Below are 57,671 nucleotides of genomic sequence, written 5' to 3' on the forward strand. Positions count from 1 at the left end.
GCCAGTGGTGGATTTCGGTGATTATTCTTGGTGCGGTCATCGGTGCAATCTTCGGTATCCGGTATGCCTTGAAACGCAAAAAGCAGAAAGCGAAAGAACATGAGAACGTCTGATTTATTCAAATTGTCCCTGCTTAATTTAAGCAGACGTAAATCGCGAACATTCCTTACTGTGCTCGGCGTGATCGTGGGGACGGCGTGCATTGTTTTGATGCTGTCTATCGGATATTCCAACTATAAGCAGTTTTCAGATATGCTGACAGACAATGCAAGCCTGACGCAGATACAAATTAACGATTATTCATCGTCTACTTCCGGGCGAGGGGGGATTACGGACAGCACGGTACAGTCTATCGCGGCAATGGAACATGTGCGGGCGGCGTCACCCGTGATCCAAATCCCTGTCACGATTTACAGCGGAATTTACGAGGCAAACGCGCAGGTTACAGGGATTGACCGCACGGTTCTCGACCTGGATTTTGCGAAAGGAGAAATGTTCGCGGAAGGCGGCGCCATGCCCGTTCTTGTGGTGGGTGGAGATGCGGTACAGCAATTTGTCGATCCCAAAAACCCACCCAATTATGCGGATTATGAGGAATACAGCAAATATGAGCCGGAGATCGATTGGCTTGGAACAGAACTGGAAATGCAATTCGGCTACAATATGGAGGATACTGGCAATGCAGAGATACCGACGGGCAGCATTTACCGTGCGTCAGCATCCGGGGTGACAAAAAAGAAACAAAACCAGGAAAGCAACAGTATTTATATGGATTTATCGATTGCCAAACGTATGCTGATGGATAACAGGGAGCTTGCTGATTATATGGGAATTCCGGTCAATACTTATCAGCAGGTTATCGTCCGGGTGGACGATATGGACAACGTACAAAGTGTTATGGATGAGATCAAAAAGCTTGGTTACGAGACATACAGTGAGACGGAATACATTTCGCAAATGCAGGAGGAACAAAGCAGACAGCAAGGACAGTTGTTTGCCATCGGTCTGATATCCTTGTTTGTTTCTGCAATCGGAATTGCAAACACGATGTACGCCTCCATTCTCGAGCGGAGGCGGGATATCGGGATCATGAAGGTCGTGGGGATGAAAATCAAAAAAATACGGCAGCTATTTTTGACTGAATCGGCTGTCATCGGACTTTTGGGTGGGCTGATTGGTTTGGCTGTAAGCTATATCGTTGTGCTTGCCATCAATACAGGAACGGAGCAAACAAGTTTCCTTGGGATGTATTTTTCTGAAGGGATGAAAATAGAGATACCCGCGTGGGTTGCACTCGGCGCGATTGGTATAGCGGTGTTGGTTGGGATCATATCGGGCGTCTACCCCGCGCGAAAGGCAACGAAGATGAGTCCCCTCGAGGCGATGAGAAGCGGGAACTAGGTGAGAAATATGGAACGGGAGCAAAAGATAAAAAGCGATAAACGGTTTTGGATTGTTTTGTTGGTTGTGATTGCTGCACTCATTTGCCTGCGGGTTTTCGTACTGGATTGGATATGGATCAGCGGTGAATCCATGCTGCCGACATTGCAGGACGGCGAGCTTGTACTGACCGAAAAGATATCCAAAAATACCGGAGGACTTTCCCGGGGCGATCTTGTGATCGTTATTTATCCGGATGGAATGCAATGTGTGAAGCGTATGATCGGTATGGAAGGCGATACGATTTCTATACAGGATAATATGGTTATTGTGAATGGTGATGTAATAGATGAACCCTATTTAAATGAAAACAGTTTTCCAGATATGCAAACGGTGATTGTACCTGAAAATAGTATATTCGTGATGGGAGATAACCGAAATCATTCATCTGACAGCAGGGAGCCGATGATTGGGCCGATACCTGATGACAACATTGTGGGACAAGCGATATCCGTAATATATCCGTTCGATAGAATAAGAGGTGTAAAATAGATACGATACTACATTGTTGTATCTTAAATGAAAGCCTTGGTTTCTTAAAAAAACACATCCAATAACTCGCACCTTTGCGGTCTTAAACTGCAAAGGTGTTTTTTGTATACCCTTTTTGAGGGTGCGAGCGCCTCCATTCCTCCATTTTGACTGGAAGTCTTGAACGAAGAGCGATAAGCGACAAAATGGAGGTTGCTATGAAAAAAGTGAATTTAAGGAAGTTTTATCCATCTCTCTATACGAAAGATGCCTATATTTTTCTGCCGGACAATGTAGCAGCTGCTTTATGGGAAGAAACAAAAAGAGAAAGGGCAGGATATGCAAAAATACGGTATCACCGCGCATACTATTCCCTTGACCGGGAGGATGGGATAGAACGATTTGCTCTGCACTCCCCTATGCTGCCGGAAGATATCCTACAGCAAAAGGAACTGCGCGAATTTCTTTATTCTGTCATTAGGGAATTGCCGGAAAAGCAGTTAAAAAGATTCTACGCCTACTATGTACTGGGAATGAAGCTGAAAGATATTGCACGGATTGAAGGAACCGATGCCGCTGCTGTATTACGGTCTGTTCAAAAGGCAGAAAAAACGATCCGCAAAAAAATAAAAAATTTTTTAGAAGATTGAGACAAAAAACGGTGTGTTTTTCTGCTGAATAATAAGGGAGTATTTTTCTTCCGATAAAAACGAAATATCCAATCGTCTGAATACGTTAGCTGTATAGCGAGCAAAAGGACGCACACGCGAGGACTGCCTGCGGGAAGATTCCCGTCAATAAGATAACATCAAAGGCACGAGCGGGAATGTCAACGTCCGAAAACTTCCGTGGCTGGGAGTGTGCCATGACCTATGTAGCCTATCATGATACTTGTGCGCAGTCGAGATTAGGTTCCAGAGCGTACCCCTGCCGCGTGGGCAGGGTGGTGAGATCCCAATGTGGCGCTTGCCCGCGCCAGTTCAGACGATTGCCTGTCCGTTATGGGAAGTAGTGTCGAATAATAACGGAATAGAATATGGAAAGCGGGGGCAGATTTTCTGATCTGAATATCAGCACGAATAGTCTGCCTCCGATTTCTGAATTTGTCAAACCTCTTTGTTGTAATTTGGAAATATGAGTTTTTTTGCATGGAGCTTATTTCGGAATATAATAAGAGCATCTGCCAAATCTTTGAAATGAGGTGCCTATTTGTACGAAACAAAGTTGCCATGTGAGAGAAAGGAGAGTGCATTTATGGAAAATCTTTCCTCTCGCGTCTATACGGTCGAGGAAGTAGCAAAAATGTTAAATATGAAGCCGAGGACCGCTTATGCCTTTTGTGAATCCACAGATAAATTTCAAGTAGAACGTGTAGGGCAAAGAGGGCTTCGTATCAACAAAGCATCATTTGACGCATGGATGCCCAGCGGAACCCAATCGGCTAATACGAAAGAGGTATAGAAAATGGCAATTTCAATAAAACAAAGAGGTAAAAAATATACGTTCACATTCTATTATAAAGACGAAAATGGAATAAACAGGCAACAATATGAAGCATATAGCAACCTGGATAAAGCCGATGAACGAGCAAAGATGATTGAATTTCTGAAATGGAAGAATGATGATAAAACGCTGCTACAGTTAGTAAATGAGTATAATGCGAATAAAGCAGGAACAAAAACAAAGCATTATTCTAAAAATGATAATATGTGCAAAACATTCTCAGAGTTTATTTGGGCATGGGCACAGCGGCATGCGCATAAAGTACGAATGAAGCCAAGTTCGTACGCAGGTTTGAAGCGGAATATTAGGAATCACATCGAGCCATATTTCGGAAAAATGATTGTGAGCAAGATTACACCGGAAACAATAGAAGATTTTTTCTTTCAATTAAGCCAAAAGAAATGCAGGGGAGCAAAAAGTTATAAAAAGAGTGAAGATCAAATACCTACTCTTAAAGGAAGTTCGCTAATGAAAGTATTTAATATTATCCGGCCTGCTTTTCGAGATGCGGAAACATGGGGATATACGAAGCGAAATCCAATAAGCAGTGATCAAGCCCCGGCATATAAGTATGCAAAACGAAAATTCTGGAAAAAAGAACAGGTGCAGCATGCTTTGAAAAAAATTAATGATCCCGTTTTGCATTTAGCTGTACATCTTGCATTTATGTGCAATATGCGACCGGGCGAAGTTGTGGGAACGGATACTGAAGGTATTGATTTGGCAAATAAATACTTCCAAATCAGTCAAACGCTTCAGCGTGTTGAAACAGAAGCCCTTGAAGAGCTTGCTCAAGATGATATTATCCGTATTTTCCCGAAAAAGAAACCGGACGCAAAGACTGTGATGATCCTAAAAAAGCCAAAGACAGAAAAAAGTGAGCGCAAAGGATTCCTAAACATGAAACTGTGTGAGGAAATCGAGAAACGTTTGCAACAGATCGAGCAAGATAAGCGATATTACGGCAAGGATTATCATGACTATGGCTTGCTCCTTTGTTTCCCAAACGGTGATCCGATTGAACCCCGGACAATGGATAAGCGATTTAAGAAGTGGCAAAAAAGTGATGGGGTGAGTGCGGAAGATATAATTGATATGCAAGGATTACGAAAATCTGCAACAATGTATAAATTGAGGTTAACAAACTATGATGTGCAGGTTGTCGGAGGCGAAGGCGGACAGACATCGGCTACAACGATTCTTGACCACTATGACGAAGTTCTCGAAGAAGATAGAAGAAAGTTATCTATACAAGTGGAAAATGATTTTTATGGGCGGCTGGAACAAAAACGGGTAACAGAGGACTTTGACTTGCGAAGGTTATTTAAGGAGTTAGTCGAACAGCCGGATTTAGCAAAAAAACTTTACGCTTGTTTACCCGTGTTGCAGAAAGCGACCTGAATTGCACTCAAAATTTATGAGCAAAATTTATGAGCAAATAATTTTTGTTCATAAATAATAGATATTGGCAGAACAAAAATAGTAGAAAAACTGAAGACCTCGATAAAGATGGTAATGGAAAAGCGGTTTCCTACAAACCCGTAAAAAACCGCTCTACCAAAGGATTTCTTTGGAGCTGATGGCGGGACTCGAACCCGCGACCTATACCTTACCAAGGTATTGCGCTACCGCCTGTGCCACATCAGCATTATGAAATTTTTAGGTGAAACGCAAATCCTTACCAAGGACGTGCTCTACCCCTGAGCCACATCAGCAAAATTATTGTCAGCCCTAGTATTATATGATACTATTCACAAATTTTCAATAGGTTTTCCGGTGATTATTGATAGAATGATTCGATTCAATGAACCAAACGCAGGTGATTTAACATTAAAAATGAAAATTTCTGATTTTTTTCAAATTTTTTGCAGGAAATAAAAAATAGATGGAGAATATATATAATAAGATCACAGGAAAATGTTTGAAATCGTCAAAACCGTTTATATTACTAATAAGACGGAAGATACTTCGGCGGATAGTTGATCCGGAAGATATCCTCAATAAAGTGAAAGGGCGTGATACCAATGTACGATCTAGATAGTTCTATATGGGGCACGCACACACAAGCCCAAAAATAGAGCTTTGAGGAGCACGAAGGGAATCGCGGAACATATTTTTTAAATTGACAGTTTGCAGTTTGGAAATATCCGCGGCGGCGATAGAATAATAAGATTCATCGCAGCAGGACCGCAAAGAAGGTCCGGTGAGGGCGCCAACAAAAGCAAGCGCATAGCGGACGCTGTAGCCGCATGGGGTTTGGAAACAAATAAATGTGTGTGGTGCCGAATCGCAGACCTGCGAGTAACTACTTGCACTACCGGAAAAGCCGGTTTTCGTGTAAATATATGGTAATAAAGCCTTGCGCGTAAATGTGGTGGTCGGCAGAAACCGATGGGGGATGCATGATCCGAAGGTATGGCAAAACGAGCAGAGATGCAAAATAAAAACTGAATGTAACGATGCAAAGAGGGATTCCTGATGGAAGCCCTCTTTTTTTCTTTATTTCAGGCACCTCAAAGAAGGATTTTGCGGCTTGTATTGATCCACAACTGTTTGCGCGCACTGGATAAACGTTCTCATTGCATCGCTCATAAATTTATTTTTGTGATACACAAGGCAGAAGGTCCTGTCCCACTTTCCCATATCATTTTTAACGGCAAACAGTACGCCGTCCTCTATTTGCTCCTTCACAAGGCGTACGGAAGCAATCCCCACGCAGTTTTCCTGCAAAACCATACGCAGCGTTGCGTCAAAGCAGGATACTTCCCATTTGATATATATTTTCGCATGGTTTTCCCTGATAAAATCTTCAAAAAGCTCCCGCGTACCGCTTCCCTGCTCACGCATCACAAATTCCGCTTCCTGCAAATCCTCAAGCCGGATTTCTTTTTTTTGCGCAAACCTGTGGTCGTTTCTGCAAAACAATACCAAATAGTCAGTTTCCAGTGGGATCGCTATAAGCTCCGGGCTTTTAATCGTTCCTTCCACAATCGCAATATCAAGCTCGGAGCGCAGCAACCGCTCCTCCACGGTTTGCGTATTCCCAACGTAAGTATAGGTTTCCACAGTGGGTAATTTACAGCTGAATTCCCTGACAATATCCGGCATACGGCAGGTTCCTACCGTAACCGACGCGCCGATCCGAAGGCGGGCCCTGTTTCGCCCGGGTGACATATTGTATTCCAGATTGTCAAACGCTTCCACTGTCTTGCGCGCGTATTCCAGAAGCTTTTGCCCTCCCTCTGTAATATACAGCCTTTTTCCAAGGCGTTCGAAGAGCAATATTCCATAATGCTCCTCCAGTTCGCGAATGGTTTGGCTCACCGTAGGCTGCGAAATAAAAAATTTTTTTGCAGCTGCATTCATTTTGCCAGTTTCCGCAACCCCGATAAATATTTTTAAATGCCGGATGGTCATATCCATTTCCCTTCCTATATAGGTTTTACCTATTATATAGTTTACATATTATCATTTTTAGCAAACCACAACAAGTGTTACAATAATAGTATTAAAATAAATAAAAGGATGTGTTATTGTGAAAGTAGTGATTATCGGTGGCGTTGCCGCAGGAACAAAGGTTGCGGCCAAGCTGAAACGGGAAGACCGTTCGATTGAAGTTCTTTTGATTACCAAAAGCAAGGATATTTCTTATGCGGGCTGCGGACTGCCCTACTATGTAGGCAACGTAATCGAAGACCGCGGGCAGCTTATTGTAAATACGCCCAAAAGTTTTGCCGCACTCACCGGTGCGGACATTATTACGGAGACAGAAGCCATTGCCGTTGACCGTGAAAACAAGCGGATAACGGCGCGGAACCTGAACACCGGAGAAGAAAAAGCTTACGGCTACGATAAGCTTGTGATCGCTACGGGCGCTTCGCCCTTCGTCCCGCCGGTTTCCGGCGTCGACCTTGCCAACGTTTTTTATATGCGTACGCCGGAAGACGCGATTACGCTCCGTGAACAAATCGATACGCAGGAAATCAGCCGGGCCGTTGTTTGCGGTGCGGGCTTCATCGGCCTTGAGGTAGCGGAAAACCTTCTTGCAAAAGGTATTCGCGTTTCCGTCATCGATATGGCAGATCAAATCCTTCCGGGCTTTGATCCTGAATTCGCGGGCTATGTGGAAAATAAGCTCGCCGATAGTGGGATTATGTGTTTTACAGGCACTTCACTTGAAGAGATTATGGGCGACGGCAAAGTGGAAAAAATCAAAACCAGCAAACGCGCCATGAAGGCCGATGCTGTTATCCTCGCAATGGGTATCCGTGCCAATACTGCTTTTCTGGACGGAACGGGCATTGAGCTCATGCCAAATAAAACCATTGCCGTAAATGAATTTTTGCAGACAAACGATCCTGATATCTATGCGGTTGGCGATTGTATCAGCGTCAAAAACCTGATTACAGGAAAACCCGCATGGTCGCCCATGGGTTCCTCAGCCAATATCGAAGGGCGTATTGCTGCGCAAAACATAACAGGGAAAAAGCAAACTTACCGTGGCGTTCTTGGCACAGGCATCTGCAAGCTTCCCGGTATCAATGTCGGCAAGACGGGCCTTTCCGGGGCCAGCGCAAAGGAAGCCGGTTTTGATGCTGAAACAGTGATTGTTGTTGTGGACGATAAGGCTCACTACTATCCCGGCGCGTCTAACTTTATCATCAAATTGATTGCAGACCGCCCGTCCCACAAGCTTTTGGGATTACAGGCTGCCGGGCCCGGCAGCGTCGATAAAATTGTGGATATTGCCGCAACGGCACTCACGCTTGGCGCGCGGCTTGAGGATGTGGAGGGGATGGACCTTGCTTACGCTCCCCCGTTCTCCACGGCGATTCATCCATTCGTGCATGCGGTCAACGTAATGCTCAACAAATTGTGCGGTTGTTTTGAAACCTGCACCCCTGCGGATTACCAAAAGGGTGCCATGGAGGGCTATCAGTTGATTGACGCGTCGCCTGCGCCGTCCATAGAAGGCGCTCCCTATGTAAACCTTACTGATGTCTGCGGGCCTGTGGAGGGAATTGATCCCGATCAAAAGCTGTTGCTTGTATGTGCAAAGGGAAAACGCGCCTATATGCTGCAAAACAGGCTGAAGCATTATGGATACAAAAACACAAAGGTTTTAGAGGGCGGATTGTCTTTTAACGATATTGAGGAATAATCAGGAGGATTTTTTAATGGCACTTAAGGTTACACCAGAGGAAGAGAAAAAAGTAAAGGCGCTCGGTTTTTTGCGCAATAAAGGAACCGATAATTTTTCAGGCCGTATTATCACAGTCAACGGGAAGATTACATCAGAGCAGAACGCCTGCATTTCAGAGGCGGCAAAACTTTATGGGAACGGAATCGTGACACTCACCACACGCCTCACCATTGAGTGCCAGGGTATCCCCTACGATAAAATAGAGGATTTCCGTGCCTGCATTGCAAAGGAAGGGCTTGTAACCGGTGGAACAGGCTCCAAAGTACGTCCTGTCGTGAGCTGCAAAGGCACCACATGCCAGTACGGGCTGATCGATACCTTTGCCCTCTCTGAAGAAATCCATCATCGTTTTTTTGAGGGATATGCTACTGTAAAGCTTCCCCACAAATTTAAGATCGCCGTGGGCGGATGTCCGAACAACTGCGTCAAGCCGGACCTGAACGACATCGGTGTGATCGGTCAGCGCATACCGGATTATGACGAGGAACTCTGCAACGGCTGCAAAAAATGTGTAATTGAAAATAACTGTCCTGTAAATGCGGCAAAGGTAATTGACGGCGTGCTCGAGATCGACGAAACCCTATGCAATAACTGCGGTCGTTGTATTGATAAATGCCCCTTTGACGCAATCGAGGATGGAAAAACAGCTTATAAAATTTATATCGGCGGACGCTGGGGTAAAACAACCGCCTGCGGGCAGCCGCTGTCCAAAATTTTCACTTCGGAAGAGGAAGCGCTGAAGGTCGTAGAAAAGGCAATCCTCCTGTATCGTGAAAAAGGAAAAACCGGCGAACGGTTTGCCACCACAATCGACCGGCTTGGCTTTGACGCGGTAAATGAAGAGTTGTTATCAGACGATATCCTGGCTCGAAAGCAGGAAATACTGGATGCGCAGCTTCATCTGGCTGGCGGAGCCACCTGCTAAGCAATCACATAAAAATTTTACACATCCGTATAAAAAAGAAGGCAACGGTTTTGCCGTGTGCCTTCTTTTTGTTTTATACTTTTCAGACCACCTTTGGCTCAGCTCCCTGCGGCCCGTTTTCCCGAGCGATCCTGATGTGCAGCTTGCGCTCAAGGTCTTTTATTTTTCCACGCTCGCGGGGGGAAATCAGCGTGCACGCCTTTCCGTCTTTTCCCGCGCGCCCCGTTCTGCCAATGCGGTGGACATAATAGTCGCTCTTGTCCGGCACGTCATAATTGATCACCATATCGATCTTTTCAATATCGATTCCACGCGCCGCGACGTCCGTCGCCACAAGCACCTTTGTCTTTCCCTTGCGGAATGTATTCATGATGGTGTCGCGTTCCCGCTGCCCCATATCCCCATGCAGGCAGGCTGTCGCGTATCCCTTATGAAATAACTCGCGCTGAACCTCCTTCACCTTTCGTTTGGTGTTGCAGAATACAAGCGTAAGACGCGGCTGCGAATGGTTGATCAGGTCGCAGACGGTATTGGACTTCCTGTTTGTTTGCATATAAGACTGTGCAACCGTTTTTACAGGCTGGTTTTTCTCACCCACCTCCACCTGCTCTGGCTCCACCTGGAACTGCCTTGCAATCTGCCGCACTTCCCTGTTCATCGTTGCTGAAAAGAGCATCGTCTGGCGGCTTTCAGGCACGCAGGATAAAATTTCCTTCATATCGTCCCTGAATCCAAAATCCAGCATTTCATCCGCCTCGTCAAGCACCACCGTACGCACGTTCTTCAGCTTTAAAACGTTCCGCTTGATCAGGTCCTTCAGCCTGCCCGGTGTTCCCACAACGATCTGTGCACCTGCGCGCAGCGCACGGATTTGGATGCTTGCCGGCTGCCCGCCATATACGCTCACTGTCCGCAGGCCTTTGATATGACCTGAAAGCTCCTTTGCAACCTTTGCGGTCTGCATCGCCAGCTCGCGCGTCGGACACATAATCAGCGCCTGCACCTTCTTATTCGGCGGAAAAATATTCTCCAGAATAGGAATCATAAAAGCCGCCGTTTTTCCTGTTCCCGTCTGGGCAAGCCCAATCATATCCCTTTTTTCCAAAAGGGCGGGCAATGTCTGCTCCTGAATGGGCGTAGGTTTTGAATACCCCACCTGCCGGAGCGTGTCGTTCATTTCTTTTGTCAATAATTCTGAAAAGCTCAAATAGTTACCTCTTTCTTTCATTTGCAATCAAAAAGACTTCGCCATCAAAAGCAAAGTCCTTCGTTCTTACTTTGTTATGACGCTGTGGCCTGCATAAGCTCAATCTTATGCGGTTGTATCATAAATACCCTGCCACCAGCCTTTTCACTGTCCGCGTCCGGCATAACCGGATCATACTTATTAATACTTTGCAAGTATACCACACTTTCCCCTGCTTGTAAAACAATTCATTTCCAAACAAAACAATCCCCGCAATAAATGCGGGGATCGTTTGATTACTTCTGTCAGGAAAGCTTATTTTTCTTCTGCAAGTCCCTTGTAGTATTCGTAGCGTTCCTTTGCTTCTTCTTCGGATTTCTTGAACAGTTCGTCCGCCGTCTCCGGGAAGAGCTTCTTCAAGGATTTGTACCGCGTCTCGCTCATGATGAAATCCTGGAAGCTTGCCGTAGGCGCTTTGGAATCCAGAGTGAACGGATTCTTTCCTTCTGCCTTAAGCGCAGGATTGTATCTGTACAGCTGCCAGTAACCGGCTTCTACCGCACGTTTTTCCTCATGCTGTGATTTGCCCATATTGATGCCGTGGTTGATGCACGGTGCATAAGCAATAATGAGGGACGGGCCCGGATAAGCTTCCGCTTCCTGCATTGCTTTTAAGAGCTGCGACTGGTTTGCACCCATCGCAACGCTGGCAACGTAAACATAACCGTATGTCATGGCAATCGCGCCAAGGTCTTTTTTCTTCACCTTTTTACCGGATGCCGCAAATTTCGCGATCGAGCCGGTAGGCGTCGCCTTGGAGGACTGTCCGCCTGTATTGGAGTAAACTTCAGTATCCATAACGAGGATGTTCACGTCCTCGCCCGAAGCGATTACGTGGTCAAGTCCGCCGTAGCCGATATCATATGCCCAGCCGTCTCCGCCGAATACCCATACGGATTTCTTGATAAACAGATCCTTCTGGTCGAGAATTGCCTTGCAGGTATCGCATTTGTCTGCAACCTTTTCGAGGGCAGCTACGAGGTTTGCCGATGCAATCTTGGATTCTTCTCCCTTGTCGGCAACCTCCAGCCATGCTTTCATGGCTTCAACAACCGCCGGATCTTTCTGTCCGTCAGCGTCGATCGCAGAGCGTACCTGATTCTTGAGCGCGCTCCTGCGAGCCGTGAACGCCAGGTTCATGCCATAGCCAAACTCAGCGTTATCTTCAAACAGCGAGTTTGCCCAGGCCGGGCCTTTGCCTTCATCGTTTACCGTGTACGGGCATGTCGGCGCGCTGCCGCCATAAATGGAGGAACAGCCTGTCGCGTTACCGATCACCATTCTATCGCCAAACAGCTGTGTTACGAGCTTCACGTAAGGCGTCTCTCCGCAGCCTGCGCAAGCGCCTGAGAACTCAAACAGCGGCTTTAAATACTGGCTTTCCGGAACGAGGTTCTTTTTGATCTCGATCTTCGGTTCAGGAAGACTTGCCGCGAATTCCCAGTTTGCAGCCTGCGATTTTTCCATTTCGGCAAACGGCTTCATGATAAGAGCCTTTTCCTTCGCCGGGCAAATGTCTGCGCAGTTTCCGCAGCCCGTGCAATCGAGCGGGGAAACCTGAATACGGTAGCTGTAGCCTTCTTTGCCGCGTGCAGGTTTTGTTTCATATCCAGCCGGAGCGTTTTTCATCGCTTCTTCGTCTGCGAGGAACGGACGAATTGCCGCGTGCGGGCAAACATAAGAGCACTGGTTACACATGATACAGTTGTTAATCTGCCATTCAGGCACGTTAACCGCAATACCGCGTTTTTCGAATTTCGTGGTTCCAACCGGAACAAACCCGCGCGGATCAAACGCCGAAACCGGAAGCTCGTCGCCCTTCTGGACAAGGATCGGATGAATCACATCGCGGAAGTATGCGTCGTCCGGAACTGCAACGCAGTCTGCGCCCTGCGTCGTGGTCGCCCAGCTTTCCGGATATTTCACTTCCTCAACGGCCATACCGGCGTCAACTGCCTTGTAGTTCATGTTTACAATGTCGTCGCCCTTTTTGCCGTATGTCTTTTTGATCGCCTTTTTCATGTAATCGATCGCATCCGCTTCCGGAATAATATTCGCAATCTTGAAGAACGCGGACTGCATTACCATATTCGTCCTGCCGCCAAGGCCGATCTCGCCGGCAATTTTGATCGCGTCGATGTTGTAGAATTTCAGCTTCTTTTTCGCGATAATGTTTTTCATAACCGCCGGAAGCTCTTTCTCCATTTCTTCCTCAGACCAAGGCGAATTAAGCAGGAATGTGCCGCCTTCCTTGATGCCTTCCAGCACGTCGTAACGGGTAACATAAGACGGATTGTGGCAGGCAACCATATCCGGCTGCGTAATGAGGTATGCCGACTGGATCGGGGACTTACCAAAACGCAGGTGCGAAACCGTGATACCACCGGATTTTTTGGAGTCGTAGGAGAAGTATCCCTGCGCGTACATATCCGTGTGGTCACCGATAATTTTGATGGAGTTTTTATTTGCGCCAACCGTACCGTCGCTGCCAAGGCCGTAGAATTTCGCGCTGAAAAGTCCGTGCGGCGAAGAATCGATCTCTTCCTTCACTTCAAGGGACGTATTCGTCACATCGTCGTTAATACCAACCGTAAAGTGGTTTTTCGGAGTCGCTTCCTTCATGTTGTCAAAAATTGCTTTGACCATGGAAGGCGTATATTCTTTGGAACCAAGGCCATAACGCCCTGCGAGAACTTTTACGAACCTGCCTGCTTCAAAGAGCGCCGTCACAACGTCTTCATACAGCGGCTCGCCCAGGCTGCCGGGTTCCTTTGTCCTGTCAAGGACCGTAACCGTCTTAGCGGAAGCCGGAATCGCGTCAACGAACGCGCTTGCGTCAAACGGACGGTAAAGGCGAACCTTTATGAGACCGTATTTTTCACCTTTTGCGTTCAGGTAGTTAATTGCCTCTTCCGTTACGTCGCAGCCGCTGCCCATTGCAACGACAACATGCTCTGCATCCGGAGCGCCGACATAGTCAAACAGGTGATACTGCCTGCCGAACATTTTTGCGAATGCGTTCATTGTTTCCTGAACAACTGCAGGAGTCGCGTTGTAATATTTGTTTGCCGCTTCCCTGTTCTGGAAATAAATATCAGGGTTCTGTGCCGTACCCTGCTGGTGCGGATGGTCAGGATTCATTCCCCTTGCGCGGAATTCGTCGATCGCTTTCCAGTCTACCATTTCAGCCAGCTTATCATAATCGAGCAGCTCAATCTTGGAAACCTCGTGTGACGTCCTGAACCCGTCAAAGAAGTGTACAAACGGAACCTTTGCTTTGAGTGTGGAAAGGTGCGCAATCGCGGCCATATCCATCGTTTCCTGTACGGAAGCCGCAGCCAGCATGGCAAAACCAGTTTGTCTTGCAGCCATCACATCGGCATGGTCGCCGAAAATAGAAAGTGCGTGAGCCGCAAGCGCACGTGCGGATACATGGAACACGCATGGCAGCAGCTCGCCGGAGATTTTATACATATTCGGGATCATCAGCAGAAGGCCCTGAGAAGCCGTGAACGTTGAAGTAAGCGCACCCGCTGCGAGCGAACCGTGAACAGCACCTGCTGCGCCACCCTCAGACTGCAGCTCGGAAATCTTCATCGTCTGCCCAAAGATATTTTTTCTTCCCACAGCAGCCCATTCATCACAGGATTCTGCCATCGGCGAAGAAGGAGTGATCGGGTAAATCGCGCCAACGTCGGAAAAAGCATATGCGACGTGTGCGGCGGCGGTATTACCGTCAATTGTTTGTTTTGCCATTATTAGTGACCTCCTAATATTTTTAATTCTAGCCTAAATAATCGTAACATTATAATTATAGTATTTCCCCACCTCAAAAGTCAAGGAATAGCAGGCGGGGAAAGACTTATTTTGCAATTTTAACGGCCTGTCTTTCAAAACAGGCGGCGACACCCCTTTTTCCTGTTGGTTTATGCAGGAAAAGCCTATCTTTTTTTGACAGAAAAAACGGACTCGTTTCACGAATCCGTCTCCTGCCCTTTAAAAGTATGTCCGCTGTATTTTTCCTGCTGCTTTCGCACCCTTTTCAGCGGCGCTTTCTTATACAGGCGCTTGAACGGCTTGCGTTCCTCCTGCGGCAAAATAGACTTTCCATGGAAGGATACGTTATAAAATTCGCTTTGCAGCTGCGAAATATCTATCCTGTCTTCAAAAAATGCCTGCACAAGATTGATCCGGCGAACGCTCCACGCCACCGCCTTGTCCAGCAGGCTGAAATAAAAATCGTAATCGTAAAGCCCTTCATATGTCTCGATCGGCTGGTACAGCATGGTTTTCAGCTTCAGCTGCGAGATCACATTCATCAGCCTGAGCGTACGCAGGTCTTTTTTGTCCGGCTGGGATACGAGACCGTTATAATATACATAATAACGGCTTGCACGCTGGTAGGGCTGCTCCTCCACCCTGAGCCCGGGGAACAGGTAAGACATGTGCTTGTAAAACCGGTCGATTTCCCCGGATTTGTCCCAGATATCCCGCGCGAATTGCTGTTTGTCAAACGTATAAGCGTCCACGCCGTTCTTTTTTGCATAAAGGATATCAAGCGCGCACTCCAGCGTGTTGTGCGTTGACATCGGTTTTGTTTCCTTATTAATGTGGGGATGCAAAAGCATATCAAGGCAGTAGTGCGTGATGTATCCGTAAAAATAGCTTTTGAGCGTATCGCTCCCCTGCTCCTTCACATACTGCGCCCCCTCGCAGAAAAAACGTTGCGGGCGCGTATAGTGCAGGGCCCATCCAAGCATTTTGGATTTTGCGCCAAGCAAAAAGAAATAAAATTTATACAACAAAAAAATATCCCCGCCCTGCGATCCGGAATAGTATGCGTTTTTATTCTCCTCAATGATACGTTTCGCCTGAGTATCGGTAAGATCCCGCAGGATATTATCCGCGGCGATCTTGTGCGTCAGGGTTGTGGGCATCTTTTTGCCTCCGTTCGTTTTGTATTGATTCCATAAACCATATCTTAACACATTTTACGCCACATGGCCCAAATTTATGGTAAAATTATATTGAATTTAATACAGTTTCTTAAATGGATGCGTATGAAGCATTTACAGGAAACCGCTGTGCAGCAAACTTTTCATGCGTATAACGCGCTGCAGTTTGCTAGTATACAATAAGAAAAGGGAGTCGGCATGAAGGAATTCTGGAGTGAAAAGGCAAAGCGCCTTACGCCTTATACCGCGGGCGAGCAGCCCACGCAAACGATGATCAAGCTCAATACAAATGAAAACGCATATCCTCCCAGCCCCAAGGTTAAAGAGGCCATTATGGAGGCCGCCGGGGATTTGAGGCTGTACCCCAACGCGGATGCGGATCACCTTCGCAAGGTGATTGCAGCGCATCACGGCGTTGCCCCCGGCGAGGTTTTTTGCTCCAACGGTTCAGACGAAGCGCTGGCATTCTGTTTTGCTGCTTTTTTCTCAGATTCACAGAAAACGGAGGCAGAAGGCGGCTCCACAGCGTGGTTCCCCCGCAGCTATCCTGACAGCCATGTCAGGACGCTGGATGTAACCTACAGCTTTTATCCCGTGTGGGCAGAGCTATTTGACGCTCCACTCCAGACAGTACCTTTAAAGGAGGATTATTCTGTTGATGTGGCAAAGCTTTACGGCGCACGCGGCGTCGTGCTTGCCAATCCCAATGCGCCAACAGGTATTGCGTTGCCGCTCTGCGCGATTGAAAAAATCCTGCACAAAACGAACGGCGTAGTGATTGTAGACGAGGCTTATGCTGCCTTTGGCGCGGAAAGCGCAATCCCGCTTGTCAAAAAGCACAAAAACCTCGTTGTGGTCCGTACCCTCAGCAAATCGCACAGCCTTGCAGGGCTGCGCGTGGGTTACGCGATTGCGGATGAAAACCTGGTCTCAGCTCTCAGGACCGTTAAAGACAGCTTCAACTCCTATCCGCTCGACAGGCTTGCACAGGCGGGCGCCTGCGCGGCGATCGAGGATACGGAATACAACGAACAGACCACGCAGGACATCATCGCCACACGCGCCTATACCATCGGCGAGCTATGGAAAATCGGCATATCCTGCCTGCCTTCCCACGCAAACTTTATTTTTGTGGAATTTTCAAACCCCAGTGCAAAGCAGGTATTTGCAGCGCTACGCGACAGGGGCATCCTCGTACGTTACTTTCCCCAAAACCGCATGGAAAACTTTTTGCGCGTAACGATTGGCACGCGTACGGAAATGGACGCGTTCCTTGCAGCGGTAAAGGAGATCATATGAAAATAGGCGTAGTGGGCCTTGGGCTTATCGGCGGCTCGATTGCCCGTGCAATCAAGCAACATACAAACCATGTGGTGTGCGGCGTGGATACGAATCCCGCTGTAATTTCCGCCGCATACGCCGCGGGGGCGATCGATACCGATACGGACGTTTCGCAGTGCGATGTTGTTTTCGTATGCCTTTACCCGCGCGACTGCGTTTCTTATATGTTGAATACGGAGTTTAAAGACAATGCTGTCATTGCGGATATTTCAGGCGTTAAGCGCTTCCTTGCAAAGGAGGTGGCGGAGCCGCTCCGAAAAAGAGGGTTGCGTTATGTGGGCACGCATCCAATGGCAGGCCGTGAAACGAGCGGCTTTGAACACAGCGACGCAGACCTTTTCCAGAATGCCAGCTTTATCATCACGCAGGACGAGCATACCGATGAAGATGCCCAGGCGCTCCTTTCACAGCTTGCAAAAGAGCTTGGCTTCTCCCGTATTACTGCGTGCAGTGCGAGAAAGCATGACGAGGTGATCGGCTATACGTCACAGCTTGCGCACGTCATTTCCAACGCATATGTCAAAAGCGATGCAGCGCAGGAATTTGAGGGCTTTTCCGCCGGAAGCTTTATGGATCTTACGCGCGTGGCAAAGCTCAATCCCCAAATGTGGTCGGAGCTTTTTATAGAAAACGGCGATATTTTAGTAGCCGAAATCGATGAATTGATCGGCAATATCAAGGATATCAGGGATGCGGTTGCAGCAAAGGACGAGTCGCGGCTGCGCGGACTGCTCAAGCGCGGCAGCGATATCAAGGAAACATTATCCCGGGAGGATTAGTATGAAGCATATTAAGTGGCTGGCGCTTTTGATTGCGGCCCTTTTTTGCCTTTTTGGATGCGCCGCTCCAGACGTTACGTTTGACCTGCCGGCGCTTCAGGAAAAAAGCAGGGCCTATACGCAAAATATGATAGACGGCGATTTTGATACCGTTTCCTCGGGCGTGGCGCAAGCCGTTGCAGAGAAGCTCAGTGCGCAGACGCTTCGCGAAGGCTGGGATAAAACGGTCTCCGGGCTTGGCAGCTTTGAGCAGATTGCGGATTCCCCGGCAACACAAACCGGCGCGGCGGCGACTGTAGACGTCGTGTGTGATTTTACGAATAAGGGACTGCTGATACGCTATACATACAATGCCAGGAATGAAATTTCCGGTCTTTGGCTGACCTATGTTCCAAAGGCCACCCAGACGCAGAGTACGGATGCTTATGAAGAAAAAGAGGTTTCTGTAGGCGAAGGTGAATTTGCCCTCTCCGGCATTCTTACGTTGCCTAAGGGAGCGGGCAATTATCCTGCCGTCCTTATGGTGCACGGCAGCGGCGCGCAGGATATGAACGAAACGATCGGCGCGGCAGGCAACCAGCCGTTTGCGGATATTGCACACGGCCTTGCAGAGCAGGGCGTCGCTTCGCTTCGGTATAACAAACGTACGCTCCAATATCCTGATGAACCGCAGGATCCGCAAAAGCTCACCATAGAATATGAGGTTCTGGACGACGCGGCGGCAGGCGCGCAGCTTTTGAAAAGCACGCAAGGCGTCGATCCGGATCATATTTATGTACTCGGCCATAGTCTGGGCGGCATGCTTGCTCCCAAAATCACAGAACAAAACGAGCTTGCCGGACTGATTTCCCTCGCAGGCTCCCCACGTTCCCTGGAAGATATTTTATTTGACCAGAGCATGGATGAAATCGAAAAACAAGGACTTACAGGCGATAAAAAAGACGCTTATGTTGCGCAGCTCAACCTCCTGATCGATCAGGCAAAAAACGCAAAGCAGGGAGACTCCAACGTTATTTTAAACGCACCCGGTAATTACTGGTATTCCCTGAACAGTATCGATACGCCTGATATCGCAAAATCGCTTTCTGTTCCCATGCTGTTTTTGCAGGGCGGTGCGGATTTTCAGGTCTACCCGGAGAAAGATTTTAACGAATGGAAAACGCTGCTCGCCGGAAAGCCAAACGTTGAGTTCAGGCTGTATCCAAACCTGAACCACCTGTTTATGCAAAGCAGCGGCGAGAAAAGCCTTGACGAATATGACGGGAAGGCAAATGTCGATCCGCAGGTCATAACCGATATTGCCCAGTGGGTTCTGGCGCATACAAAATAGTTGTTTTTTGTTGCCTTGCATGAGAAAAAAGTGTAGAATAATCCATAATAAAGTTACCATTGTTTACAGATAATATATTACCATACTGCATTTATATTATATTCTGATAAAAGCTGATTGATTTCGATTGAAAGTTGGTGTTCATGACTAAGGAATATCATTCCCAAAAAATATATACTGTGATTGGCATATTGGTTGTCGTTTGTATTGCCATCGTTTTAGTTTACAACGCCGGCGCTTTGCTTCCGTCTACCGTTCATAGTGATGGTATTTCATTTGATTCCGGCTGGACAATGGATGCGGAAGGCCAGATTTCGCAGCAAAACCTGCCGGTTTCCTATGCCGGCGCGGAAGATCAAAAAGTCACCCTCAGTCACGCGTTTGCAGACGAAACCCTAAGCGGGAACTCGCTTTGCCTGCAGGCTTATTCAGCTCCGTTTTCTGTCTATGTTGACGACGTCCTCATCTATCAATACGGACAGGAAGCAATCGCTCAGGGCTATTCCTCCGTGGGCAGCGGCTATCATATTATTCCCCTTCCGGAAAGCGGACATACCGTTCATATCGTCTTTGATCTGCCCGTAGGCTCGGACGGGTTTATCCTGACCGATGCAACGGTCATGCCCGGCGCGGATTACCTGACATATTTTATCCGCCAGCATATTTTCACAATTATTTCTTTTGTTATCCTGTTTGCAGTATTTATATACGTCATCATCTCGCGGGGCTTTCGCGCGCCGGGTTCAAACCGCAGCACCCCTGCGTTCGTATGTATGGCGCTGTGTGCCGCCGTGTGGGTGGTCGCGCGCTCCGGCCTGCTTCAGATTTTTATCAATAACCTGCTTGTTGTAAACGCAATCGATTTTCTTTCCTTTTTCCTGCTGCCCCTTACAGTCATTTTCTTTGTCAAAAAGCAGTTTCATATGGATGATTCCCGCATCCTCAACACACTGCTTGTGGTGGGCACCGTTTTCTTTTTTGGGGCTTGCATCCTGCATACGCTTCAAATTGTGGATTTTACAAAAACGTTGATCGTTTTCCATCCCCTTCTTGCAATCGATATGATTCTCCTGCTTTTCAGTATCTTCTGGAAAAAAGACGCCGCCATTCCGGTTGTCCTCAAGGCAGGCGTGGCGATTCTCGTAGTCAGCGGCGCGCTTGAGATGGTGCTTTATTATGTGCTCTCGTTCCACTTTCTTCGTTTCTCCGTCCTCGAAATCGGCCTTCTCGCATTCACGCTTTCCATGCTGTATCTATGGAATACAGAATCCAAAAACGTGCGTCTGCAACTGCGCCGCCAGTCCGTATTCAAACGAATGGCGTTCACGGACGAATTGACCGGTCTTGACAACCGCACCTCCTTTGAGCAGAGGATATCCGTTCTCTCCACAATAGAAAGACGCGGAGTTTATGTGGTTATGATTGATCTGAACGGCCTTAAGCTCGTTAACGATACCCAGGGACATACTGCGGGAGATGAATTTATCAGGCAAAGCGCGGATACGCTTCAAAAAATCGTGAACGGCTCCGGCCAACTGTTTCGCATTGGCGGAGACGAATTTGTCGCGCTGCTCGAATGCAGCGATAAGCAGGCTGCTTTTATCATCAAAAAATTAGAACCCTATCTCAGGAAAAACGACGGTACCCTCTCTCCTTCTTTTGCGATTGGCTATTCTTTCTTCGATCCCGCAAAGGATGAGGATTTGAACACAGCCTTTCGCCGCGCAGATAAGCGAATGTACCTTTGCAAGCGAAACATCTATTCTCCAAAAAAGAAAAATCCCTGATGGTTATCCTGTCTGGCACAGCTTTGTTACCATTTCGCGTACCCGGTACGAATTTTCTTCATTGCATAATATGACAAGGATATCCCCCGGGCGAATGCGTACCGTACCCTTGGGGATAATCTCATGGCTGCCTCGTTTCACCGCCACGATCAGGCTGTTTTCCGGCCATTCGATCTGGCTTATTTTTTTCATGCAGATCGGCGTGCCAAAATGTACGGGCAGCTCAATCAGTATTTTAACCTCCTGCTTTTGCGGCGCAGACTGCGCCTCGTCCTGCCTTGCAATAATACGCTCCAAAAGCTGTTCATAAATTGGTTTTGATTTCAGCAGATCCGCAATCACATAAGCGATCAGTGAAACCAGCGTTACCGACAGCAGCTGCGTGAACGATCCTGTAAGCTCGCAGATCAATATGATGCCCGTGATCGGCGCTCTTACGATCGCCGCAAAAAAACCTGCCATTGCAAGCACGATAAAGTTTTGGATCAGCTCGCGCGGCACGCCGAACACCTGCACCATCGCCGTGCCAATGCCTCCGCCAAGGAGCGCTCCCAGCACAAGCAGCGGCAAAAAAATGCCGCCCGGAGCTCCCGAGCCAAAACTCACCATCGAAAAAATAAACTTGATTGCAAACACAGCGAATATCATAACAAGCGCAAATTTCCCACTGATCAGCATAGGGATCAGTGAATTCCCGCCGCCAAGCACTGCGGGGAATGTAAAGCCCAAAACGCCCGCGCATAAAAACGGAATCAGCAGCCGAACCTCGGTTTTTTTGATCTTTCCATACAACTGCTGTGATTTTTTGATGCAGAAATTGTAAAATACCCCCACCGCGCCCAGAGCGACGCCCAAAACCACAACCACCCAATAAAGGTCAAGAGGAATATTCTGCGTGATATCAAAGCTGAAAATCGGCGCGAGTCCAAATACGTTCCTCGAAATAAAATCCGCCGTCACCGACGCCGCCATCGTGGAAAGAAGTACCTCGACAGAAAAGCTTTTATGCAGCTCCTCAAGCGAAAAAAGGACTCCTGCAAAGGGAGCGTTGAACGCCGCCGCAAGTCCTGCGCTCGCCCCGCACGTCATCAACAGCTTTTCTTCTATTTTGATGCGTTTGGAAATACGCGAAAATCCCTTACCCGCCATTGCGCCAAGCTGTATGGACGGGCCTTCGCGCCCAAGCGACAGTCCCGCGCCAATCGCAAGCGCGCCGCCCACAAATTTCGCGATCAATACCTTCCACCAGTTCTGGCTGAATACGCCGTGCAGTTCTCCCTCCACCTGCGGAATTCCGCTGCCGCTGATCATAGGCTGCCAGCGCACAAGCCTTGCTACAAGCAGGGCCAAAATTGCAATGGCGGCAAACCATGCGATCTTAACCATAACCAGTTGGTTCCCATAATCGAGCACGAAAAAAAGCAGGTCGTTTGCATGCTCGATTACAATACGAAACAGCACGGAAACAAGCCCTGCGAGCGCGCCTACAATTACACCCTGCAAAATAAGCCCATACCTGAAATTCTGAAACCGTTTTAGAACTGTATGCGTGTTATTTTTCAATTTACTTCTCTTCCCATCCAAGCTTCCTTTTCATCTTAATCCGTTCAGAATATACTTTCAAGGGCAGAAGCAAAAAAAGCGGCTGTCCTGCCGGATTGTTTATTGGAATCCTTCAAAATCAAGTATCTTAAAGCTGTTTTTCCAATAATCGATCAGCCCTTCCTCCCGCATCCGGGACAGCTCGCGCGACATTGCGCTGCGGTCTACGCTCAAATAGTCTGCAAGTTCGTTGCGGTTGATGTCAAGTAAGAATGGATTTGATTTCTTCCTTCCATATTCCGCAAGAAGGTATGCGCCCAGCTTTTCACGCGTTGTACGTCTGCCCAGATAATCCAGTTTTTCATTCAGCGCCACATTTTTGCGGGCAAGCATACGTACCAGCCGTTTTATGAGCCCGTTGTGGAAAGCACATGCACTTTCGCATGTTGTAAGCAATTTATCAACATTCAAAAAAAGCACGCGCGTATCCTGTCCTGCTACCACCGCCACAGGACTTTCCCTGATTCCCGCGCATACAAACGCCTCTCCAAATATTCCGCCCTGCGGGATTGCCGCAATCATGCTGCGTTTTCCAAAGTAGTCTTCCCTGACCACCTGCGCCTGGCCTTCGAGCACGATCCCAAAGCTTTCTATGTGCGTTCCCACGTTCCATACCATATCCCCCTTGGGGTAGCTCCTGATCGAATAACCAAGGCAGGCCAGCATAGCGCTGATTTCCTGTTCTTTTGTTTCCAGAAAAAGTTCATTTTTTTGAAGAACCTCAATATATTGTTCCACAACGGCTCCTTTTGTTGCAAAAGCAACATATTCTTTTCCCGTATTGTACTATTCTTAAGATCATAAATCAACAATCGGTTTATCTATTACTTACCATCTCAAAGGAGGATTATGAAATGGAAATGTTTTGCTTTCAGTGTGAACAGACCGCAAAAGGAACCGGCTGCACGGCAGGCGGCGTATGCGGCAAAAAAATCGATACTGCGAATCTACAGGATGATTTGACCACCGTCATGGTGGAGCTTGCCTGTGCGGCGCAGGACCATCATAACGAGGAAACAGACCGGTTCCTTGTCGACGGGCTTTTTACGACCGTAACCAACGTTAATTTTGACAACAATGACATCACGTCCCTCGTAGAACGCGGCAGGCGGCTGATTCGCGAGCATGGCGGCACCTGTGAGTTTTCTGCCGATCAAATCTGGCACAATCAGGAGGATATGCGCAGCCTGCAGGCATTGCTGTTATTTGGTATGCGTGGGATGGCGGCGTATGCGCACCACGCGCGCGTGCTTGGCAAAACCAGCCGCGAAGTAAACGATTTCTTCTATCGCGGGCTTTCCTCGCTTGCGCTGGAGCACTCCGTCCAGGAAAGGCTCGCCCTCGTAATGGAATGCGGGCAGGTAAACCTGAAATGTATGGAGCTTCTCAACGACGCAAACGTAGGGGCGTATGGCAACCCCGAGCCCACCACAGTATCCACGGATATCGAAGCAGGCCCCTTTATCATTGTCACGGGCCACGACCTTCACGACCTCAAGCTCCTGCTCGAGCAGACGGAAGGAAAGGGCGTCAATATCTATACCCACGGTGAAATGCTCCCCGCACACGCTTATCCGGAGCTTAAAAAATATTCGCACCTGAAGGGTAATTTCGGTACGGCATGGCAAAACCAGAAAAAAGAATTTGACGGCGTACCCGCGCCTGTACTCTTTACGACAAACTGCCTGATGCCGCCGCTTTCTTCCTATTCCGACCGGATATTTACCACCTCTGTAGTGGGCTATCCGCAAATGGCGCACATCGGCGAGGACAAGGATTTTACCCCTGTGATCGAAAAAGCGCTTGCATTGGGCGGCTATCCGCAAAAAACCGAAATGAGCGGTATCAACGGCGGGCACGTCTTAACAACGGGCTTTGGCATGAACACCGTGCTTTCCGTGGCAGACCAGGTAATCGATGCTGTGAAAAGCGGAAAAATCAGCCGTTTCTTTTTGGTGGGCGGCTGCGACGGCGCAAAGCCGGGCCGCAATTACTATACGGATTTTGTCAAACAAACGCCCGAGGATTCTGTAATCCTGACGCTTGCGTGCGGCAAATACCGCTTTAACGACCTTGACCTTGGCACGGTGGCCGGCTTGCCGCGCATTATGGATATGGGCCAGTGCAACGACGCGTATTCAGCAATCCAGGTAGCGCTTGCCCTTGCGGACGCTTTCGATTGCGGCGTAAACGATCTGCCTCTTTCCATGGTTCTTTCCTGGTATGAGCAGAAGGCCGTCTGTATCCTGTTGACGCTGCTTTCGCTCGGCGTTGAAAATATTTACCTTGGGCCTTCCCTGCCTGCGTTTGTTTCGCCGGGCGTACTGGATATTCTTGTAGAAAAATTCCATATCAGCCCAATCTCCACGCCGGAGGAAGATCTCAAAAAGATACTTGCCTGCAGCGATTGATCTGAATGCAGGTTATGCAAAACATATGATAAATCGCTTGCATATGAAATTGATACCAAAGCCTGTAACTGGCCTTTTGACAAATTGCTATAAAGCCTCGTTTTGCTTTTCCACCCATCATATTTATGGTATACTGGGGAAAAAACAAAGGCGGTCATACGTATGCGTGAAATGAGAAGAAAAGAGCGCGAAACCTCGTCTGAGGAAGCGCTCGACCTGTTTCGGAATTGCGAATATATGGTGATGTCCATGGTGGATCCGGACGGAAAGCCCTATGCCGTGCCGCTCTCGCCCGCCATGGACGGCGACGTCGTTTATTTTCACTGTGCGCTCTCAGGCACAAAGCTTGACTGTATCAAAAAGCAGCCCCGCGTATGCCTCGTATGCGCGGACGGCGTTCAGGCAATCCCCGAGCACTTTACCACCGCTTATCAAAGCGCGATTTTGTACGGGGAGGCTTCCGTCGTCGATGACGATACGGAAAAAATACATGCGCTCCGGCTCATATGCGAGAAATATGCGCTCCCTAATATGGCAGGTTTTGACGATGCGGTTAAAAAGTCCCTCAGCCGGACCGGTATTGTGAAAATAAAAATCGACGGGGTAAGTGGCAAACAGAAAAAAATCCCAAAAAATTCCTGATATAATGTACCAAAAAAGGGTGCTATCCACAGGACAGTAATCGAAAGGAATCACTGCCAGGCAGTATCTGAAAATAAGGCCGGTGACAAAATTGTCACTGGCCTTTTGCAATATTACGCATTGAACCCCCATTTTTGATGCTTCAGGTGCAAGCACCTTAAAATTATCTTTTAAAACCTGCATGAACTAAGATATTTTTATTCATGCGGCTCAATCCCTTTAAAGAACTCCGCAAAATCCACATTACAAACTTGCTGAAATGCAACCAAATCCGTCACCTTTATATTGCGTGTTCCGAGTTCAATCCTTGAATATCCGCTACGGGAAATCGTGCTTCCCAGTACCTGCATCCTGCTCACAAGATCATTTTGGAAAAGTCTCCGTTCTGAACGAATCTTTTTTAAGTTTTGACCAAAATTTGCATTTTGTATTACTTTTTGCATAACTGCCTCTTTCCGCAACCACATAGTTGCTAATTATATCTTAATTATAGAGGACAAATCATGCTACAATGCCACTATATGGTGGCTATTTATAATTAAGGAGTTTATTATGTCAAATAAAAAAGTATTGGAATGTTTGGCGCAAAATATAGAATGAAAAAACGGTATAGCGGAAAACCGCCATACCGTTTCAAATACTCATACTGTCTTATGCAGCAGCCGTTAATCACCGTTCTTTTTTATAGCAATTTGTCAAAAGGCCAGTTGCAGGCTTTTGGTATAAACTGCATATACAAACGGTTGATCGCAAGTTTTGTATAACCTGCTTTACGTTAAATTGCTGTGAAACTCGATTACCGCTTTTATCACCGGGCTATCCTGCATAAAAATCTCTTTCAGCGCGTCCGTATCCTCGATTTTTACCCTGTGCGTAATCAACTTTTCCACATCGATCACCCGCCGCCTGATCAGGTCTGTACTAAGCGGAAACATCCTTGCAGGCTCTGCAAATACCGAAATAATGTTGTTCTTGTTAAAAACAAGGTCGTCAATATTCATCGGCACGACAGCCCCTTCCCCAAAATCGAGCCCGATATTTACAATGTTGGCTCCATAGGCGGCAAGCTGCATTGCATCCGGGATAGTCCTCGGCGGCGAGGTAACGATCACTGCGTCCGCCCCTCCGCCAAGATACTCTTTTATTTTTCCGGTATAGTCCGGCTCTGAAGCATAAAAAACCGCATCCGCTCCCAGTTCTTTTGCTGCGGCGCTCCTTGCGGCGCTGCGCTTTCCCTGCGGGCGCGAACCCACGCACACAACGCGCATCGCTCCATAATGCTTTGCAAGTGCGGCTGTCATAATACCAAGTATCCCGGTCCCCATGACGACAAGCTTTCCTTCCGGCGGCAGCTGCGCCGCGAAAAATGTATTCAGGCACACCGCAAGCGGCTCTGTGACGCACGCGGCGATATCGTCTATACCTTCGTACCGGTTCAGCATGTTTTCATGGACGCACAAATATTCGCCCATGCCGGACTGCCCTTCCAGCGTATACATATTGCGGCACAAATGTGTTTTTCCATTTTTGCAGGCCTCGCACGTGCCGCACATTGTCACATCCTCCACAATAACATGGTCGCCCGGCTGTACCTTCGTAACACACGCTCCCACCTCCGTCACAACGGCAGAAATCTCATGCCCCATCGGCGTATATTCCTCCATGCGTTCCAGGATATGGATATCCGATCCGCACACGCCGCACGCGAGCGTCTTAACGAGCACCATATTTCCTTCCGGCTTTGGAAGCTCCTTTTCACGCAGCGCAATGTTATATCCGCGCTTTCCCTGTAAATACTTCATCGTCCGTCTCCTTTTCGTTCTTCAGTCACGGCCCGTTATGCTGCCGCTGCAAGCGCCGCATTCAAGCTTCATAACATTCCCCTGTCTTTCTATTATACACGAATCAAAGCCAAAGGGCTGCCGCTCAGGCGGCAGCCCTTTTTTCGTATCGCCCGAGCCAGGAGGAGGAAATACTTCTCAGCTTTCTCGCTTTTCAGTTGCAGTCCGCCGTAAGCGGGCCCGCGAGGTCCCTGATATAAAAGAGCTTTCCGGGCATGGTCGGCATGAAGCTTGCCGGCACCCATTTATCCGGCCCATAACGCAGCGCCACCCAAAAGGACATACCCTGCCACATCATACCGCGGCTGTATGCGCCGTCGCATCCGCCGATAATCCTGTCGGACTGCAGAAACAATCCGGGCCCAATCGTATTTGCAAAGCATGGCACAAGCGTCGTCCTGCTTTTAAAGCTGTGCAGTGCGTTTTGCTCGATCGTAAGCGGATTCAGGTGCGCTCCCAAACGGTGCGTTTGCGCCTTCCACTCTTCGAGCGTATCAAACTCGCCTGCAAATTGAGGTTCCCAGAAGGCAATATGGAATACGCGCCCAATGCCAAACACAGTCACAAGCTCCGCGCCCTCTGCCTTCAGTTTTTCGATTTTCCCGGCATAGGTCGGTAAATTGTCCTTTGTGGCAAAATTGCGCTGGCTCTCCGGAACGGTAAGTTCGCCGAGCGGCCCATAAAACGCCTCTTCCATCGCATTCTGGAACGATCCCTTTTCTGTTGCGGGCAGTGTCGTCCCTGTTTCGTCACTCCATTCGTCCATGTTAAAGCCGTATACGTGCCTGCAGTCCACATTCCATTGCTTCAAAAAATAGACCGCCCAGCGATACATCCCCATCGGCCCTACAGGCAGGATCAGCGCCAGCTTTTTCCCTTTCTCCTTCGCCTGCCTGATCGTATGGGCAATTTCGTGCCCCATCATCATGCCGAACGTAATGTCGTTATCGCATTCCACAGGCGCAAAGCCTTCGTGCCAGAAGCTCTGCCGCTCCATAACCTCCTGCGGGCCGTGGGAGCAGCATTCGTCTATTTTTTTGAGATCCCATCCCTCCGGAAAATAATGCTCCATATTAGAGCCCTTGATCGTCGATAATAAATCCATTTCATTTCTCCTATCTCATTCTGTATTTGTCGCTTTTAAGGCAATAAACGTCTGCAATCCATTCTCGGCCATCCCTGGTACCTGCGGAAGCCCTCCGCATACTGGGCTCCGCATTGCAGCCCGCGGAAGCGCGAGCATGTAGCGTGGAATTCCACAAAATCGATTCCGTCGTGCTCCTTAAGCCATTTCAGCTGGCTCTCGTGGCACTCGATGGCCCTGAGCTTTGTTTCCAGCGTATCGGTGATGTCCACATATTCCGTGGGCATAAATCCGATGCCTGCCAGCGTCTCCATAAAGAAGATCGGCGCGACCTTGTCGATGCTGGGGCTTTCCGTTTCAAGGTGCGGCAGCGTCGCCATAAAGCTCGCGTTGTAGGCAAGCTCGCTCGCCTGCTTGTGGTCGCTCATATAATCCTCCGGATTATGCGTAATAATCACATCCGGCTGTGTTTTGCGGATCACCTCCACAACGCGCAGCTGCACTTCGCGGTTTCCCGCATCCACCATCGCGTCGCCAACATCGAGGCAAAAATGCTCCGCGCCAATGATCGCCGCTGCTGCCGCGGCTTCTTTTTTGCGTATTGCACTCAGCTCGTCCGGCATAATGATTTTATGTCCAAGATTTCCATTTGCAATATTGCACATAAAAACCTTATGCCCCAGCTTTGCATATTTTGCGAGCGTTCCCCCGCAGCATCCGTCCAAATCGTCCGGATGCGCGCACAGTCCCAATACATTCATAACCGTATGCCCTCTCTTTCCCGTGCCGCTTTCAGCCGCACCATTCTTTGATGAAATCGATCAATGTGTTTTTCACGATCGTCATGCTCTCAATGTCCACCCACTCGTCCGGCCCGTGCAGTTTTTCGCCCGCCGGCCCAAATACGGCGGCAGGCATATTCCCATATTCCTTCAAAGCGAACAGGTCGCAGGAAAACATCGCCCCGCACACCTTTGCTTTACCTGTATACCGCGCAGCCTTTTCGGCAAGGAGCGGCAGGGCCAGGCTGTCTTCAGACTGTGCGGCCTTGCAGTAGTGGTATACCTGCCGGATTTCCAAAATTTCCGGCTTTTTATAGTGCGAGTTGATATAATCCAGAAAATAATCTGTGGCTTCACGCTCCGTTTCGTTCGGATACGTCTGGATTACAATTTCGATCCATGCGTCTATGGGCGCGGAAAGCTGTCCGCCGGGCGTAATATCCCCTGCCTTTAGCTTTGTGACCACAAGCTGTGGATCCTGCGGCGTTTCCTTCCAAAGCTCCGGCTTCTCGAGTATCTTCATCCGTTCCCGGTCGTATTCCCGCAGCACGGTAATCAGGTCGTTCATGTCGTATACCGTATTGGATATTTCTTCCCCCGTGTACGGCATCCCGGCAATCCCCTTCACGGTAAGCCGGAACAGCAGGCTGCCCACGCATGCAGGGCAGATCGCAAGCCCGGTTGGCTCGAGTATAATTCCATAATCTGCATTGTGGCCCATCATACGCGACGCGAGCGTGCCGCTTGCCCCGGCGCATTCCTCGTCCACCACGCTTTCAAACAGGATATCGCCCTTTGGCACAAAGCCGCTTTCCCTAAGCTCCCGCAGCGCCGTAAGCGCACAGGCCAGGCCTGCCTTCATGTCCGCGGAACCCCTGCCGTAAATACGCCCTTCCTTTACCACGCTTTCATACGGCTCGCACACCGTCCAGTTCATCGGCTCCTTTGGCGCCACGTCCATATGTCCGGTCAGCAGCAGCGAACGTCCGCCGCCGCTTCCCTTCCAGATGCCAATCACATTGCTTCTTCCCTCATAATTCCTGTCGTGCAAAAACGCCTCGTTTTGTTCAAAACCCGGCACCTCCGGCGGGGACAGCTCCGTAACCTCCATCCCCAGCCCCAGGAGATACCGCTTCACGTACTCCTGTCCCTCTTTTTCATGCCCATCCGGCGGCCTGTTTTCCGTCTCAATATTTACGAGCGACTGCGTCAGCCGTACCAGTTGCGTATCATAACTTTTTTTATCCATTTCACGCCTCTATTTCCGGATAGCGCCCCTGTTCCATGTCGTGAGCTGCTCGAGTCCTGTTTCCGTCACAAGGACTCCATCTTCAAACCGCACGCCGAATTCGTTATCCGCGATCCAGATATCTACGTTGAACACCATATTGGGTTCCAAAACCATGCCGGTACGGTTATCCACCCACGGCCCTTCGCATTCCTGCATTCCCGTTCCGTGCGCAGGGCCGTACAGCGTCAGGCCCTCAAAGCCCTCTTTTCTGAGCCTCGCCTGAAACGTATCGTATACGCTTGCAAAGGGCACTCCCGGCTTCATCACATCGATTGTTTCACCCAGGCAATCAAGCGCGACGCGTATCATATCTTCCTGCTTCTGCGGCAAATTGCCAAGCACTACAGGGCGAACCAGATTCCCGCAGTATCCGCCGTACTTTGCGCCAAAGGTGAGCTGTACCATCTCGTTTTCACCAATCACCCGCTCTGTGGATTTGCACAGGCTCTGATAAGTCGCCGGGCCGGACGTCACCCAAATCGGATACCCCGTGCCCTCCGCGCCCATCCGGTATGCCGCCGCGCGCCACGCGGCCTCGATCTCCCATTCGCGCACGCCGGGGCGAATCATCTCCGCCGCTTCCTTCATTGCTTCTTCCGTGATACGGTATGCCTCGCGCAGCATCATAATTTCATTTGCGCTCTTATACCTGCGCACCTTCATCACCAGCTCCTCCGCAGGCACGATCTGCGCCCCCTGCGCGCCGGAAATCAGGTCTTTCATAATTTCGTGCGGAATGGTATTCACATTTGCAACACCGATCTTTTTGATTGGGAAACGTTCCCTTATCTCGTCGAGTATCATCTGGTAGTTGCAGGCGTTCGTCGGCTTATCCCATTCCGGGGCGCTCGTTTCCACATACATCGGATGGATTCGAACATCGCCCGTCTGTGCAAACTGTACTGCAAAGTCATAAGACTCCGGCCCTCCGGTAAGCAGGATCGGTTTCCCTTCCCGCGGAACCAGTATCCCTACAAAATCAAACACTGCCCAGAAATTGGATAAATATCTTACCGTAGCGCTTTCGCATTCACAGGCATGCGTGATCAGAAGGTCGATATCCTGCTCTTTCATCGCTTCCTGTATTTTGGAAATACGCTCGTCATATTCGTTTCTTGGAATGGTCATTCTTTCTTTTGTCATTTCCTGTTCTCCCCTGTTTCTGCCTGAAACCATTGCGGCCATTACCGCAATTCAAATCGTTTGGGCAGGGATATCCTCCCATGCCTTCCTGCACATAGGCCAATGCTTTTACCTGCATTTGTTTTTTATTTTGCGTTCCGCCGCAAATTGCGGCGGAACGCTCTTTCTATCTGTGCTACTGGACGTATTTCATATATTCGCTGATGTTGTTTTTATCCACGATGCCAAGCTCGATGTTCTGCTCTTTGGGAATATCCGTATCTCCCTCAAAGTATTTCTTCGCTGTGTCAAGCGTCGTCTCCACAATGTTTGCCGGAGGTACTGCAACACACATCATGTAATAAGGATCGCCGTCGTTGATCGCATTGAAGGGTTCTGCTCCCCAGTCGCCGGCTACCACGATTTTCGGACCTGTAACGCCCGCTGTTTCGAGTGCGGATTTTGCGCCAAACGCCGCGTTGCCCACTGCCGCCCAGATAATATCAACAGGCTTTGCAATGTTGTTCGTCACGATATTGGCAGCGCTTTCACGCGTTTTACCGAAATCCTGGTCAAACACATATTCGATGTTTTCTTTTCCCAGTTCTTTTTCAATCGTTTCTTTGAATTTTTCGGAACGGATCGACGTATGCGGCGCGTCGAGCATGGCAAGCACGCCTACCCGCAGCTTTCCGCCAAGATTTTCTTTTGCATAATCCGCTACATATTCACCCGTGAGCACGCCCGTCTGCGCGTGATCCCATGCGATGTGTGAAACGAGATCCTCCCAGTCTGTACCCGAGTCGAACGCGATTACAGGAATTCCTGCCGCCTCCGCTTTATCGAGTGTGGGCTGGATGCCGTCCGGTGAAACCGGATCGATGAGGATCATGTCGTATTGCTGGTTGATAAAATCCTCCACCTGCTTCTGCTGTGTTTCTGCGTTGATGTCGCCGTCCTGGATATTGACTTCGCTGAAGCCCATTTCCGGCGCCTGTACCATCAGCTCGTCGTAGACAGCCTTGCACCACTCGTCATAGATCGAGATATGAGCGACTGCAAGGCGTTTTCCCTTAACCGCATCCGAAACCTTGGAAGCGTCCAAGCTTTCCGCAGGGGCCGCGCTGCCATCCGCCGCCGGAGCTGAACTGTCATCTGCCGTCGGAGCCGCGCTGTCACTTGCCGCCGGGGCGGATGATTCTGCGGGCGCGCTGCACCCAAACAGCGAAACCGTCATCAGGATTGCCAGAACCAGTGCAACAATCGATACTTTCTTCATTTTTCTTCCTCCTTAAGATTCTTTTATTTTTAAATCGGTTTCCGATTTAAATTATTATGCGCCTGTTCCCTNAACGCACATTGTCATGATTTTTTCCTGCGTGGCTTCTTCCCTTGTGAGTTCGCCGGCAATTTTGCCGTCGTGCATTACCATCACGCGGTCGCTCATCCCAAGTATTTCAGGCAGCTCTGACGAAATCATAATGATTGATTTTCCGCTTTTCACCATCTCGTTCATCAGCTCATAAATCTCTGCCTTTGCCCCTACGTCCACGCCGCGCGTGGGCTCGTCCATAAAAATAATGTTGCTCTGCTGCATAATCCATTTTGCAATGACCACCTTCTGCTGGTTTCCGCCTGAAAGGTACTGCACCTCCGTATCGAGCGACGGCGTGGATATGTTAAGCTTATCCACATATTCCCTGCCGTATTTATCTTCGAGCGACGGCATCACCACGCCATGCTTTATGATATTCTCCATCTTGACCATGGAAATGTTTTCCTTTACGGACAGGATCTGTACAAGCCCCTGCTCCTTCCTGTCTTCCGGCACAAGCCCAAACCCGTTTGCAATCGCATCCTGAAAGCTCTTTTGGTGAACAGGCTTTCCGTTGAGCAACACCTCGCCGCTGTCTATCTTATCGATTCCAAGTACTGCCCGCGCGACCTCCGTCCTGCCTGAACCCACAAGCCCCGCAAATCCAAGTATCTCGCCCGCGCTCACATGAAAGCTGATGTCCTCGAGCACCCCCTTGCGGTTTAATCCCTTTACCTCAAGCACTGTCTCTCCCGGTTCAACCTCGGCTTTGGGATATTCGTTCACAAGCTCGCGTCCCACCATGAGGGAAATCAGCTTTTTCCGGTCGACGTCCGCTACCGGAAAGGTATCGATCTGCCTGCCGTCACGCAGTACGGTCGCATTGTCCGCCAGATCAAAAATCTCCTCCAGCCTGTGCGAGATATAGATGATGGTCATCCCCTCCGCTTTAAGCTTGCGGATGATGTCAAACATAATCGTCTGTTCCCGCGTGGTGAGCGTGGCAGACGGCTCGTCCATAATCAGCAGGCTGCAGTTGATGTTGATCGCCTTACAGATTTCAACGATCTGTTTTTTGGCGACGGAAATGTCCTCCACCACAGCGTCCACATCGATATCGATGCCCAGCTCATCCATCATTTCCTGTGCTCTCCTGCGCATCGTGCTCCAGTCCACCAGGCCTTTTTTATAGATCAGATTTCCAAGAAATATATTTTCTGCCACCGTAAGCGTTTCCGAAAGCTTCAATTCCTGATGTACGACGCTGATCCCTTTCATCTGGGATTCATGCGGCGTATTGAAACGCTCCGCTTCCCCGTTTAAAATAACCTGCCCTTCGTCCGCACGGTAGATTCCTGCGAGTATCTTGATCAGCGTCGATTTCCCGGCGCCGTTTTCTCCCACCAGCGCGTGCACCGTTCCACGCTGCACAGCAAAGCTCACATCATCAAGCGCCTTTACGCCGGGAAAGACCTTGGATACGTGTTCCAAAACCAAAATATTATTATCCATACTGTCCGCCTTTCCAAAGAGTATTATTTGTTGCGCTTATTCCTGATTACGTCAATCGCCACCGCGCCAATGAGTACAACGCCTTTTAGGACAAACTGTACGAACGGATGCACATTGAGCATTGTCATGCCGTTGAAGAACAACGTCAGGAATATGGCTCCAAAGAGCGCCTGTACGATTTTTCCTTTACCGCCTGCAAGGCTTACTCCGCCAATAACACATGATATGATCGTATCAAACTCGTACAGGTTACCGTTTGTAACAGCCGCCGAATCCAGCCTTGAAAGAAGGATGATGCCGCCGAATGCCGCAATACCGCCGCCCAGCACATAAACGATTGTTTTGTATTTTTTGACGTTAATGCCTGCAAAGTAAGCGGCCTCGTTACTCCCGCCGATCGCATATACATTTCGTCCCATTCGTGTACGTCTGGCTACGAATGAAAATATGACATACAAGGCGATCATAATGATCACGCAAATCGGTATCCCCCATTCTGCGCCGCCTACAAATCCTCTGCCGAAAAACTCAATTTCCTGGGGCATAGACGGTATGGGCGATGCGTTGGTCACGATTCTCGCAAGGCCGGTGCACACCATCTGCATTCCGAGCGTCGCCACAAAGCATGGTATTTTGCAATAAGCGATCAAAAATCCATTTGTCGCGCCCACCGCGCATCCAAGCGCAAGCGCTGTAATAACGGCAATCCACGGGTTTACCTCGCCAAATTTCATCATCCATGCCGCCACGCAGCTTGTAAAGCACAGGTTTTGTCCAAGCGACAGGTCAAAATCGCCAGTCAGGATGATGAACGCCTGGCCAATCGCAACAATCGCAAGCGCGCTGCTCTGGATAAATATGTTCCTGATGTTGCTGTAGGTGAGGAAGTACTCGGATGAAAACGCAAATACTACTCCCAGCACCAGAATTGCGATCACAATGGCATAATTTTTTGTGAACCTGGAAAATCCATTTTTTGCGTTTGATTTAAGCTTTCCTTCTTCTGCGTTGATTGATACTGAATTAAAAATCATTTTCTACCACTCCTTAAACCGTATTTTTGAAACCGTTCCCTCAAAAAAGGCAACACGAAATAAACTTCCTTTCAATACAGGACAAAAAACATTTTAAATTGTTACTTGCTTATTGGATTACTTCCTGAAGAATGATATTATCATGTACATACTCTTTTAACATTTGGATCCCTCCCAAAAGCTGTGCGTTTTCTCCGCAAATACTGTATCTGATTTCGGGTTTGAACAATCCCAGTTGACTAAACTGCCGATCCAGCGCGTTGCAAATGTATTGGTTTTCTTTTGATATGCTTCCCCCCAAAACGATAATTTCCGGATTGATCATCAAATCAACATTGATCGCGAGCATTGCCCACATTTTTATTGTTTCTTCCAATATGATTTCAATATCTTTGTCATGATGCTTTGCCGCTTCTTCCAGCAGCGCGAGTGTAATTTTTTCCTCCCTCCTTTTCTCCATCAGGTTTTTTAATATAGAAGCCTTTCCCTCCGCGAGCGCTGATTGTGCCTTTTCGATCAGCATTTGCAGGCCCGCAAGGTGCTCTACCTGACCTTTTCCGCTGATATATTCCTCCATGCTGCGCGTTCCAAGGGACGCTGTCTGTCCAATCTCGCCCGCATAGTTTTTATTTCCCGTTACAAGCTTGTTATTTACAATCACCCCCATACCGATTCCCATGGAAGACGTCAGCATGATGTATACAAGATTTTCCACAAACGGATAAACCTCCGCTTTTTCGCCCACCGCTGAAAGCCATGATACATTGTTTGCAATCACGGGCACGCCCAGAATGCGTTCCGCATAATCGATCAGCTTTGTATCGCTGAGCATACAGACGTCGGGTATGGTATGGATAGTCCTTTGGTTCTTGTTGATTACGCCGGGTACTGCAAAGTCCGCCGCCAGAATTCCCTTGTTTCTCTGGTTCCTGTCCCGGAGCAGCTCGTTTTTGATGTTTTCGAGTATCACAAGCAGTTGCTCGAGCGTTCCCTGCGGATCGTACTTCACACTGTACCGCCCGAGGACTGTTCCGTTGAGGTTCGCGATATACCCATAAACCACCATAGGCGTAATGTTGTAATGCAGCAGATATCCGTATTCACCATTGAAGCAAAACAGCTCCGGGCTCCTGCCCTTTCCTGTTTTTTCCTTTCCAATATAACGGATGAGATCCTTTTCCTGCAGGCTTTTAAAAATCCGGCTGACCGTAGCCGGGCTCAGCTTTGTTTTTGCCGTTACGTCAATCGCTGATATTTCCCTGCTGCCAATCAGGGCGTTGAGTACCTGAAGCTGGTTACGGTCTTTATCTGAGAGGCCTGCTCTGTTCATATTCATGCTTATTCCCCGCTGTTTTCAACTGCTGTTTTGATGCCGGCATAAAGGCCGGTTTCATAGAAAGCGATCCATAATTGAAAACTATACTTTTTCGCTCATGGAAAAAAGCACAAAAAAAACGCCCAAACGGGCGCTGTGGGCGTAATAATAAAACGAACGAAAAAGTATTCTTTTTTGGTCGCCTTTGACTGTAAAAATTTTAAATGTTTTTTGCTTTGTAATACAATTATGTTTTTCCCTGATTGTGATTTTATCATAACGCTTCGCTTTTCATTTGTCAATAATTATTTTCTCTTTGAAAATAATATTTTTTATACGATGTAATGCGTTCCTTTTTTCGCTATATAAAAGGATTCATCCAAAGCCGCGCCTTACTTTTTCCATTGAAACAATGTCATGAAATCTATTTTTATTCTCCTCCGCGCTCCATAAGCGCTCCACACCGTCCTGTCAAAAAACAGTCTCCTGCGCGCTGAAATCTTTATACAACTTTAATAAAGTTTCGTTTGAACCGGGTGCGATTGGGCGTATAATAATATCACAAAGGATGAAAAGAGGGATCAAAATGGATATTGCGCGTTCCAAAAAGATAAAAGGCTTCGTGCTCGACGGACTGTTGTTTTTCCTGGGCAGCCTGATTTACGCCCTTGCAATCAACACATTCACAGCGCCCAACAACATCGCTCCAGGTGGGCTTACCGGCGTTGCGACAATGCTTAATTATGTATTTGGCCTGCCAATCGGTACCATGATCCTCGTGACCAATATTCCGCTTTTTATCCTTGGCTTCCTGTATTTTGGCTGGAAGTTCATCATCAAGACAATCATCGCTACGGCTCTGTCCTCTGTGGTGATCGATATTACATCAGGAATCTTCCCACAGTATCACGGCGAACCGCTCATTACGGTCGTATTCGGCGGCCTGCTTTCCGGCGTGGGGCTCGCGCTCATATTGGTACGCGGCGGCACCTCCGGCGGCACCGAGCTTGCGGCAAACCTCATCGCAATCAAATTTCCCCACATATCCATCGGCAAGCTGATCCTTGTGCTGGATGTGATCGTCGTACTGGTCTCCGCATGGGTTTACCAGGATTTTGAAAGCCCGCTTTACGCTATGATTGTGATCTTCATCACTTCGTGGGTAATCGACGCGATTTTATATGGCACCAGCATTGGCACCGGGAAAATGATGTTTATTGTTTCCCCCAAAAATAAGGAAATCGCAGACAGCATACTCAATAAAATGGAGCGCGGTGTGACTGCGCTCAAATCGCGCGGCGGCTACAGCGGCGTGGAGGGCGAGGTTCTTTTGTGCGCGGTGCGCAGGCAGGAGGTTTATAAAATCTACCACCTCATCCACGAGATCGATCCGGACGCATTTATCATCGTTGGCGACGCGGGCGAAATCAGCGGCGAAGGCTTTCGTAAAATCGCCGAAAAACCAATGGCGAAAAAATTTGTCAAAAAGCAGTAAATATTCTTTCCTATCTAAATTTTGTTGCAAATGCAACATCATTTATTTTCTGTTTTGGTATGATAATTATAACAAAACAAAGAACGAGGTAATGGTATGAAACGGAAAATTATAACGATAGATGAAGAAAAATGCAACGGCTGCGGTTTGTGCGTATCCGCCTGCCAGGAAGGGGCGATTGGCCTTGTGGATGGAAAGGCAAAGCTGCTGCGCGACGATTATTGCGACGGACTTGGAAACTGCCTGCCCGTTTGCCCCACAGATGCGATCACCTTCGAGCAGCGTGAAGCCGCTGCCTTTGACGAAGAAGCGGTAAAGAAAAATATGCAGGCAGCGCAATCACAGAAGGCGCCGCTGCCCTGCGGGTGTCCGGGCTCCAATTCCAAGGTCATCGAGCGCAGCGCACCGGCGAAAACCCCGGCAGCGCCCGCAGCTTCTGCCGAAATGGATTCCCAGCTTTCGCAGTGGCCGGTGCAGATCAAACTGGTTCCGGTAAACGCGCCGTACTTTAATGGGGCCCACCTGCTGATTGCGGCAGACTGCACGGCGTTTTCCTACGGGAACTTCCACAACGATTTTATTCGCGGAAAAATTACGCTCATCGGCTGCCCCAAGCTTGACGACGTGGATTACGCGGAAAAGCTGACGCAAATCCTGAAAGAAAACGACATCAAAAGCGTCACAGTGGTACGGATGTCGGTTCCATGCTGCGGAGGCATACAGAAGGCGGTCACAGACGCGCTGCGCGCTTCCGGCAAGATGATCCCGTGGAATGTTACCGTCATAGATACGGACGGCAGCATCATCGAACAGTAAGTAATGCAGGACGGATGTCAAATTAGTTTGACATCCGTCTTTTTTGTGCCTATCATGTTATATATACAAAAAAGGGAGAATTGGTAAATGAGATGTGAATGTGCGCAGTGCGGAGTTTATATGGTACATGCAGAGGACCTTACCCTAGGCTGTGTCTGCCCAAACTGCCAGTCGCGCTGTACGGCGTGCCTTGGTACAAACAGCGTTATGAGCCGCGAGGAAATCAGAGCGCTCAAAGACGATCCGCGGTTTGCCTCCTTCACCGGAGACGAAGACGAATTTTACAGCAAATAAGTAAAACGCAGCGCATGACGCGCGTGCAATAAAGGCCCTTCCTGCGCAGTGGCGGAAAAATCTGCCATATGCGTCCCAATCACACGAAAAGGAGAGAGTGTAATCATGATCATCAATTCCAAAACCGCCGAGGAAACCGCTATCCTTGCCGTAGCACAAAAGATGTGTGCAGCGGCAAGGACCGCCCCCAAAACACGCGGACTTGATTTTATCCAGACCTGTATCCTGACCGGCACTGAAAAAGACGCGCTTGCAGACGAAATGGACCGTCTTGCACCCATTCTCGATTATCCCTTCCTGAAACGCGACGCTGGCAATGTCCGCGACAGCCACGCGATTGTGCTCATTGGTACAACCTACCAGCAGCGCGGTCTGAATGAAGGCTGCCAGTACTGTAACCACAAAAATTGTGCGGAATGCGCACAGCAAAACGGCGTATGCGCGTACGATAATATCGATCTTGGGATTGCTGCCGGTTCCGCCGCAGGCGTTGCCGCCGACGCGCGTATTGATAATCGCATTATTTTTTCAGCGGGAAGGGCCGCCCTTTCCCTGAAGCTTATGGGCGACAGAGTCAAAGTCATTTTGGGCATTCCGCTTTCCGCGACAGGAAAATCGCCTTATTTTGACCGTAAACCCCAAACATAAAAAATTCCCGGGTGAAATCAAAAAGCCAATGGAAATTTCCATTGGCTTTTTTGCCGGACATCTGGACTTTTAGCCGCCTAAGTGTGCTTTCCCATCCTGTCAAGCGGAAAGGGCGGCAGCGCCAGCGGTTTTACCGCGATTGACATCAGTAAGGTGGGATTATCGTCCGCGGCTATCCTGTTTGAGCTGAGTGCGCCGCACGTCCTGCAGCGGTGAATCAGCGCCCATTCGCCATTTTTACGTACCCAGACACCGATTGCCTCCATCACCCCATGGCACAGCGAAGCCCTGTCTCCCGGTTCGTTATCCACATGGATACTGGATAAACAGTTTGGGCAATGGTTGCGGTGTCCGCTGCCCGCGCCTTCAGCAGTGACATGCGTCCCGCACACCTTGCAGGTAAATGTTTCCATACAGGGCGTGTGGCAGTAATCCGTTTTTTGGGCCTGCCTTACAATTTGGGCGATTTCTTTATACCGCTGTTTTTTCTGTTTCAGATACGTTTCTTTATCGTCAGAATACCTGGCTTCAGCTTTCAGCGCAACATAACTCTCCCATCGTTTCAGGGACAGCTCTCCCTTTGCAATCGCCGCTTTGACCGCACAGCCCGGCTCGCTCTGGTGGCTGCAATCGGCAAATTTGCACCTGCCGAGGTACTGCTCCACATCTGCAAACGCCTCGTCAAGCCCTGCCCTCACATCCCACATGCCAAGCTCGCGCATACCGGGCGTATCGATCACCATCACGCCGCTTTCCAGCATAAAAAGCTGACGGGCAGTGGTGGTGTGACGGCCCTTGCCGTCGCTCTTCCTGATATCATTTACCGCCATAACCGTCTTACCTGAAAGCCTGTTTAGCAGGCTTGACTTTCCCACCCCCGACGAGCCGAGAAGCACAATCGTTTTGCGCGGCTTCAGGTAGTCCGCCAACACATCGAAGCCAAAGCCCGTTTTCGTACTGACTGCAAACGCATCCACTCCTGCGGCTACCCTCTGAACGGCGCGCAGGTAGCTGCTGTGGTCTTCCGCCAAATCTGCCTTGGTCAACAGGATGACAGGGATTGCGTTTGATTGCCGGGATAGCGTCAAATACCGCTCCAAACGTTTTGGATTGAAATCATGGTTTAAGGACTGCATGATAAAAACATAGTCAAAGTTAGCGGCGACCGCCTGTTCGCCACGCCCGGGCGTAGGATCCCTGCGGGAAAAATATGTCCTGCGGGGTAACGTGCCGATAATCCGGCTGTCTCCGTCCGGTACATAGTCGATCTGCACAAAATCCCCCACTGTGGGGAAGCTCTCCCCGCCTTTTCCATAATAAACGCTTGCTTTCAGCCTTCCATAGAGCTCTCCGTGCCCGCATATGAGGGCATACCGCTCCTTATGGACGGCAGTTACTCTTGCCGGAATCCCCTTGATCGGTTCCTGCAGCATATTTGGCGTCAGACCGTAGTCTGTTAAATTCATCATCCGGAATCTCCTTGTTGATTCAGCGAAAATTGAAAACGGGCATAAAAATACCGCAGGAAGCAGCCTTTTTTTGTGGCTCAAACTGCGGTTTTTCCATAAAAATAACACACCCCGCGGTGTGCTACAACAGACAGTTATAGTATTCACAAAAGGTTACCTTGTACGGCATGGCAAACCGGGGATAATTGCTCCCGCGCTTACGCAGCCCATATTCAATTTTAGAAAACAGCCTCCACATAGATGACCGACATCAACATGCAACTCCTTTTGTTCCGCTTTCCGCAGAATAATTTTTTATATCATAACATATGAATTTATAAAAAGCAATTAAAAAATAAAGAGGCTGCCGCGAAACCATAAATTGCGGCAGCCTCTTTTTGCATCTTTACCCGTTATCCCGCGCTCTGTTCCCGCCTCCCTGTCCTGCATGGATCAGACTGCGCTTCTCCCACCTCCTGCTTTTAAAATAGAGGAAGCCTGCTATGGCGGGCAGCACCGGCGCTGCCATTTCCACAACGTAAATTCCAAGGAATCCACAGCCAAAGGTCACTCCCACCAAATAGCTCAACACAATACGCGTCACAACGCAGTCGATCATTGAGTTTACCAGCGCGAAGCCGGCTGCGCCGATTCCTGTGGCAAAAGAATTACAGGTATACATCACCGCATATGCAGCGCAGTTGAGCGAGCAGCAAATCCTCAGGTACAGCACGCCCTCCCGCACGACTTCTGCGTCTGTGTTAAACAGCATAATTACCTGCTGTGCAAACAGCTGGAACATGGCAATCATCACAAGCGAAACAAGCACGCTGATCAATAGTCCCGCACGCACGACCTTCTTCACGCGCGGAATATCTCCCGCGCCCATGTTCTGTCCCGCCATCGTAGTCACAGCCTGTCCAACCGCCCAGCAGGGCATTGCCGCAAAGGTGTTCACCTTAAGCCCAATGCCCGAGGCGGCGGCAACCGCAACGCCAAAGCCGTTCAGCATCCCCGTTACGATCAGGTACGACAGGTTCACAACCGCCATCTGCGCGGCGGACGGCAATCCAACACGCAGGATCAGCTTTGCCTTATCCCTCTTAATCGCAAGGCTCTTCCACCTGAAATCGAAAACCGTGGTCTTTTTCCATAAGTAAAGGATCGCGATGACAAACGACACCGCCTGTGATATAACTGTGGCAACCGCCGCGCCCTTTGTACCCATGCCATAACGTCCGATCAGCACAATATCCAGCACTACGTTGACGCATGTTGCAATCATCACAAAATAGAGCGGATTTTTGGAATCCCCAAGTCCGCGCAGCACCGCGCACACAGCGTTATAGCCGAATACAAAAATGATGCCGCCGCAGATCATGTGCATATAGTCGCATGCGTATTGCATTGCTTCGCCCGGCACGCGCATCAGTTCAAAAACCGGCCTGTAAAGGAGGTATCCACATATTGTAAGCGCTATGGAACAAATCATCGTCAGCGAAAAAAGCATTCCGACAGCCTTTTTCAGCGCCGGTGCGTCCCCCGCGCCCTTATACTGCGCGACAAGCACCGTTCCCCCCATCGCAACTCCCGTGCACAATGCCGTCAGGATAAAGCTGATCATAGAGGCGTTGCTGATTGCCGCAAGCCCGGCGCTTCCCACGAACTGCCCTACCGCAATCATATCCACAATGCCATAGAACTGTTGCAGCAGGTTTGCAAAAAATACCGGCGCGCCAAAGGCCACGAGGCCTTTTGTCACGTTTCCTGTCAATAAATTATTAGTTTGTGTTTTCATTGTTGTTTTCCTTTTTTTGTCCATCAAAAAACCGCGGACAAAACATTGTCCGCGGCCTGGTTTTTTGACGCACAACGGAAAAACAGGAACATGAAAACACGCGGTTACCCCGCCGGAATTCTATCCCATATTAACCGATGACTCAGGCAAAAAACACCCTATTATAGCAATTTGTCAAAAGATTGGTTACAATCTTTTGGTATAAATTGCATATACAAGCGGTCTATCAAACGTCTTTCATAATCTGGTTATGTTAAACCGCTGCAGGCTCCGTACAATGTCTCATCCAATCCATTTGTGCGGAGCTTGTCCTGATGCAAAGCTTATCAAACATTTCTGCTGTCCCTCTCGTTTCTGTAAGTTCCATTATAAGAACCCAAAGCATGATTGTCAAATTAAGCCTGTGCCCGGGCGAGCGTCATTTTTCCTTCCTTTTCATCTTTTTTGATCCATCCGTTCAGCTTCTTCATTTCAAATACCACAAAGACCGCCACAATGAGCGCCGATCCGATATCTGCTATCGGCCCTGCATACAAAGCGCCGTCCAGTCCAAAAAACATTGGCAAAATCAGCATCATCGGTATCAACAGCAAAAGCTGGCGAAGCATGGAAAGCACCGTCGCCTTGAGCGGCTGGCCTGTCGCCTGGAAATAGCTCGTTGCCACAATCTGGAAACCCGCGCAAAAAATCCCCCCAAGGAATATCCGCAGGCACTTTACCGCAAACGCTGAGAAATTCGCGTCCGAATCGCCAAACAGGCTGATAATCTGCCCGGGGAATAGCTGGCACAGGAGCCACGCAACCGCCACCACCGCAGTCGATATCCACGCAGCCATCACAAAGGTTTTTTTGATGCGTTTGGGTTGCTTTGCCCCCTGGTTGAACCCAAGGATAGGCTGCGCGCCGATGCCGATACCAATACAGGCTGAAGCCAGTATCATCGCGATTTTAAGCACGATTCCCATCGCCGAAAGAGCCGTATCGCCTCCCACCGCCGTTTGGTTTCCATAGTAAACAAGGACGTTGTTCATAACGATTTGCATCACGCATCCAACCAGCTGCGTTACAAACGAAGAAATTCCAAGCAGGCACGTCATCTTGCACACGCGCCCGGATAGCCTCATGTACTTTTTGTGAAAGCCCATTGTCTTTCCGCCCCTTGCAAAATAGACGGACAGGATAATCGTCGATATCAGCTGCGATGTAACCGTCGCGATTGCAGCGCCTGTAACGCCCCAATGGAATACAAATATATAGATCGGATCCAGAATCGAATTCAAAACCGCGCCGATCAGGATACTGTACATCGAAAGATTTGGGCTGCCGTCCGTACGCGCCATATTGGAAAGCGCGATACTGATAATGCTAAACGGTGAACCGATCAGTATTACCGTGGCGTAATCCTTTGCGTAAGGCATCGTCGCATCGCTTGCGCCAAACATTGTAAGCAGCGGCGTTAAAAAGACAAGTCCCAGCGTTACCACAAGCGCACTCGCGATAAAACATAATATCAGGACATTATTGAGAGTCCTTTGCGCCTCCTCTTCCTTCTTTTCCCCAAGCTTGAGTGCCGCAAACGCGCTGCCGCCCGTACCAATCAGCGTAGCGACCGCCACCATGATGGTCATGATCGGAAAGGATATGGTAGTTGCCGCATTGCCAAGATATCCGACTCCCTGCCCGATAAAAATCTGGTCCACAATATTGTAGATCGAATTTACAAGGCAGGAAATGATTGCCGGAAGCGCAAAACTGCGCAACAGTTTCCCTATAGGCTTATATCCAAGCGGATTTTCCTTTTCAGGCGCCTGTGTTGTCATGGTTGCTTCTGTCATTGTTGTCCTCCTTTATAGAATTAGAAATATATTCATAAGCATTTTTTGCCATATGATCCATAATGTGTTCCGTCATTTGCGCTTGCTCGGCAGGCATTCCGCTTTTCAGGATATGATTCCATTTTTCCACGGCGGCGTAAACCTTTTCCATGACATCCTCCGCTTTTTGCGTGGTGTAAAAACGGTTGACGCGGTGGTCAATGTCGTCCGTTTCCCGTGTAATATATCCCCGCTCTTCCAGCCTCTGCAGCGCGCGCGTTGCCGTCGCCTTGTCAAAATGTCCCTTTTTTGCAAGCTCCTGCGCGCTGACTCCCTGCTCCTCGTAAATACGGGCAAGAAAGAAATATTGCCCTCCGCCAATCTGGAACGTACCCAGCTCCTGGTCGTAAAACTGCAGGCTGAAACGGTTGATCATCGAAGCATATTTACTCAAAGAAAAGCGTTTTTCCAATGTGTCCCCCTTCGTCGTCCCGGAGCGATATTTTCCTGAATAGCTTTCCGGACGCAGACATAAAAAACAGTTGCGCACGCAACCTTTATAGTAATTATACTCATAATTGATTGCGCACGCAACTATTTTTTGCGAAAAACAACCCCCGGAGATATTCCTCCGGGGGTTGTTTCAGAAAAAATCGGTGTATTGATTTCCAGTTTTATCGTATATTGGGGAGATACTTTAATGAGCTACTTTAAAAGGAAACCATATCCCGTCCAAACTCTTTGCAGAGCTTTAATGCCTCTTCATCAGGCTCATTGTGTACAATCAGTCCTTCTGTCTGGAACAGCTTTGCTCCCGCCGCATTCACACGGCGTTCCCATTCGCGCATCCACTCTCCGTCGCCCCAGTCATAAGAGCCGAACAGTGCAATTTTTTTGCCGCCGAGCTTTGGTTCCATATCGGAAAAGAACGGTTCCATATCCCCTTCCTCCAGCACCTCGTCTCCCATCGCCGGGCATCCGAGCGCCACAACATCGTAGCCAAGCGCGTCGTCAACGCTGATCTCCGACACCGTAAACAGCTTGGCATCCGCTCCCGCTCCCTGTGCTCCCTCGAGTACAGCCTGCGCCATTGCTTCCGTATTGCCCGTTCCGCTCCAATAGATAATTGCTGCTTTATTCATTTTCTATCCTCCCGTGTTTTTATATGGTCAGGCAGCGGCAAACAACTGTCCCAGCGTATATCCGCTCATCAGTCGCCTGCACACCGCATCCCTGCATTTTGTATAGCGCTCAAACAATGTCCGTGCGCGGTATTCGTCGGAATATACCTTCCAATATCCGTTCAGCTTGTAATTTCTCCCGCCGTACTCCATAAATCCTTCCACGTCCTCCGGCGGATAACCGAGGAAAAGGCCGATTTCGTGGGGAAATCCCTGCGCTTCACAGATTCTTTTTTTCAGATGCGCAATCCGCGCGTCAATTCCACCCTGCGGATAACCCGTCTCGTCCATCAGTCTGTTTACGTCATTTCTTTGCAGGTGTTCCTCCAGGCTCTTTTTCCTGTAGACAAGCAACAATATCCTGCAATCCCGCCCGGACAGTTTTTCAAAAAATATCCCTTTTTGATTCATCTGTGCGTTCCACTGCGAAATGCGCTTTTCGATATCCGGATGTTTTTTCCGGCAGCAGGAAACAAGCCCAGCCGCTTTAATTCCGGCCAACGCAGGCGCGCAATGCCGCGCAATCATTTGTTCCAATGTATCCACAATCGTCACCCTCCGATTAAATTAGCATACGCTAACTCGCTTGGTTTAAGAAAGGCGCCGCGCGCCTTAGTTAGTCATCGCTAACCATGAATAATATATCATATCCTTCTATGCTTGTCAAATCATTCATTTCGTTTTGACCGTTCTGCTTTATTACCAATTCAGGCCTTTGGATATAATAAAAAAACTTCGCGTATTTATGCGCGAAGTTTTTATTTCTGATAACCGTATTTGTAAACTTTGTTATCCTTTACCATCACAGCCCGTTCGACGTTTTTGCTGCTTACCAGCTTGTTAAAATCTCTGTCTGTGATGTTTTTTGAAAGCTTTTTCTCTTTCATTTTCATCACTCTCCTTTTTCGTATGTATTAATATAAACCACATTTGGAGAGTTTAAACACCATGCCCCGTTTATTTGTTTTGCAGCGCGGTTTCCAGCCTTTGCATAGCCTGTTCCAGCACTGCCTTAGGGCAGGCGATGTTAACGCGTTCAAAGCCCTTTCCATCCTCGCCAAAAATATAGCCTTCGTCAAAGAAAAGCTGCGCTTCCTGCGTCATAATCCGTTCCAGCTCGCGATGGTCAATTCCATATTCCCTCAGGTCGAGCCACATCAGATAGGTCCCCTCAAGCCGGCTTACCTTGATTTTTGGAAGGCGCTGCGCGATAAAGTCCTCAACAAAGCGCCTGTTTTCGTCGAGCACAGACAGCAATTCCTCAAGCCAGCCTTCGCAGCTTCGATATGCGATTTCGCACGCCTGATAACCAAGCGCGTTAAGCTCGATCATGCCGCACCCATACTTTGCGCGCGCAAATTTTCTGCGCAATTCCTTATTTTTAATTACAATGTTGGAAACCTGCATCCCCGCAAGGTTAAACGTTTTGCTGGGAGCCGTGCATATCACGGCGTTATCGGCAAAACCCTCCCTTACGTTTGGAAAAACGGTATGTGTAAAGCCCGGCATGATAAGGTCGTTATGTATTTCGTCCACAACTGCGAGCACACCGTTTTGTTCACAGATTTCGCCCACACGCAAAAGCTCTTCCTTTGTCCACACACGTCCAACAGGATTATGCGGGCTGCACAGAATCAGCATCTTTGTGTTTTCATCCCGCGCCTTTCGCTCAAGGTCGTCAAAATCAATCTCATAATATCCGTCATTATTGATGAGCGCATTTTTTTGCAGCTTGCGACCGCTTTGCTCCACCACCATATAAAATGGATAATATACCGGCGTCATAATGATTACGCCGTCGCCCGGCTGCGTAAACGTCTGCACGCTGAGGCCCAGCGCAAATACGATACCCGGCGTTGTCACAATCCATTCCTTTTCGATCTTCCAGCCGTGCCTGCGCGCCATCCACATGGAAACCGCTTCATAATAAGAATCCGTAGCCTGCGTATAGCCCACGTTCATACTGTCAAGGTATGCTTTTAATCCTTGCACGATTTCCGGCGCGGTTTTAAACTCCATATCCGCGACCGAGAGCGGCACGATACCCTTCCCTACGGCGGGGTTGGCTTTTTTCATCTCGTTCCACTTCACGCTTCCGCTTTCCAGCTTATCGATATGCGTTTCAAAATCATTTTTCATGGCCTGTTCTCCAAAATCCCCCTGCGCCAGCCCACGTACAAACGCTGTATCCGCAGGTAAAAAATCATATTCCGGCAACGAGCTTCCCGCCGCCCATTTTGCATCCGCATGGACGTTTAGCGTCATTGTCCCCCCGGTGATGCGCGCCCGGTAAAACGCAAGCTTCACCGAAAACGTATCATATTCATGCTCGACGCGCGCCAAAAGCATACCGGGTTCCACAGCAACGCCAAGCTCTTCCATAAGCTCTCGCGCCAGGCATTCGCGTTCTGTCTCGCCCTGCTCGAGCTTTCCGCCCGGAAATTCCCACCGGCCCGCGCTGCCGTCCCTGTTCTTTCTGCGGCAGATGAGTATTCTTCCCTGTTCTTCAATTACCGCGGCAACCACACGCAGGCTTTTTTTAATCATTGAGTCCCTCAAACTGCATATTGTAATATCTGGCATAGGTGCCGCCTTTCCTGATCAGCTCCTCATGCGTCCCGCGCTCCTGTATTCCATCCGTTCCCATTACAATAATCTCATCCGCATTGCGGATGGTTGAAAGCCTGTGCGCAATTACAATCGTCGTGCGGTCTTTGGACAGCTTCTCAAGGGATGCCTGGATATGCCGCTCGCTCTCGTTATCGAGCGCGCTCGTCGCCTCGTCGAGAATCAGTATCTTTGGGTTTTTGAGGAAAACACGCGCAATCGCAATGCGTTGTTTTTGCCCGCCGGACAGCCGCACGCCGCGTTCACCCACATTCGTTTCATAGCCTTCCTCAAGGCTCATAATAAACTCGTGGATGTTCGCACTCTTTGCCGCTTCCACAACCTGCGCGTCCGTCGCCTTGGGTTTGCCATACGCAATGTTGTCGCGTATCGTGCCGCCAAACATATATACATCCTGTTGCACAATACCAATCGTACTGCGCAGGGATTTCAGCGTTACGTCACGCACATCCTGCCCGTCGATCATAACCGAACCGTGCGTCACGTCGTAAAAACGGGGCAGCAGGGAACAAAACGTCGTTTTTCCGCCGCCGGACGGGCCCACAAGCGCCACTGTTTTCCCCGCCTCGATCGACACATTGATATCCTTGAAAACGTGCGTACTGTTGTCATACGAAAAGGACACGTCCCTGTACCTGATATTCCCCTTCACATTTTCAAGCGGCTTCGCATCCTTTTTATCCTTGATTTCAGGATCTGTCCTGATGACCTCCATAAACCGTTTGAATCCGGCGTATCCTTTTTGGAACTGCTCTGTAAAATTGATCAGCACTTCAATCGGCGCGACAAAAATACCAATATACAGGGCGTAAATAGCAAGGTCGGTCACCCGCAGCGTGCCGTTCGCAATGAAAAAACCGCCCGATACAAGCACCGCCGTATACAGCAGGCCGGTAAAAAAGTTGTTACCCGCCTGAAACGTCCCCATGATTTTATAGCTGCTTTTCTTGGAATCCAGAAATTCCAGATTGCTGCGTTCAAATTTCTTACGCTCAATGTCTTCATTGGCAAACGACTTTACGACGCGTATACCCGAAAGACTGTCCTGCACCTGCTTATTGACGTTTGAAATCTTTTTGCGGTTATCCATAAAGATCGCGCGCATCTTTTTATTTTTGCTCAGGCTGAACAGGATCATTACCACTGTCACCGCAAGCAAAATCAAGGTCATTGGCACGTTGATCATCATCAGCAGGACAAACGAACCGATAATTTTGAGCGCGGAGATAAACACGTTTTCCGGGCCGTGGTGCGCAAGCTCCGAGATATCGAACAAATCCGAAACGATACGCGACATCATATCGCCCGTGTTATTTTTATCATAATAGGAAAACGACAGCCTCTGCATCTGGTCAAACAGGTCCTGACGCATATCACTCTCCATGCGCGCGCCCATCACATGGCCCCATGTCGTGATAAAATACTGGCAGCCATACCGGATCACATACATTGCAATCAGAGCCACCGCAACAATCCACAGGCTGCGGATGATCACGTCTGCATTTTGCGTATACAGGCCGTCCGTCAAAAAATTCAGGATCTGCGGAAACGCAAGGTCCACGACGGAAACCACGAGCGCGCAAAACATATCAAAATAAAAAAGACCGCGGTACGGTTTATAATAACCGACAAAACTTTTAAAAATAGACATTCTCTCTTCCCTCAGTCACTTATTATACTATCCAATTATTGATACCGCAAATAAAACGTATGGAAACCCTTTTGCGCGCATTCTAAATATGCAGGCCATGACACGCCGTAAAATCGGACAGTATGGCGCGCTTTCCTCTTCGTTTTTGTTTCCGTTATTTTTGAATATTCCGTTTAGGCCATTTTCTTTGCGTGTATATTATAGCGGAGCCAATAAAGAAGTACAGCAATTAATATAGTTAAAATTCTTTATTGGCGGAGCATACAGCCTGTATTATTATGTCGTTTTTTTCATGAAATGGCTGTAAAACCACAAAGCAGTGAAGCAAAAGGCGGTGTAAGAATGATTACGTGCACAACAATCAAGCGCGAAGAAATCGGAATGCTTTCAGAATGGCTGATGAGCAAGAATGCGCAGGAATTTTTGGCGTATGACGCGCAGATGTCTCTCGCGGGCCAGTTCAAGTGGTTTGAGCATATGAAAAACGAGGAATTTCCTACGCACTGGATCATTCGCAGGGACGACGTGCCGATTGGCCTTCTTGCCGTAATCGACATCAACCTTGAAAACAAGCGCTGCGCTTGGAGCTACTATATGCACGATCCCGCCGACGATACGGACGAAATGTCCTCGCTGCTTGAGCGCAGCATCTATCATCACGTGTTCCATGAGCTTGGCTTTAACAAGGTCACGTTTGCGGCGTTCACAGATAACAGCTGCGCCATCAACCGCCGTTCACGCAGCGGCTGCGCACAGGAAGGCGTGCTCATCGACCATGTTTTATGCGGAGGAAACTTTTACGACGTATCCCTGCAATGTATGACGGCAGCAATGTGGCGCAAAGCATGTCCGGATCAGCAATGTGAAATTATCAAACTCAGATAAATTCCTCTTTTCCCCTTTGCAGCGGTTTCACACAACGCAGGTTATGCCAAACGTTTGATAAACCGCTTGCATATGCAATTTATACCAAAAGCTTGTTACCAACCTTTTGACAAATTGCTGTAAAAAGGCGTTTCCCCCGCACAGGAAACGCCTTTTTTACGTTTGTCGTTTATGTATCCGTTATTGCTTCGCATCTTCCGTGCGAATCTGTATCCGCCGGATTTTACCGCTCACTGTTTTGGGCAGCTCTTCCACAAATTCCACCACGCGCGGATACTTATATGGCGCGGTTACGTTTTTCACATGCGTCTGAAGCTCCTTTTTGAGCTCATCACATGCCTCAAAACCACGCGCAAGCACAACCGTCGCCTTTACCACCTGTCCCCGCACAGGATCCGGAACGGCGGTCACCGCGCATTCCAGCACAGATGGATGTGTCAGCAGTGCGCTTTCCACCTCAAACGGCCCAATACGGTATCCCGAGCATTTAATGACGTCGTCATTTCTTCCCACAAACCAGAAATACCCTTCCGCATCGCGCCACGCCGTATCGCCGGTGTTGTAAACGCCGTCTTTCCAGCAGCGGTCTGTCGCTTCCTTGTCCTTGTAATATTTTTTGAACAATCCTGTAGGATGCTTTTTGTCGGTGTTCTTTACTACGATAGAACCAACGATGCCGTCCTCGCAGGAGTTTCCATCCTCATCCACAATGTCCACGTCATAAAGAGGGGACGGTTTGCCGGTAGAACCCGGCTTGATTGGATCCCATCCAAAGTTTGCGATCAGCACGCTCGTCTCCGACTGTCCAAATCCCTCCGTAACAGATAAACCCGTCGCCTCCAAAAAGCGGTTATATACCTCAGGATTCAGCGGCTCACCCGCAATACCCGCATGCTTGATTGTAGAAAAATCGCATTTGCTCATGTCTTCCTTGATCAAAAACCGATAGATCGTGGGCGGCGCGCAAAAGGTTGTAAGCTTCAGCCTGTTGATTGTATCCAGCATTTTAGAAGGTGTAAATTTCTCAGTATCGTACGCCACGATGACCGCACCGCAAATCCATTGTCCATATATTTTGCCCCAGCCAAACTTTGCCCAGCCGGAATCCGATACCGTGAGGTGCAATCCACCGTCCTCCACCTTCTGCCAGTATTTCGCGGTGACAATGTGTCCCAGCGGATATGTAAAATCATGCAGGATCATCTTGGGCATTCCCGTCGTACCCGACGAAAAATAGATCAGCATGGGTTCTTCATTTTCATTGCGGTATTCGCGCGTCCATGTCTCGCCTGCCTGCTCCAGTTCTTTACGCAGGTCAAAGGCCCACTCCGGAATTTTCTCTCCCACAACGCCCACGCTTTGAAGCGTTGGGCATTCGCCAAGGGACTCCCCAATATGCCTGAGCATTTCGTCGTCGTCCACCGCGCAGATCATTTTGACCTCCGCAGCGTTGCAGCGGTAAATGATATCCTTGGGCGTAAGCTGGAACGTAGCCGGAATACAGATCGCACCAAGCTTGTGCAGGCCCACCATCATAAACCAGACCTCCGGGCGCTGCCTGAGCATCAGCATGACGGCATCGCCCTTCCTGATCCCCATATTTTTGAGCATATTCGCCGCTTTATCGCTCATGCGTTTGATATCGCCGAACGTAAACCTCTTTTCATTTGCATCGTCGTCACACCAGACGAGCGCAGGCTTATTTTCGTCCTGTCGTGCCCACTCGTCCACAATATCGTATCCAAAATTAAAATGCTCCGGAATATTCAACTTATAGTTTTGTTTAAAATCCTCGTAGCTGTCGTATTCAATCCGATCCAAAAACCTGTTTAACATCAGTCTGCCCCGCCCTTATTCGTTGATTATGGTCAAAAACTTTGCCTGTCCTCCCACCGCGCGCTGCCCGTGCGGCAGAGCCGGATTGAAGTAAATGCTGTCGCCCTTGTTCAGGATAAACTCCCTGCCTTCGATGACGACTTTAATACTGCCTTCCAGAACGTAGTTAAACTCCTGTCCGCCATGCGTCACCAGCTCGGCCTCCTCGTTGGGCGAAAGCGTAACGATCATCGGCTCCATGTCGCGATGCTTGTAATTGAAGGCAAGCGATGTAAAGGCATACCCGGGATACCGTTCCACACTCACACCGTTTCCGCCCCGCACGATGGTGTATTCATCCATTCTGGGCGCTTCTCCGGTCAGCAGCTCTGTCGGATCTACCCTGAGCTCCGCCGCTACGCCGTAAAGCACGCCAATCGGAATATCGTCCTGCGCCGATTCATAGCGTTTATACTCCTCTATATCCACGCCAATCTTCTGTGCAAGCGCCTCCTGCGGAACATCCAGTATTTCGCGCAGCTCACGTATCCGCGCAGCAATTTGTATCACCTGATTATTCATTGCTTCACCCCTCATTTTGTCGCGTTTTGACCGCGTCCCCTGTTTTGTTTTTCTATCGAAATTAATGCGGCGCCGTTACCCTCTTCAGATAACCGGCCCCGGCGCTATAAAATGCTCTTTCTATTGTATCGGTTCCTTCGTTTGCTGTCAAATAGACGGGCTCCCCACGCTTCGCCGCAGGACTGCAACGGAAAAGGGCCGTGCAGAATCTCTGCGCGGCCCTTCCTGTTCATGTGCGTTGCCTTACTTTGTTTCGCCTGCTTTGCGCTTTTTGACCAGCGCAGCGGCTAGCACGGCAGCAGAGCACATTGCCCCCAGTACCAGCAGCCCAATAGGCGTTTCATCTCCTGTTTTAGGAGATTTCTTTGTACTCACATCGTTATTTACATCGAAATCCACTTTTGCATAGCCATCTGTGAATCCTGCAACCAGCGTATGCGTTCCATTTTCAAGCCTGTCAAGCAGGGATTTGTGTAACTTAATGATCGTACTTCCCTCGCGCACCGTGTAGTCGATCCCGCGCGTCAGCAATTCATTGTCAAGCCATACGTTCTCAAATTGATCCAGCGGCGCGTCGAACCGGAATTCAAGAAATGCGGTTCCTTTATATGCGGTCTGCCCGTTTCCATCCAGAATGGGGTATTGCGTGCCGCTCATATTTGGCGCGGCCTGCCCTACCGTGACAGGAACCGTAATTTCTCCAGTAACGCCCGTTCCTTTTACCTCGCCCTTAATTTTCAGGTAGGCTCTCCCCGCTTCCATCCCTACTATCTTATTCGGCGCTACGATACGGGCTACATTTGTCCCTTGCGTTATATTGAAGCTATACTGCACCTCATAGCCGTCCATCACATCGCTTGTCGGGCTTACTGTATAAAATTCGCCTTCCTGCAAATTGATTTCCTGCGTACCGATATCCACGGATAATTTATCCCGCAGGGATATCACATAATTGATACTGAACTCTCCGCTTTTACTTTCCAGCTTTCCATTCTGCGGATTCGCAGAAAGCTGAAACGCGCCGCTTTTGTAAAAGCTGTTGCTTACCATTTCATTTCTTGCATAACCCCTGTCCCACAAAACAATGCTTCCTGTTGGCGGCGTATATGTAGCAGGCAATGTAATCGTCTTGCGGTACAAATTGATGGTTACGCTCTGGTTTCTCGCGTCAAAGTCGCTGACCTTGTCCGGCACCAGGGAAACATCCGTCAGATGGTTTCCCGACAGGTAAAGCTTATCAAGCTTTTGCATATCGGCGATTTCATCAGGCAGGACTGTCAGGTCGTTGTTCCTTGCCGACACCTCATAGCATTGCGGCAGACGCCCGATGGACGCAGGCAGGGCGCTAAGCCTGTTGCCGTCCGCCTGCAATACGCGAAGCTCGTCAAACGAACCGATCACATCCGGTAAACTCGTTAGTTTATTATCGTTTATATTGAGCGAAAACAGCTTTGTCAGTTTACCCAAACCCGCAGGGAGCGAGGTCAGATTATTTTTATCGGCATTAATCATCTCAAGCTGCGGACAGTCGCAAATTTCTTCCGGGAGCGACGTCAGGTTGTTGTCGTAAACCACAAGCTGGCTGAGTTCCTGTAAATTTCCAATTCCTGCGGGGAGCGCAGACAGTTTATTTCCATTCAGGGAAATGGAAGTTACCTTTTGCAGCCTCGTAATGGCGTCAGGAACAGATGTGAGCCGGTTATTTTCCAGATTGATGCTGGTCAGGCTATCCAAATCCCCATATTCCTCCGGCACGGATGTAATTTGGTTATTGCCAAGCATCAAAACCTGCAAATTTTTAAGCGTTCCAATTCCCGGCGAAACAGATGAAATCTGATTGTTATTCAACGCCAGAAATTCAAGGCCTGTCAAATTTCTAATTTCCACCGGCAGTTCTTGCAGGCGGTTATCGGAAAGAACCAGCCGCTTCAGGCCGGGCAGGCTGAATACTACGTCAGGGATGCTCCCAAAGTGGTTTCCCGACAGGTCCAGTTCCTGTAAAGCAGTAAGGCCGCCGATTTCCGGCGGCAGCGAAGAAAGCGCGTTGTTCTGCAAACGCAAATGTTCCAGTTTTTTCAGGCTTCCGATTTCCGATGGAATCTCGATATCCGGATTTCCATATTCCTGGAGAAGCTCCAGGTTCGCGAGGTTCTTAATTCCCGTAAGGTTTGATACTTCACTGGATAAATAGAGCTCTGTGATCCCCAAAAGTTCGTCCTGTGTTACGGTAGCGTCTATACTCCCTTTGCTGAGTTTCACTTTGATTATATTTGCAAATTCCGCATCCGGAAAAAGCTCGCTGATTTTTTGCGGCGCGCTTGCAGTCAATTCATTGTTCATGCCCTCATTTAGTTGCATCGCTGAATTCTGTTCCGCCGGCGCAGGCGATAACTCCGCCTGTTCCGATGATGCAGCCGGCTCGGAGGCCTGTGGCTGCGCGTCCCGGCCCGGCTCTGTGGATTCTTCCGGTTGCTTATCCTGCTGCACGGCAGCCTGCGTTTCCTGCGGCTGCGGAGCCTGTGTGCCCTGCGCTTCCTGTAATGTATCGTCCGCCACTTCCTGTGCGTTTCCCGCCATGGAAATTGCCGGAACCAATACGAGGCATACCGCCAATAGCACCGTCAAAAGGCAAACGCCTTTTCTGATCTTGTTTTTCATCATAACCAATCCCCTTTTCCCACTCAAAATAAACCATTGTAATATTTCGAGACCTGTTCATTTGATTGTATCGTGAAAAACAATTTATTTCAATTTATATTAATTTTTTATCACGAAAATAAATATATTTTATACGAAAGGGATTTGAATCTCTGGAACGCTGAGTAATGTTTCGTTACCTTTTTATAAACACTTACCGATAACAAACTCTGCAATCATAAATAGATTATTAAGTATTAGTTATTTTTTTAAAAAAATTGCCCCCATTTATATGCTTTGCGAAGTTAAGTATATAGATACAACAATTTACTTTTACTGTTGCCTTATATTCCAATTCTATATCAGGAGGAGGGAAATAATATGAGAACGAAAATGCCGCTTTTATTGAGTATTCTTTCCATACCAGTATCGTTGGTTATAAAAGCGATTGCTTTTTATAATGGATTATTATTTGATGGAATGTTTTTAGCGGTGGTAATCACCTTAAACGCAATAGCCATTGTTTTATCCAATGGTTCAAAATAGCAATAAAGGGGGGAGGAATTTCTATGTTTATATAATATGTGGTTGATTGTGTTTTAGTACTCGCTACCAAAAGGGAGGAAATAAATCATGAAAAAATCATTGGTTGCTATCTTAGCTATTTGCATGATGGTCGTTGGTTTAAATGTCACTGGATTTGTAGAAGAATTTCCAGATGACGAAACCACTATGTATGTAAACGAAGAAGGAATTTTAATGATTGAACCTCAATCACAGGAAGAGTACGATACAATAGTCGCTCAAATCGAAAACAATAATAAAACTGTAGATGAATTATAGGAAGCTGCAGTAGCACAAGCTCATGCAGAAAACTCTCCAATTATAGTTGACGATGATACTCCCCAGATCACGCCGCGTGTTTATGCAAATGTAGGTATTGACAAATCATATATGACACCTTGCGGAGTTTTTGCACGTATAAGATTCGGCGCCACAATAAATCGCGAAAAAGCACCCGGGGGGTATCTCATGGCAAATAAGGTAT

The 57,671-nt window shown here is 48.7% G+C and carries 50 protein-coding genes and 1 tRNA gene (1 of these 51 running past the window's edge); 21 read left to right on the top strand and 30 right to left on the bottom strand.

Annotation, left to right across the window (positions count from 1 at the left end; all coding sequences use genetic code 11):
* The first annotated feature begins 99 nt into the window (after positions 1-99).
* The 5 genes from CHK_RS15650 to CHK_RS06395 all read left to right on the top strand — a co-directional run bounded on the left by CHK_RS15650 (position 100) and on the right by CHK_RS06395 (position 4,815).
* The gene (locus tag CHK_RS15650) at positions 100-1,401 is read left to right on the top strand and encodes an ABC transporter permease (protein ID WP_052740421.1); all 1,302 of its coding nucleotides are present in this window, start codon (positions 100-102) and stop codon (positions 1,399-1,401) included.
* Positions 1,402-1,410: 9 nt separating this feature from the next.
* Positions 1,411-1,932, top strand: coding sequence for a signal peptidase I (gene lepB / locus CHK_RS06380; RefSeq protein ID WP_046443209.1), 522 nt, complete (start codon positions 1,411-1,413; stop codon positions 1,930-1,932).
* A 197-nt stretch (positions 1,933-2,129) separates the two neighbouring features.
* On the top strand, positions 2,130-2,561 hold the full coding sequence (locus CHK_RS06385; protein ID WP_046443210.1) for a sigma factor-like helix-turn-helix DNA-binding protein: 432 nt from the start codon (positions 2,130-2,132) through the stop codon (positions 2,559-2,561).
* Positions 2,562-3,165: 604 nt separating this feature from the next.
* On the top strand, positions 3,166-3,372 hold the full coding sequence (locus CHK_RS06390) for a helix-turn-helix domain-containing protein (RefSeq protein WP_052740422.1): 207 nt from the start codon (positions 3,166-3,168) through the stop codon (positions 3,370-3,372).
* Between the two features lie 3 nt (positions 3,373-3,375).
* Complete coding sequence (locus tag CHK_RS06395; RefSeq protein ID WP_046443211.1) at positions 3,376-4,815, top strand: site-specific integrase; 1,440 nt, start codon at positions 3,376-3,378, stop codon at positions 4,813-4,815.
* Positions 4,816-4,985: 170 nt separating this feature from the next.
* On the opposite strand, the gene CHK_RS06400 is transcribed toward CHK_RS06395, so the two are convergent.
* Both CHK_RS06400 and CHK_RS06405 read right to left on the bottom strand, forming a co-directional pair.
* Positions 4,986-5,061 (bottom strand) — tRNA-Thr (locus tag CHK_RS06400).
* Positions 5,062-5,913: 852 nt separating this feature from the next.
* On the bottom strand, positions 5,914-6,837 hold the full coding sequence (locus tag CHK_RS06405; protein WP_235843824.1) for a LysR family transcriptional regulator: 924 nt from the start codon (positions 6,835-6,837) through the stop codon (positions 5,914-5,916).
* A 112-nt stretch (positions 6,838-6,949) separates the two neighbouring features.
* Between CHK_RS06405 and CHK_RS06410 the strand changes: the two genes are divergently transcribed.
* Both CHK_RS06410 and CHK_RS06415 read left to right on the top strand, forming a co-directional pair.
* Positions 6,950-8,575 (top strand): FAD-dependent oxidoreductase, encoded by a 1,626-nt coding sequence (locus CHK_RS06410; protein WP_046443212.1) that lies wholly within the window; start codon positions 6,950-6,952, stop codon positions 8,573-8,575.
* Positions 8,576-8,591: 16 nt separating this feature from the next.
* Positions 8,592-9,542, top strand: coding sequence for a 4Fe-4S binding protein (locus CHK_RS06415; RefSeq protein ID WP_046443213.1), 951 nt, complete (start codon positions 8,592-8,594; stop codon positions 9,540-9,542).
* A gap of 82 nt (positions 9,543-9,624) precedes the next feature.
* Here the strand turns inward: CHK_RS06415 and CHK_RS06420 are convergent, their stop codons facing one another.
* The 4 genes from CHK_RS06420 to CHK_RS06435 all read right to left on the bottom strand — a co-directional run bounded on the left by CHK_RS06420 (position 9,625) and on the right by CHK_RS06435 (position 15,725).
* Positions 9,625-10,770: a DEAD/DEAH box helicase gene (locus CHK_RS06420; RefSeq protein ID WP_082103436.1), complete on the bottom strand. Its 1,146-nt coding sequence runs from the start codon at positions 10,768-10,770 to the stop codon at positions 9,625-9,627.
* Between the two features lie 53 nt (positions 10,771-10,823).
* Positions 10,824-10,952, bottom strand: a complete 129-nt coding sequence (locus CHK_RS17000) for a hypothetical protein (protein ID WP_268872437.1) — start codon at positions 10,950-10,952, stop codon at positions 10,824-10,826.
* 91 nt (positions 10,953-11,043) lie between these two features.
* Positions 11,044-14,544, bottom strand: coding sequence for a pyruvate:ferredoxin (flavodoxin) oxidoreductase (gene nifJ, locus CHK_RS06425; RefSeq protein ID WP_046443214.1), 3,501 nt, complete (start codon positions 14,542-14,544; stop codon positions 11,044-11,046).
* A 218-nt stretch (positions 14,545-14,762) separates the two neighbouring features.
* Positions 14,763-15,725, bottom strand: a complete 963-nt coding sequence (locus tag CHK_RS06435) for a zinc dependent phospholipase C family protein (protein WP_046443216.1) — start codon at positions 15,723-15,725, stop codon at positions 14,763-14,765.
* A 216-nt stretch (positions 15,726-15,941) separates the two neighbouring features.
* On the opposite strand from CHK_RS06435, the gene CHK_RS16590 reads away from it, so the two are divergent.
* The 4 genes from CHK_RS16590 (at position 15,942) to CHK_RS06455 (ending at position 20,980) form a co-directional block, all read left to right on the top strand.
* Entirely contained in the window at positions 15,942-17,042 is a 1,101-nt protein-coding gene (locus CHK_RS16590) for a pyridoxal phosphate-dependent aminotransferase (protein ID WP_046443217.1), read from the top strand.
* A complete protein-coding gene (locus CHK_RS06445; RefSeq protein WP_046443218.1) occupies positions 17,039-17,863 on the top strand; it encodes a prephenate dehydrogenase in 825 nt (274 codons plus the stop codon). Before CHK_RS16590 ends, CHK_RS06445 begins: the two co-directional genes overlap by 4 nt.
* A 1-nt stretch (position 17,864) precedes the next feature.
* Positions 17,865-19,193: an alpha/beta hydrolase gene (locus CHK_RS06450; RefSeq protein WP_052740424.1), complete on the top strand. Its 1,329-nt coding sequence runs from the start codon at positions 17,865-17,867 to the stop codon at positions 19,191-19,193.
* 143 nt (positions 19,194-19,336) lie between these two features.
* On the top strand, positions 19,337-20,980 hold the full coding sequence (locus CHK_RS06455) for a sensor domain-containing diguanylate cyclase (protein WP_046443219.1): 1,644 nt from the start codon (positions 19,337-19,339) through the stop codon (positions 20,978-20,980).
* Positions 20,981-20,983: 3 nt separating this feature from the next.
* Here CHK_RS06455 and CHK_RS06460 read toward each other — a convergent pair whose 3' ends face one another.
* A complete protein-coding gene (locus CHK_RS06460) occupies positions 20,984-22,543 on the bottom strand; it encodes a ClC family H(+)/Cl(-) exchange transporter (RefSeq protein ID WP_046443220.1) in 1,560 nt (519 codons plus the stop codon).
* Positions 22,544-22,642: 99 nt separating this feature from the next.
* Positions 22,643-23,320, bottom strand: a complete 678-nt coding sequence (locus CHK_RS06465; RefSeq protein WP_046443221.1) for a Crp/Fnr family transcriptional regulator — start codon at positions 23,318-23,320, stop codon at positions 22,643-22,645.
* 116 nt (positions 23,321-23,436) lie between these two features.
* Between CHK_RS06465 and hcp the strand changes: the two genes are divergently transcribed.
* Entirely contained in the window at positions 23,437-24,993 is a 1,557-nt protein-coding gene (gene hcp, locus CHK_RS06470) for a hydroxylamine reductase (RefSeq protein WP_046443222.1), read from the top strand.
* A gap of 162 nt (positions 24,994-25,155) precedes the next feature.
* Positions 25,156-25,635, top strand: coding sequence for a pyridoxamine 5'-phosphate oxidase family protein (locus CHK_RS06475; RefSeq protein ID WP_052740425.1), 480 nt, complete (start codon positions 25,156-25,158; stop codon positions 25,633-25,635).
* Positions 25,636-25,832: 197 nt separating this feature from the next.
* On the opposite strand, the gene CHK_RS06480 is transcribed toward CHK_RS06475, so the two are convergent.
* The 10 genes from CHK_RS06480 to CHK_RS06530 all read right to left on the bottom strand — a co-directional run bounded on the left by CHK_RS06480 (position 25,833) and on the right by CHK_RS06530 (position 36,952).
* A complete protein-coding gene (locus tag CHK_RS06480) occupies positions 25,833-26,078 on the bottom strand; it encodes a helix-turn-helix domain-containing protein (protein WP_046443223.1) in 246 nt (81 codons plus the stop codon).
* 327 nt (positions 26,079-26,405) lie between these two features.
* Complete coding sequence (locus tag CHK_RS06490; protein WP_046443225.1) at positions 26,406-27,437, bottom strand: zinc-dependent alcohol dehydrogenase; 1,032 nt, start codon at positions 27,435-27,437, stop codon at positions 26,406-26,408.
* Positions 27,438-27,630: 193 nt separating this feature from the next.
* Positions 27,631-28,581, bottom strand: coding sequence for a sugar phosphate isomerase family (locus tag CHK_RS06495; RefSeq protein ID WP_046443226.1), 951 nt, complete (start codon positions 28,579-28,581; stop codon positions 27,631-27,633).
* 35 nt (positions 28,582-28,616) lie between these two features.
* Entirely contained in the window at positions 28,617-29,321 is a 705-nt protein-coding gene (locus CHK_RS06500; RefSeq protein ID WP_046443227.1) for a PIG-L deacetylase family protein, read from the bottom strand.
* A 31-nt stretch (positions 29,322-29,352) separates the two neighbouring features.
* Positions 29,353-30,591 (bottom strand): M20 family metallopeptidase, encoded by a 1,239-nt coding sequence (locus tag CHK_RS06505; RefSeq protein WP_046443228.1) that lies wholly within the window; start codon positions 30,589-30,591, stop codon positions 29,353-29,355.
* A gap of 9 nt (positions 30,592-30,600) precedes the next feature.
* Positions 30,601-31,776, bottom strand: coding sequence for a M24 family metallopeptidase (locus CHK_RS06510; RefSeq protein ID WP_160295602.1), 1,176 nt, complete (start codon positions 31,774-31,776; stop codon positions 30,601-30,603).
* A 175-nt stretch (positions 31,777-31,951) separates the two neighbouring features.
* Positions 31,952-33,034, bottom strand: coding sequence for a sugar ABC transporter substrate-binding protein (locus CHK_RS06515; protein ID WP_046443230.1), 1,083 nt, complete (start codon positions 33,032-33,034; stop codon positions 31,952-31,954).
* Positions 33,035-33,088: 54 nt separating this feature from the next.
* Positions 33,089-34,582: a sugar ABC transporter ATP-binding protein gene (locus CHK_RS06520; protein ID WP_046443231.1), complete on the bottom strand. Its 1,494-nt coding sequence runs from the start codon at positions 34,580-34,582 to the stop codon at positions 33,089-33,091.
* A gap of 23 nt (positions 34,583-34,605) precedes the next feature.
* The gene (locus CHK_RS06525) at positions 34,606-35,616 is read right to left on the bottom strand and encodes an ABC transporter permease (protein WP_052740426.1); all 1,011 of its coding nucleotides are present in this window, start codon (positions 35,614-35,616) and stop codon (positions 34,606-34,608) included.
* 109 nt (positions 35,617-35,725) lie between these two features.
* On the bottom strand, positions 35,726-36,952 hold the full coding sequence (locus CHK_RS06530) for an ROK family transcriptional regulator (RefSeq protein WP_046443232.1): 1,227 nt from the start codon (positions 36,950-36,952) through the stop codon (positions 35,726-35,728).
* A gap of 547 nt (positions 36,953-37,499) precedes the next feature.
* Between CHK_RS06530 and CHK_RS06540 the strand changes: the two genes are divergently transcribed.
* From CHK_RS06540 to CHK_RS06555, 4 genes are all read left to right on the top strand, one after another.
* Entirely contained in the window at positions 37,500-38,426 is a 927-nt protein-coding gene (locus tag CHK_RS06540; protein ID WP_046443234.1) for a YitT family protein, read from the top strand.
* 96 nt (positions 38,427-38,522) lie between these two features.
* Positions 38,523-39,242, top strand: a complete 720-nt coding sequence (locus CHK_RS06545; RefSeq protein ID WP_046443235.1) for an ATP-binding protein — start codon at positions 38,523-38,525, stop codon at positions 39,240-39,242.
* An 87-nt stretch (positions 39,243-39,329) separates the two neighbouring features.
* On the top strand, positions 39,330-39,536 hold the full coding sequence (locus CHK_RS06550) for a hypothetical protein (RefSeq protein WP_046443236.1): 207 nt from the start codon (positions 39,330-39,332) through the stop codon (positions 39,534-39,536).
* 105 nt (positions 39,537-39,641) lie between these two features.
* Complete coding sequence (locus CHK_RS06555) at positions 39,642-40,184, top strand: ferredoxin domain-containing protein (protein WP_046443237.1); 543 nt, start codon at positions 39,642-39,644, stop codon at positions 40,182-40,184.
* Between the two features lie 77 nt (positions 40,185-40,261).
* Here the strand turns inward: CHK_RS06555 and rsgA are convergent, their stop codons facing one another.
* The 9 genes from rsgA to CHK_RS06595 all read right to left on the bottom strand — a co-directional run bounded on the left by rsgA (position 40,262) and on the right by CHK_RS06595 (position 50,704).
* Positions 40,262-41,653, bottom strand: a complete 1,392-nt coding sequence (gene rsgA, locus CHK_RS06560) for a ribosome small subunit-dependent GTPase A (protein WP_235843822.1) — start codon at positions 41,651-41,653, stop codon at positions 40,262-40,264.
* 385 nt (positions 41,654-42,038) lie between these two features.
* Positions 42,039-43,430 carry an MATE family efflux transporter gene (locus CHK_RS06565; protein WP_046443454.1) on the bottom strand — a complete coding sequence of 464 codons (1,392 nt, stop codon included), beginning with the start codon at positions 43,428-43,430 and terminating at the stop codon, positions 42,039-42,041.
* Between the two features lie 395 nt (positions 43,431-43,825).
* On the bottom strand, positions 43,826-45,265 hold the full coding sequence (locus CHK_RS06570; RefSeq protein WP_235811545.1) for an MATE family efflux transporter: 1,440 nt from the start codon (positions 45,263-45,265) through the stop codon (positions 43,826-43,828).
* Positions 45,231-45,698, bottom strand: coding sequence for a MarR family winged helix-turn-helix transcriptional regulator (locus CHK_RS06575; protein WP_160295603.1), 468 nt, complete (start codon positions 45,696-45,698; stop codon positions 45,231-45,233). The genes CHK_RS06570 and CHK_RS06575 overlap by 35 nt, the downstream gene beginning before the upstream one ends.
* A 256-nt stretch (positions 45,699-45,954) precedes the next feature.
* Positions 45,955-46,386 (bottom strand): flavodoxin, encoded by a 432-nt coding sequence (locus tag CHK_RS06580; RefSeq protein WP_046443238.1) that lies wholly within the window; start codon positions 46,384-46,386, stop codon positions 45,955-45,957.
* 27 nt (positions 46,387-46,413) lie between these two features.
* Complete coding sequence (locus CHK_RS06585) at positions 46,414-46,971, bottom strand: DUF3793 family protein (protein WP_052740428.1); 558 nt, start codon at positions 46,969-46,971, stop codon at positions 46,414-46,416.
* A 212-nt stretch (positions 46,972-47,183) separates the two neighbouring features.
* Positions 47,184-47,312, bottom strand: coding sequence for a hypothetical protein (locus CHK_RS17005; protein WP_268872436.1), 129 nt, complete (start codon positions 47,310-47,312; stop codon positions 47,184-47,186).
* Positions 47,313-47,382: 70 nt separating this feature from the next.
* Positions 47,383-48,972: a PatB family C-S lyase gene (locus CHK_RS06590; RefSeq protein WP_160295604.1), complete on the bottom strand. Its 1,590-nt coding sequence runs from the start codon at positions 48,970-48,972 to the stop codon at positions 47,383-47,385.
* Entirely contained in the window at positions 48,965-50,704 is a 1,740-nt protein-coding gene (locus tag CHK_RS06595; RefSeq protein WP_046443240.1) for an ABC transporter ATP-binding protein, read from the bottom strand. The genes CHK_RS06590 and CHK_RS06595 overlap by 8 nt, the downstream gene beginning before the upstream one ends.
* Before the next feature lie 342 nt (positions 50,705-51,046).
* Here CHK_RS06595 and CHK_RS06600 point away from each other — a divergent pair, with 342 nt between their 5' ends.
* Positions 51,047-51,589, top strand: coding sequence for a hypothetical protein (locus tag CHK_RS06600; protein ID WP_046443241.1), 543 nt, complete (start codon positions 51,047-51,049; stop codon positions 51,587-51,589).
* A 180-nt stretch (positions 51,590-51,769) separates the two neighbouring features.
* On the opposite strand, the gene CHK_RS06605 is transcribed toward CHK_RS06600, so the two are convergent.
* The 3 genes from CHK_RS06605 to CHK_RS15655 all read right to left on the bottom strand — a co-directional run bounded on the left by CHK_RS06605 (position 51,770) and on the right by CHK_RS15655 (position 56,647).
* Positions 51,770-53,425, bottom strand: coding sequence for an AMP-binding protein (locus CHK_RS06605; protein ID WP_046443242.1), 1,656 nt, complete (start codon positions 53,423-53,425; stop codon positions 51,770-51,772).
* A gap of 15 nt (positions 53,426-53,440) precedes the next feature.
* On the bottom strand, positions 53,441-53,986 hold the full coding sequence (locus CHK_RS06610) for a helix-turn-helix domain-containing protein (RefSeq protein WP_046443243.1): 546 nt from the start codon (positions 53,984-53,986) through the stop codon (positions 53,441-53,443).
* A gap of 243 nt (positions 53,987-54,229) precedes the next feature.
* Positions 54,230-56,647 carry a leucine-rich repeat domain-containing protein gene (locus tag CHK_RS15655; RefSeq protein ID WP_052740429.1) on the bottom strand — a complete coding sequence of 806 codons (2,418 nt, stop codon included), beginning with the start codon at positions 56,645-56,647 and terminating at the stop codon, positions 54,230-54,232.
* A gap of 357 nt (positions 56,648-57,004) precedes the next feature.
* Between CHK_RS15655 and CHK_RS16595 the strand changes: the two genes are divergently transcribed.
* The 3 genes from CHK_RS16595 to CHK_RS06625 all read left to right on the top strand — a co-directional run.
* The gene (locus CHK_RS16595) at positions 57,005-57,169 is read left to right on the top strand and encodes a hypothetical protein (RefSeq protein WP_160295605.1); all 165 of its coding nucleotides are present in this window, start codon (positions 57,005-57,007) and stop codon (positions 57,167-57,169) included.
* An 87-nt stretch (positions 57,170-57,256) separates the two neighbouring features.
* Positions 57,257-57,466, top strand: coding sequence for a hypothetical protein (locus tag CHK_RS06620; RefSeq protein WP_046443244.1), 210 nt, complete (start codon positions 57,257-57,259; stop codon positions 57,464-57,466).
* A 189-nt stretch (positions 57,467-57,655) separates the two neighbouring features.
* On the top strand, positions 57,656-57,671 hold the 5' portion of the coding sequence (locus CHK_RS06625; RefSeq protein ID WP_046443245.1) for a hypothetical protein. The gene runs 209 nt beyond the window's last position; 16 of the gene's 225 nt are visible here — the first part of the coding sequence; its start codon is at positions 57,656-57,658; the stop codon falls past the right edge of the window.

The organism is Christensenella hongkongensis (assembly GCF_000981035.1).
Classification (GTDB): domain Bacteria; phylum Bacillota; class Clostridia; order Christensenellales; family Christensenellaceae; genus Christensenella; species Christensenella hongkongensis.

Excerpts from the sequence above, each read along its gene's own strand:
- CHK_RS15650 (WP_052740421.1), top strand. The coding sequence starts at position 100 with ATGAGAACGTCTGATTTATTCAAATTGTCCCTGCTTAATTTAAGCAGA.
- lepB (WP_046443209.1), top strand. The coding sequence starts at position 1,411 with ATGGAACGGGAGCAAAAGATAAAAAGCGATAAACGGTTTTGGATTGTT.
- CHK_RS06385 (WP_046443210.1), top strand. The coding sequence starts at position 2,130 with ATGAAAAAAGTGAATTTAAGGAAGTTTTATCCATCTCTCTATACGAAA.
- CHK_RS06390 (WP_052740422.1), top strand. The coding sequence starts at position 3,166 with ATGGAAAATCTTTCCTCTCGCGTCTATACGGTCGAGGAAGTAGCAAAA.
- CHK_RS06395 (WP_046443211.1), top strand. The coding sequence starts at position 3,376 with ATGGCAATTTCAATAAAACAAAGAGGTAAAAAATATACGTTCACATTC.
- CHK_RS06405 (WP_235843824.1), bottom strand. The coding sequence starts at position 6,837 with ATGGATATGACCATCCGGCATTTAAAAATATTTATCGGGGTTGCGGAA.
- CHK_RS06415 (WP_046443213.1), top strand. The coding sequence starts at position 8,592 with ATGGCACTTAAGGTTACACCAGAGGAAGAGAAAAAAGTAAAGGCGCTC.
- CHK_RS06420 (WP_082103436.1), bottom strand. The coding sequence starts at position 10,770 with ATGAAAGAAAGAGGTAACTATTTGAGCTTTTCAGAATTATTGACAAAA.
- nifJ (WP_046443214.1), bottom strand. The coding sequence starts at position 14,544 with ATGGCAAAACAAACAATTGACGGTAATACCGCCGCCGCACACGTCGCA.
- CHK_RS06435 (WP_046443216.1), bottom strand. The coding sequence starts at position 15,725 with ATGCCCACAACCCTGACGCACAAGATCGCCGCGGATAATATCCTGCGG.
- CHK_RS16590 (WP_046443217.1), top strand. The coding sequence starts at position 15,942 with ATGAAGGAATTCTGGAGTGAAAAGGCAAAGCGCCTTACGCCTTATACC.
- CHK_RS06445 (WP_046443218.1), top strand. The coding sequence starts at position 17,039 with ATGAAAATAGGCGTAGTGGGCCTTGGGCTTATCGGCGGCTCGATTGCC.
- CHK_RS06450 (WP_052740424.1), top strand. The coding sequence starts at position 17,865 with ATGAAGCATATTAAGTGGCTGGCGCTTTTGATTGCGGCCCTTTTTTGC.
- CHK_RS06455 (WP_046443219.1), top strand. The coding sequence starts at position 19,337 with ATGACTAAGGAATATCATTCCCAAAAAATATATACTGTGATTGGCATA.
- hcp (WP_046443222.1), top strand. The coding sequence starts at position 23,437 with ATGGAAATGTTTTGCTTTCAGTGTGAACAGACCGCAAAAGGAACCGGC.
- CHK_RS06475 (WP_052740425.1), top strand. The coding sequence starts at position 25,156 with ATGCGTGAAATGAGAAGAAAAGAGCGCGAAACCTCGTCTGAGGAAGCG.
- CHK_RS06480 (WP_046443223.1), bottom strand. The coding sequence starts at position 26,078 with ATGCAAAAAGTAATACAAAATGCAAATTTTGGTCAAAACTTAAAAAAG.
- CHK_RS06490 (WP_046443225.1), bottom strand. The coding sequence starts at position 27,437 with ATGAAGTATTTACAGGGAAAGCGCGGATATAACATTGCGCTGCGTGAA.
- CHK_RS06495 (WP_046443226.1), bottom strand. The coding sequence starts at position 28,581 with ATGGATTTATTATCGACGATCAAGGGCTCTAATATGGAGCATTATTTT.
- CHK_RS06500 (WP_046443227.1), bottom strand. The coding sequence starts at position 29,321 with ATGAATGTATTGGGACTGTGCGCGCATCCGGACGATTTGGACGGATGC.
- CHK_RS06505 (WP_046443228.1), bottom strand. The coding sequence starts at position 30,591 with ATGGATAAAAAAAGTTATGATACGCAACTGGTACGGCTGACGCAGTCG.
- CHK_RS06510 (WP_160295602.1), bottom strand. The coding sequence starts at position 31,776 with ATGACAAAAGAAAGAATGACCATTCCAAGAAACGAATATGACGAGCGT.
- CHK_RS06515 (WP_046443230.1), bottom strand. The coding sequence starts at position 33,034 with ATGAAGAAAGTATCGATTGTTGCACTGGTTCTGGCAATCCTGATGACG.
- CHK_RS06525 (WP_052740426.1), bottom strand. The coding sequence starts at position 35,616 with ATGATTTTTAATTCAGTATCAATCAACGCAGAAGAAGGAAAGCTTAAA.
- CHK_RS06530 (WP_046443232.1), bottom strand. The coding sequence starts at position 36,952 with ATGAATATGAACAGAGCAGGCCTCTCAGATAAAGACCGTAACCAGCTT.
- CHK_RS06540 (WP_046443234.1), top strand. The coding sequence starts at position 37,500 with ATGAAAAGAGGGATCAAAATGGATATTGCGCGTTCCAAAAAGATAAAA.
- CHK_RS06545 (WP_046443235.1), top strand. The coding sequence starts at position 38,523 with ATGAAACGGAAAATTATAACGATAGATGAAGAAAAATGCAACGGCTGC.
- CHK_RS06550 (WP_046443236.1), top strand. The coding sequence starts at position 39,330 with ATGAGATGTGAATGTGCGCAGTGCGGAGTTTATATGGTACATGCAGAG.
- CHK_RS06555 (WP_046443237.1), top strand. The coding sequence starts at position 39,642 with ATGATCATCAATTCCAAAACCGCCGAGGAAACCGCTATCCTTGCCGTA.
- rsgA (WP_235843822.1), bottom strand. The coding sequence starts at position 41,653 with ATGATGAATTTAACAGACTACGGTCTGACGCCAAATATGCTGCAGGAA.
- CHK_RS06565 (WP_046443454.1), bottom strand. The coding sequence starts at position 43,430 with ATGAAAACACAAACTAATAATTTATTGACAGGAAACGTGACAAAAGGC.
- CHK_RS06570 (WP_235811545.1), bottom strand. The coding sequence starts at position 45,265 with ATGACAGAAGCAACCATGACAACACAGGCGCCTGAAAAGGAAAATCCG.
- CHK_RS06580 (WP_046443238.1), bottom strand. The coding sequence starts at position 46,386 with ATGAATAAAGCAGCAATTATCTATTGGAGCGGAACGGGCAATACGGAA.
- CHK_RS17005 (WP_268872436.1), bottom strand. The coding sequence starts at position 47,312 with ATGAAAGAGAAAAAGCTTTCAAAAAACATCACAGACAGAGATTTTAAC.
- CHK_RS06590 (WP_160295604.1), bottom strand. The coding sequence starts at position 48,972 with ATGATTAAAAAAAGCCTGCGTGTGGTTGCCGCGGTAATTGAAGAACAG.
- CHK_RS06595 (WP_046443240.1), bottom strand. The coding sequence starts at position 50,704 with ATGTCTATTTTTAAAAGTTTTGTCGGTTATTATAAACCGTACCGCGGT.
- CHK_RS06600 (WP_046443241.1), top strand. The coding sequence starts at position 51,047 with ATGATTACGTGCACAACAATCAAGCGCGAAGAAATCGGAATGCTTTCA.
- CHK_RS06605 (WP_046443242.1), bottom strand. The coding sequence starts at position 53,425 with ATGTTAAACAGGTTTTTGGATCGGATTGAATACGACAGCTACGAGGAT.
- CHK_RS06610 (WP_046443243.1), bottom strand. The coding sequence starts at position 53,986 with ATGAATAATCAGGTGATACAAATTGCTGCGCGGATACGTGAGCTGCGC.
- CHK_RS15655 (WP_052740429.1), bottom strand. The coding sequence starts at position 56,647 with ATGATGAAAAACAAGATCAGAAAAGGCGTTTGCCTTTTGACGGTGCTA.
- CHK_RS16595 (WP_160295605.1), top strand. The coding sequence starts at position 57,005 with ATGAGAACGAAAATGCCGCTTTTATTGAGTATTCTTTCCATACCAGTA.
- CHK_RS06620 (WP_046443244.1), top strand. The coding sequence starts at position 57,257 with ATGAAAAAATCATTGGTTGCTATCTTAGCTATTTGCATGATGGTCGTT.